Consider the following 57,671-nt stretch of genomic DNA (forward strand, 5'->3'; position numbering starts at 1 on the left):
GAGCCGATGGTACTGCGGTAAAACGTGGGAGAGTAGGTCGGTGCCAAATCTTAAATCAAGCCCTTGCTGGAAACAGTCAAGGGCTTTTTTGCGTTCCTTTAGTTCACTCGTTCATGGGTTCACTGGTTCATTGGTGTTCGGTTGGATACCGTACCGTTCGGGTGTTCGGGGGCGAACGCTTATATGGTTTATAGACAGTAGGTTAAGTGTTCGGGCAATCCAAAAACATGAACTTTACAGGCTGATCAACGCCTCTGTTCGCAGGCATAACCATGTTATAATCCATCAATCTTCAGAATAGCACAGGGGAATAGGGTATCCCTGCCGGCACCTCATCAGCTCCTTATCTGCCATCATCAGGCCACTATCGGTTACCCTTGATGCTGCCAATATGCACCTTCCGGGTACCGGGGTTTGGGTGTGGGCTGTTTTTGGCGGGGGCTGAGTAGGAAAATCCATCATGTTATATTGGTAATTCCTGTTAACAGAATTGCGGAGGGATAAGTACCCTGTAGCGACGGGGCATTTGAAGATATAGAACCGAACCACGCGTCACAAATCAATCCCCGCCTCCGCTGTTTCGCCCTCTTGTTTTTCAGGCTCGCCGTTATTTAGGTGTGCGGGTATCTGTTTTCATGGCAACTTTACATTAAGAAATTTAAAGCACAATGAAAAAGATCATTTTATTTATAGCCATCAGCGCCGGGGTGGCCTTGACAGCCGAAGCGCAAACCAGGGTAGTAGTACGTACGCCTGCTCGCAGGGTAGTAGTTGCGGCCAGGCCGCGGGTTGTAGTTGTGCCGGCGAGGCCGGTTGTAGTAGTGCGGCCCGCTGTGCCGGTTGTGGCACGCAGGGTTGTTGTACGCAGGCGGGTGTTGTAACCCGCCTGCACTGATATAAAATATCGTGACTACAAAGACAGGATGAAGGTACTTTGTTAAATAAAACTTAAACTAAATTGATTTAGCATTTAGGGTACTTAGTTTACTAAGCTGTTAAAGTATTCGGCATGGCGTTTGGTAAATGGCATTATTGCTGCCTGGGTTTCCGGGGCCTTATACGCCAGCGGCTTCGCTTTTTACGTAGCAGGTAATAAACTATTACGGCTATTGCCATTATTGCAAGCGCAATAATAAGCGTTATAACGAGACTATATGCCTTGCCGAGGCGAGTTTGGAGCCGCGTTTGAAGCTGGAGGTATATACTTTTTTTTTGACGATGATGGAGTCTTGTTTTTTGATTTGAACAGAATCTTTTTTGTTGACCATTGCCAGTTTGGCTTCCTCAGCTTTTTGGATGCTGTCGTCTAAAAATTCATGTCGTTTTATGGCAACGGCTGCTTTGTCGTAATTCTTCATGTGCCGGTATAAATCGGCATAACCCACCTGTACTGCCGATTCATTCCTGGGATCTTTATTTTTTACCGCAATTTTTAAGGCTTCGTTTAAATCGCCCATGGCAAGGGTATAATCCTTGATGTCGCTTTTTATGGCCGATAGCTCAATTAGCGATGCAATGATGTTGGGAACATCATGTTTTAAACGGGATATAGTGTTTGATTGCAGTATAAACCATTTAGCCTGGCTATAAATATGCTGAGACCGGTATATTTTTGAAAGGGTATTGTAGCAGGTACGCATACCCAAAGAATCGTTCATGCCTGAATACACATGCAAAGCAAGCATCGAATAATTTAACGCTTCGTTTTTGTAATAATGTCTTAAATTTCTGTTGCTAACCGTGTCATAGTGCATGTACTCTTGGGCAATAGCTATATAGATAGGGCCCTTTAATGAATCGCTTGTGAGCTGTAATTTTTGCTTAAGGCTATCCAGGTCACCAGCGTAGGCTGATGATTTGGATACGGCTAAGAACGTAAAGATGAGGCAGGTAAGCAATTTTTTCATATAGGGGTTACCGAATATAGCAATATATTTTAATATTACTTAGTCAAATAATGTGCCTGATTAGCCCTAACTGCCTGCTACCCAAATAAAATAACTGTGAAATATTAATTGCTGCGCAGTAATGGCACTTTTTGTATTAAACGCGGGCAAGTTTTTTTTTAAACAGCGCCCCGTTTTTTTTGCACATTTCATTTGGTACACAAAACAGGACAGCATTTACGCCCGGTATAAGTAATTATGTACTAAACAATAGTCTGTTCGTAACGGGTGATGAAGTGCTGTAGCGCCTTTGATCGCGCCAGCAAAAAATTGAAAAGAAAGATGCCGATAGCGGCGCAGGTTATACCTGCCAGTACATCAAGCACATAGTGGTGGCTGGCATATACGGCGGTAAACCATATGCCCAGCATTACTACAGCAAAAAACAAATTTGCTTTGCCCAGGCGGTTTTTAATGCCATAGTATAAAACAATAACAGGGTACGATGAATGTAATGATGGCATAGCTGCAAATACATTTGAGCCTTTGGCATAAATAGACTTGAAAACACCGGCATGAAAAAATGCATCAAACTTGGCCAGCCCGGCGGTGTTGCCCTGGGTTAAGGGATGAAATTGCAGGCCATGATATTGCACATACCAGGGCGGGGCTGCAGGGAAGGCGTAATAAACTACAAAGCCTATTAAATTAACCAGTACAAAGGTGAGCGAAAATTTAAGGAACTGCTTTTTGTTTTTAAAAAACAAAAAGGTTGCAAAGGCAAGCGGTACAGGTATCCAGCACAGGTAAAAAATACCGGCCATAACATCAATAACTGTATTGCCGTTTGCACGCCAGTATTCATTTGGTGTAAGCAGGTTGCCTTTGTAATGGATGCCGAACAGGCGTTTTTCGAAATTATAAATATCGGCTATGTGTACGGTATTGAAATTATAGTTGGGGAAGGCCTTCATATAGTCAAATATGATCCAGTATACAACGAAGATGCTGAAGCCAAGGATAAATTTGCGGGTAACGGCCGATGCGTAAAAAAGAGAGTTAAATATCAGTACAAGCGTTAACTCATCGCTTTTGTAACCGATTAAAAAGTAGGAGAGTACTAAATACCCTATTGAAATAAGCGTAACAATAAGTACCGATTTGGTATTAATTGTTACACCGTGATGCGCGGCAGTATTCACCTTATTTTTTTAAGAATCCGGAACGGAATATTTTATCCCACAGCGGCGAACTAACCCCGTAACCCCTGTCGGGATCCTGGTAGTGGTGCAGCATGTGGTGTTGTTTTATTTTTTTAAACAGGCCGCTTTTAAAGTTAAAATGATGCATAGCATAGTGCGATATATCATAAAACAGGTAACCTAATATAAAGCCCGGGAAAAAGCCAAAAACATTATCGGCGGGCAATATCCATTTAAACAAAAAATAAAAACCGGTGGCCAGCGGAATGCTCAATGATGGCGGCAATACCAAACGTTTGGCATCACTCGGATAATCATGATGTACACCATGCATAATAAAATGCAGCCTTTTTGCCCATTCCCAGTTTTCGTTGGGTTTAAGGTGAAAAACAAAGCGGTGCATAATGTACTCGGTAATTGTCCAGACGAACAAGCCCAGGATAAACAGTTCGGTATATTTTATAAAACCAATACCCGCGTTAAAGGCCAGGTAGGTTGAGTAAATGATAACCGGTACAAAAATATACAAGGGTACGGTATAATGCACCTTTGATAAACCCTCTAAAAAGTTGCTTTTAAACATCCTCACAGACTCCTGCGAGTTAGATACATAATTCTTTTTTGCCATAATATATCAGGTTTAAAATTTTTTAACGATTTCTTCGCCTGTTATTTTGATGTTTTGTTTGATATAATTTATTGTCAGCTGCAGTAATACAGCCTTTGCACGAAGGTACGATATTTTGGCCGGGGTCTCAAGTTGTTAACTCAAAGTCTTCAGCCGGTAGCCATAAGTTAAATTTTCTATGACAATGCCTAATCAAACTTAGGACTAAGAAGCTGCGATTTATATAGAAACATGTTGGCTTTAAGCTTTGAGCATTCTGCTTTCAGCTTCTATAATACTTACGATCCCTCTTCCTCTTGTTTTATCAAGGCTTTTTTTGCTTCCCTTAACCGGTTAAACGCGGTAATATTGGTTAGCACAGCCAGCAATACCAATGGGAAGGTAAATATCGATATCGGTTCAAATACGTGAAATTTAACACCCGGTACAAACAACTTATAATTGCCGCCAATATATTGAGCAACTATACCGCTTATTAAGGCGCAAACACCTATGGTAACCACACGCTCCGGCCGTTGCATTAAACCACCTTTAACTTCAACACCTAAACCTTCGGCACGGGCTCTTACATAGCTTACCATCATGGAGCCTATGAGGGCTATAAACGCAGCTATCGAACTTATAAAATAGTGGTGCCCTACCAGGTAATAGCAAATACCAAGAAACATGATCAATTCGCTGTAACGGTCAAGAACCGAGTCGTACAGCGCGCCAAAGGTCGATTTCATGTTACCTAAGCGGGCTACCTGGCCATCAAGCATATCAAACAGGCCCGCAAACAGGATTAAGCCCCCTGCCCAGCCAACATAGCGTAAATCGCCGCGGTTGCCTTCTTCGGCACCTAAAATAAAAATGGCCGCAACACCCACGTTAAGCACAAACCCGATTGATGTAACCGCGTTTGGTGTTAACCCAATCTTGATCAGAATTTTTACAACGGGATCAATCACCCGGTAAATCCCTAATTGCAGGTTTGTTCTAAGCGATATTTTTTGTTCCATTTTTGTAATAGTTTGATGTACAAAATTAAAAATCAAATTTAATTCTGGTGCGTATACCCCAATTTGCTACGTTCGGATGATTAAGGTAGTTAAACCTTTCCACAAAATCAACACGAATTAGCTTAAATATGTTTTCGATACCAACGCTTCCCTCAACATAAGGAGTTCGTCCTAATGAATAAGTTAGCGGCACTCCATTGGCATCAACAGGCAGCTGGTACAATGATGGGTGTATCGAAGGATTATTACCATCGCTCAAACCACCCCATAGCACCTTAAAGGAAGCTGTTTCGCGCCATTTTAACTTTTTAAATAGTGGCACCTTGTTAAAAAAGAAACCCATAAAATGCTGATCGATCCTTATACCTTCATAATGGTCATATACAAACTCCAAAAAGTTCATCAGGTTATATGAATCAATATCATAAGCATAAGTTTGATTGGCACGCGGAATTGATAATAGCGGATATGGAACAGTACCAAACACTTTACCACCATAAACGGCCACATCGGCATAACCCAACTGCGATTCGTAAACACGTTTATCAATACGTGCATCAATCTTTTGGTAGTTATATTCGCCGCCAAAAATGTTTTTTAAGCCGGCGGTAAATTGTACCTGGTAAATAGGATATTTGTTAGGGAGTGGGGTACGGTAAATTTTACCCTGGTAAAATTCTTCGTTGGGTGCATACCTTAATCCCGCGGTTAATTCGGTTGTAGTTAAATCATGAACAGGGTGGGTAAGGTCATTTCCCGGCCTGAAGTATAATGAGCCGGCCGGTTCCTGTTTCCAGTTGTTAAAACCGGCGCTGTATGAAAAATGACTATCAAACTCATGTACATAATCAATTCTATAATTATCGTTGTACAGGTATTTGTCATTTACACCACGCTTAAATGATAGCAGGAAGTTATCCTCCTGAACAAACTGAAGATTAGCCCCCGGTATTTTTGTATCGCGCTGAAAACTCGCTCTTATATAATTTTGCGGGAATTTATAGATCGATTTATTATTAAGCGAATAGGTGGCGCTCAGGAAGTACTTCCATCGTTCGTCCTTAAAGCCATAAGCGGCATAGGTTTCAAAATAATAGCGCCTGCTCAGGTTAGGGGTTGTACGGCCGCCAAACCTTAATTTAAAACCTTCAACCGGGTTAAAGCTGTAAAAAGTGTTGGCAGGGCCAATCTCAAACTTATCAAAGCCTTTATAGCCCGCAAGTAATATGGTTGCAATATCCACCGTACGTTTAAACGATGGCATATCTTTTAAACTATCAATGTTTTTATAAACTTTTGATTCGGCCGTAGTTAACGTATCCAGGCGATTTTTTTGCCAGAATGCATCGCTGCGGTTGCGGGCTTCGTCTGATGACTCTTCCGATTGTTTGGTATACGCAGTATCAGGCCTTGGCTTGTTTACTACGTAGTTACCATAAGTAATGGTACGCATGCCAAACAGGCTGCTTTTTGCATCCTTTTTTGATGCACCAAAATCGGCTGTTGTAACGCTTTTGCTCAAATGGTACCTGTTGTCGGGATTTTGCTCAAAATCCAGGTCAACCTGGATAGACCTGATGAAGTTGATATTGATATGCTTGTTTACCAGTAGCGATGCTTTTTGAACCGCATAATTGCCATCCAGCGTTATATAAATGCTGCCCTCAAATAAAACATCGTTGGTATTGCGGGGGGTAAAGCTTAATTGTACCAGTTTTTGACCTTTACTATCGGTAATGGTATCGGTAATAAAAAACTTGTAATAGTTGGGCGAGTTATCTGATATCGGGCTTAAAAACTGGCTGGTTATCAGTAAAACATTATTATCATATATATTAACCTTGGTATAAAGGTGCTTAAAATACTGTGCAAGGCCTGCATTATCCACAGCCGGGCCGAAATTCACATTTTTTTCGCCTATTACAATTTCCCTGTTTTTCTCGGGATTTTTACGGTAATAGTTTTGTACAAGCTTTTCATTAAGGAAAATAGGTAATATCGATTTGCCCGGGATAGACGTGCTGTCGCGGTTATCTAATATAAATTTATACTTCCTGAAAAATTTGCGGTCGGAGAACTGGGCCGAAACGTTGGCGGCGCCAAACATCATTTTATCATATTCCCGGTACTCTACATAATCATAGGCTTCGGGGCGGTTTTTTTCTTTATTTTCAATAACCTTACGAATCAGCTCAACCGCCGGATTATCCTTATTACGGTATTTAGGCTTTTTACCGGCTTTAATAGTAACCTGGGCCAGCTGTTGCGCCGCAGGGAAAAGCTTTACATTAATAACCTGTTCTTTACCAGGCACCACGGCCAAAAACGCATCCTTGTATCCTAAAAAAGATATTTTTATTTGCTTGTAAGTTTGATTGGTTGTTGACAGGCGGTAATTTCCATTATTATCTGTAGTAACCCCGGTTGTGGTTCCGGTAAAGCTAACTACTACATAAGGAAGGGTTTGTTTATTGCCCGCATCAGTAACCCTACCTGTAATAATGGTGGTTTGGGCAAATATTGAGGTGACAGAAAAAAAGAATATTGAAAAGAATAGACTTTTGTAAATTTTTTTAAACTTCATGTACTTTATGCAATTATGCAAATACAAACCTTTTTTTGATTGATAATATAATCCCGCCCCGCTATAGCTAACCTTTTGGTTACCGATATTATTAAATATCAGTTTAAATTATCGTGCCGATCAATCATACGCCCTTATCCACTTTCGGCCTGTTTAGGCGATAAACCTATTTTAAATGGGTTTAATGCACCTTTTATAACTCCTATATCACGCTTGTAACTGCGCTCCAAAGGTAAAAAAAATCCCTACAGACTAATGTGGTCAAAAAGTCAAATATTACCCGTGGCAATTACAACAACGGTAATCATTGAAATAAATTACCCTGAAATTATACTAATAGCTAAATAACGATAATAATATATATCAGGGCATACTTATCAGTATTTGTACAAACGTAACCTGTATAATTACAGATTTTTAAAAAAATATTCGTTACAAGGGTACTAAAAATTGCAGGCCTGCTATACACCTATACAGGTATTTAACATTTATTAACAGCTTAATTGATATCAGCAGCGTAACAGTTAATAAACTTAGGTTTAAGGATGGCTTATAAACAAATCAGCCGCATAAAGATCGGACTTTATACGGCTGATTTGCATTTTATTACAATTTATTATGCTTCTGCGGCAAACATATCGTCATAATAATCTAAACCAAGGTGGGTTATCAAATCTTCGCCCATTAAATAACGAAGTGTGTTCTCTAACTTTATCAATTGTTTAAATATATCATTCTCGGGATGTAAACCGGCAGCGGTTTGCGGCGATTTAAGATAAAACGATAACCACTCCTGGATACCACTCATACCGGCACGCTTGGCCATGTCGCTAAATAAAGCAAGGTCGAGCGCGATAGGGGCGGCAAGGATGGAGTCGCGGCAAAGGAAGTTAATTTTGATTTGCATTTTATAGCCCAGCCAGCCAAAAATATCAATGTTGTCCCAGCTTTCTTTGTTATCGCCATGAGGGGGGTAATAATTGATACGGATTTTGTGGTAAATATTACCATACAGTTCCTGGTTATCTTCGGGTTTAAAAATATCTTCCAGTACGCCTAATTTTGATACTTCTTTAGTTTTAAAGTTGTCCGGATCATCTAATACCAAACCATCGCGGTTACCTAATATATTGGTTGAAAACCAACCGTGTACACCTAACGAACGTGCAGCAAGGCCCGGTGCCAAAACTGTTTTCATTAAAGTTTGGCCGGTTTTAAAATCTTTGCCTGCAATAGGGGTTTTGGTTAATTTTGATAGCTCAATTAAAGCGGGGATATCAACGGTTAGGTTAGGGGCGCCGTTTGAGAAAGGTACGCCTAATTTTAAAGCCGCGTAAGCATATATCATGCTTGGTGCTATCAGTTTGTCGTCATCTTTTAAGGCTTGTTCAAAAGCTGCAAGCGACTGGTGGATGGCCGACGCTTCGTAATAAATCTCTGTCGATCCGCACCATACCAATACAACACGGTCTAAACCGTTTTGCTCTTTAAAGTTTTTAATATCCTCCATTACCTGTTGTGCCAGCTCATAACGTGTGCCGGTTTTAACGTGGGTACCTGTAAGGTTTTTAGCGTAATTTTGATCGAAAGCGGCCTTCATCGGCACAATGGCTTCCAGTGCCGGTTTTACAGCATCCAATAACGACGATTCCAATACTTTTGCATTTGATGCAGCCTGGTAAACGTTATCTTCGTACACATCCCATCCGCCAAAAACGATATCGTTTAACTGGGCAAGCGGCACAAACTCATTAATTTTAGGGTTACGGTTTTCGGTACGTTTACCTAAACGGATGTGCCCCATTTGTGTAAGGGAGCCAATTGGTTGCGAAATGCCTTTTTTTACAGCTTCAACGCCGGCAATCAACGTGGTGGCTACTGCGCCCAAACCAGGGATAAGGATACCCAGTTTACCTTCGGCAGGAGAAATTTTGATTTTCATTATACTTATTTATTGTTTAATTGTTGGGATAAAACGGCTGTTTATTTAATTGCTCCGTTGTTATCATCTGTTGTTTTATTTATTAGTAAGTGCCTGATTATTAATTTACTTAAACGTTTAAGTAAATTGCTTTGATTTTGTTTTATTTCAATTTTAATGCTCCATGTATTAATGTTTAGTTTGCCTGGCGGTTATAACCAGTCGTTGGCCCTGTACCACTTTAGTGTTTCTATTAACCCGGTTTGCAAATTATACGTTGGATAAAATCCAAGGTGCGATTTGGCTTTCTCGATATCAACCGACCAGTTTACGGCCATGAGTTCGTTTAGCTTCTCCATGTTAATGATGGCGGCTTTGTTGCTCAAAGAACTAACTTTTTCTGATACCAGGGCTATTATTTTTACAAATATTACAGGTAAATGAAATTTAAAGGTTTTTAAGCTCAAAGCTTCCTTGGCTAAATTAGCTAACTCATATTTACTGTAATAGTTGCCATCGCTAAGGTTATAATCGGTATTATTTCCGTCGTATAGCGATTTTATGGAAGCTTTGGCTACATCCTTTACATATATAAAGGTTAACTTTTGGTCGGCCTTGCCCATGTATGGCTCAAGGCCGCGGGTAAGCTGCTTAAAAAATATAAATATCCCGGTATCCCTTGGGCCATAAATAGCCGTTGGGCGCAATATAGTATAGTTTAAATTTTCAACCGTCCTTAACTGTTCTTCGGCCAGTAGTTTGCTGCGGCCGTAAGCAGTAACCGGGTTTGGCTTGATAGTTTCGCTGATAGTGCCGGATAATGTTTTAAGTGGGCCAAGCGCTGCCAGGCTGCTGATGAGTACAAACTTTTTAAGGTTGATGCCTGCCTGTACAGCGGCAGAAGCAAGGTTGAAAGTATGGGTGGCATTAATATAGTTATAAGCCGCCTGTGATTTGGCTGCTGTAACACCGGCCGCATGGATGATATAATGGGGCTTAATATCTGCAAGCTGTTGCTTTAACGCAGTAAGATCGCGGTAGTTAAGGTTAACAAATTTGATATCGAGATTTTTCAGGTGGTCTGTTTTGCTGCTTTTACGCACGGCGGCATATACCTCAAAATTGTTGTGTAACGCCTCTTCGATAATGTGAAACCCCGCAAAACCGCTTGCCCCGGTTATTAAAACCTTTTCCCTCATATCGCTTTTTGGTACATCCTGTATGTTTTGTACGGATCGCCTTTGATGGCTTCTATAGCCCGGTTTACCATGTCATTATGCTCTAAAGTCCAGCCGGCTTCGGCATGTTTAAAACCTTTGGCTTTGTACTCTCTTATGATAGTACCATATAAACAGGCTTCGATACCCATTTTACGGTAACCATCTATTACCCCTAACGCATAAATGCGGATGCTTTGTATGTTTTTTTTACCAAACAGCAGCTTAAAAATGCCGGTTGGCAACAAACGGCCACGTTTTATTTTCTGAAAAATCTCGTTATAGTTTGGCAGGGCCAAACCAAAGGCTACTATTTTGCCATTTTGCTCGGCAACCAATGCAAAATCAGGGTCGAGGATCAGCTTAAGGTCTTTGGCCAGGTAATCAAATTCCTCGTTGGTTAAAGGCACAAAACCGGTATTGCTATCCCAGGCCGAGTTATATACCTCGCGAAGCTTGGCCGCCTCCTCTTTGAATTTTTTTAAATTTACTTTGCGAATGATGATATTGCTCCGTTTTAAACGCTCCTCTAAAGAGTTTAATAACCTTACCGATTTATCGTCATATTCCTGCCCGTCCCAGTGCCAGGCTATCATGTCTACATCTTTACCAAAGCCATAGCTTTCAATAAGGTTGGCGTAATATGGTTTATTGTAGGTGTTCATTAAAAACGCCGGGCTATCAAAACCTTTAATCAACAATCCGCAGGGCTCATTTGTGCTAAAGTTTACCGGGCCTAAAAGCTGGCCGGTTATACCTTTGTTTTTAAGCCAGCCGGTAACCACATCAAACAGCAGGTTTGAAACCTCGGTGCTGTCTATACAATCAAAAAAGCCAAAAAAACCATCGTTTTTCTGATTGTATTCGTTGTGGGCATTGTTCAGGATGGCTGCAATACGGCCTACAATTTTATCGCCGTCGTAGGCTAAAAATGGCTGTACCTTGTTGTGCTTATGAAAAGGGTGAATAGTTAGCAGGTCGCGCTGGGCGATAAACAGTTCTGGCACATAGTTTGGGTCGCCCTCATACAAATCATGCGGAAAATCAATAAATGAAGCCAGTTCTTTTTTTGAACTAACTGTTACAATTTTTATCATGAGTGGTTTGCACTAATTGGTTGCCCTAAGGCTATATGAAACGTAAAAGTCCGTGTGTATACGGTTGCTTTAATAAAACAGCAGCCAAATATGCACACGGACACTTTATAAGATTATATTTTTTCTTTAACGGAAGTAACGCCTACGTCTTTAAAAATTTTAGTCAGTTTCTCAACAGCTTCCTCAATTTGCTCAAATGTATGGGTAGCCATTAAGGAGAAGCGCAGCAACGATGAATCTGAAGGCACAGCGGGCGAAACAACCGGGTTAACAAATATGCCAGCCGCCTGCAGCTGTTTGGTTACCAGGAAAGTTTTCTCGTTATCGCGTACATAAATAGGCAATATCGGGCTTTCGGTTGGGCCAAGGTCAAAACCTTCGTCAAGCAAAAGTTTCATGGCGTAATTGGTATTATCCCAAAGTTTCTGAATCCTTTCGGGTTCCGATTCCATGATATCCAGGGCCGCAATTACGCTGCCAACTGATCCTGGTGTCATACTCGCGCTAAACATCAACGAACGGCCGCGGTGCTTAATAAAGTCAACCGTATCCTTATCGGCAGCTATGAAACCACCCAACGAGGCTAATGACTTACTAAAGGTACCCATAATAAGGTCAACATCCTTGGTAAGGCCAAAGTGCGATGCAGTACCTGCTCCATTATGACCGATAACCCCCAGGCTATGTGCATCATCAACCATGATGTTTGCACCATATTGGTCGGCAAGCTGCACTATTTCAGGTAGCTTAACAATATCACCTTCCATGCTGAAAATACCATCAACAGCAATAACCTTTACAGCTTCTTCGGGCAATAATGCCAGTTTGCGCTGCAGGTCATTCATGTCGTTGTGGGCGTATTTTAACACTTTTGAAAACGAAAGGCGGCTGCCGTCAATGATGCAGGCATGATCGTACTCGTCTAAAATAATGTAATCATTACGGCCCGTAATGCAGGATAGTACGCCAAGATTTACCTGGTAGCCTGTGCTGAATAAAACGGCGGCCTCTTTGCCAACTAAAGCGGCAAGCCTGTTTTCTAACTCAATATGAATATCCAGTGTACCATTTAAAAAACGCGATCCGGCACAGCCTGTGCCATATTTATCAATCGCTTTTTTTGAAGCTTCTTTAATTTTTGGGTGATTGGTAAGGCCTAAGTATGAGTTAGAACCAAACATTAACACCCTTTTGTTGTCAATTAATACTTCAGTGTCCTGAGCAGACTCAATAGGCCTGAAATAAGGATACAATCCCTTCTCCCGGAGCATATTTGCAACCTGGAACTCGGCGATCTTCCCATGTAGTTTTTTAACCATGTATTAACTCTGCTTTAATTTTGCGTAAAAATACCATGAATAAGTGTATAACTTATACGGTAAATGTAATTTTTTTTAAATAAGGCTACAGAACATGTAAGTTCTGCCAAAGCCACATTAAACCACATGGCAAATTAATTAATTTTTTTATTTATTTGCTATCCCTTATTTTCATTTTTTTGTAAAAACGGCCAAAGCTGGTTTTTTACCGCATTTTTTATAAAGTTTACGTAAAATTTTTGTGGTTGGGGCTATTTTGCTAATATTAACCACATATTCGCGTATCCCCTATGCAATTTGGCTAAAACTATAACATCGCCGTATTTGTAGTTTAAGTCGGCGATCATTGGCACCCATTCTTCCGTATGAAAAAACTAAAGTACTTATCCCTCTTAACGATTGTCAATTTAACATTAATTTTACATTCACCGGCTTTCGCACAAACAGGTGTTGATACAATTACCGGGCCAGTTACGCTTAAGCAAGCTGTTGACTACGCGCTGCGCAACCAGCCGGCTGTAAGGCAGGCCGCTATTGACGAGCAAATAAACGAGCGCGATATCAGGATCGGCTTATCGGGATGGCTGCCCCAGGTAAATTCATCGGGCCTTTATAATTACTATTTTAAAGGACAACCGCAGGCGGGTGCATCGGGGGCCAATATTCCATCAAACGCAGGCAGCATCCGTAACCTGTCAACTTTAGGCGTTACCGCATCGCAGGTTATTTATAATAACGATGTGCTGCTGGCTTCAAAGGCCTCAAAATATTCGCGGGAGTATTATAAGGATAACACGTTAAGCAGCCAGATAAATGTAGTATCGGATGTAAGCAAAGCTTTTTTTGATGTACTGTTATCGCAAAAGCAGCTGGATATTACCAATGAGGACATTACCAGGCTGCAGCGTAGCTTAAAGGATGCAACCAACCGTTACCAGGCAGGCGTATCTGATAAAACAGATTTTAAACAGGCAACCATCGCCCTTAATAATTCTATCGCTACACGTAAAGCGACGGAGGAATCTATCAAAAGTAAAACCGCTTATTTAAAACAAATTATGGGTGTAGGCGGCCCGGGTAACATTACCCTGGCTTATGATTCGTCCCGATATGAGCAGGAGGCTGCCATTGATACCAACCAGGTGCTTGATGTAAATAACCGGATTGAGTACCGCTTGCTGCAAGCCAGTAAAGTGCTAAAAAATTTAAATGTTGATTATTACCATTATGGCTTTTTGCCTTCGTTATCGGCGGTGGGCAGTTATAATTATGCCTACTTTAACCACAATTTTAGTCCGTTATATAGCAATGCCTACCCTACAGGCTATGTGGGCTTAACGTTAAACCTGCCCATTTTTCAGGGCGGCAAACGCCTTCAAAATTTAAGCAAGGCACGTTTGCAGGTTGAACGTACCGACCTGGATATTGCAAATACCAAAAACAGCCTTAACACCGAATATGTACAGGCCCTTGCCGGTTATAAAAGCAATTACACCAGCTATAAACTGGTACGCGAAAACGTCGACCTTGCAAAGGATGTATATAAAATAGTAAGCCTGCAATACCGCGAAGGCGTTAAAACATACCTTGATGTTATTGTAGCACAATCAGACCTGCGCACAGCCGAATTGAATTATTATAACGCCCTGTTCCAACTGCTGGCCAGCAAAATTGACCTGCAAAAAGCGTTGGGCACGTTGCCGGTACAATAATAATATGGCTTTCAGCATGCTTTTTTAAGAAGATACTCAAACGAACAAATTACTATAATGAAGAACAGATATATATATTGGTTAGCCCCGGCGGCATTATTAGCATGGGCATCATGCGGTAAACACGATAAAAAGGGCGCAGCCGCCCCGCCGCCAATCCCGGTTTCAATTGCCGAAGCAAAAGATGGTAATGCTACCTATTATGATAGTTACCAGGGGACGGTTATATCCGTTAACACTGTTGAACTGCGCAGCCAGGTGCCGGGTTTTGTAACCGGTATATTTTTTAAGGAAGGCGACGTTGTTGAAAAAGGCAAAGTGCTTTACGAAATTGATAAGCGCAAATATGAAGCGGCTTATCAGCAGGCGGCTGCCAATGTATTGAGCGCGCAGGCCAACCTTACCAAAGCCCAAAAAGATGTTGACCGCTACAATATGTTGTTAAAAAACGACGCTATTGCACGCCAAACTGTCGACCAGGCTGTTGCCGCTTATGAAACCAATAAGAGCGCTGTAGCAGTGGCTAAAGCGGGCCTTGCGTCGGCAGCTACTGATCTTTCTTACGCTACTATACGGGCGCCTTTTACGGGCCGTATAGGTATATCGCAGGTAAGGTTGGGGGCGCAGGTAGCCGTTGGTACTACGCTGATGAACACCATATCGGCGGAGCACCCTATTGGCGTGGATGTGGTGATTAACGAGCAGGATATTAACCGTTTTTATGGCCTGCAGAAATCAAGCAGCGATACCACTTTTAAATTACAATTACCCGATGGTAAAACCTACAATAAAACAGGCAAAGTTTTAGCTATTGACAGGGGGGTAAGCAGTGGTACCGGCAGCATTAAAGTAAGGATTCAATTTCCTAATGAGGATGATGTATTGAAAGATGGCATGAGCTGCGTTTTACAGGTGCTCAACAACCAATCGGGTAACAGGGTTCAAATACCTAATAAAGCCGTGACCGAGCAAATGGGCGAGTTTTTTGTTTTTGTAACCAGGGATACCACAGTTAAAGATACCGCCGACGATAAAACCATAAAAGACAGGCGGGATACTATTGCCAAACAAGTAAAAGTGAAGCTTGGCCCGCGTGTAAATACCAGCATTGTAGTAATGGACGGTATTAAAGCCGGCGATAAAGTAGTAACTGACGGTTTCCAGCGTTTGCGCGATGGCGGCCGCATTACACTTGGTGCAGGTGGCCCGCCGGCTGGCGCAGCACCCAAAAAATAGTATGAACAGATAAGGAAAAATTTAAGCGATTGGCAGGATAATCCCCTGCAAAACTTAATAATAAAAAGAATGATTGCAGATACTTTTATAAAACGACCGGTTACCGCGATAGTGATCTCCCTGGTGATTGTTATTGTTGGTTTACTGTCAATGAGCAGCCTGCCTATCGGGCAATATCCTGATATAACCCCGCCCACGGTTTCGGTTACAGGTACTTATACCGGTGCCGATGCCCTCACTGTTGAGCAAACTGTTGCAACCCCTGTAGAGGTGCAGGTAAATGGTGTGCCCGGCATGACCTACCTGCAAAGTAACAGCAGCAGCAACGGCCAGATGAGCATGACCGTTAACTTTGATGTAGGTACCGATATTAATATAGCCGCGCTTGATGTGCAAAACCGGGTTGGTATTGCTACACCCACTTTACCGCAGGAGGTGCAGCGCCTGGGCCTTGTCGTGCGTAAACGTAACCCCAGTATATTAATGCTGGTGGCCATGTTTTCGCCAAAAGGGACGCATGACGTTACATTTACTGACAACTATGCCAACGTTTTTATAAAAGATGCTATACTGCGTACCAAGGGCGTAGGTGATGTTGTGAGCCGTGCCGATGATTTTAGTATGCGTATCTGGCTTAACCCTGCCAAGCTGGCTTCATTAGGTATGAGCGCTGCCGATGTTACCGCTGCCCTGGCCGAGCAGAACGCCCAGGTAGCCCCCGGCACGGTTGGCGCCACACCGCAACAAGCGTCTCAAACCTTTGAATATTCGGTACTGGTTAAAGGCCGTTTAAGCAAACCCGAAGAATTTGGCAATGTAATTATTAAAACGGTGCCCGCTACCGGCGCCATTGTGCACTTGAAGGATGTGGCACGTATTGAACTGGGTAAGTTTAACTACTCTGGTAATTCGTTTGTTGATGGCAAAAGGGCATCGTACCTGCTGGTTTACCAGGCGCCAAACAGCAACTCGCTCGAGACTGCCGAGAATGTATATGCCACCATGAACGAGCTTAAAAAAAGCTTCCCCGCCGATATTGATTATGTTGTGCCTTTTGAAGCGGTTACTGTGGTAAAAGTATCGGTAAGCGAAGTTGTTGATACCTTACTTATTGCTTTGGGGCTGGTTATTGTGGTTGTATTTTTATTCCTGCAAAACTGGCGCTCTACGTTAATTCCTGTTTTGGCCATACCTGTATCTATTATAGGTACTTTCATTTTCTTTATACCCTTGCACTTTACTATCAATACCCTAACCTTGTTTGGTTTTGTGCTTGCTATTGGTATTGTGGTTGACGATGCCATTGTGGTGGTTGAGGCTGTGCAGCATTATATGGATGAGGAAGGCATGACGCCGACAGAGGCTACAAAACACGCCATGGCCGATATATCGGCACCGGTAATTGCCATCGCTTTAATCCTGGCGGCTGTATTTGTGCCGGTAGGTTTTGTACCCGGCATTGTCGGGCGGCTTTATCAGCAATTTGCTATCACTATTGCTATATCTGTACTGATATCGGCTTTTGTGGCGCTTTCGTTAACCCCCGCGTTGTGTACGTTGTTGCTTCGCCCGCATAAAATAGATAATAAATCAAAGGGGCTCAATAAATTCTTCTTTGTATTTAATGAATGGTTTACCCGCGTAACCGGCAAGTACCGCAATACAGTTGATAAGGGAATAAAGCACTCCAAATTTGTTATTATTATACTGGTATGTATTATTGTTGGCGCGGTATTGCTATTTCATAACAAACCATCGGGCTTTATTCCGCTGGAGGATGACGGCCGTATTTATATTACCTATGATTTGCCCGAAGCTTCATCAACCGTACGTACAGTTGACGTATTGCACCAGATGATGAAAACACTGGATAGCATCCCCGAAATTGCACACTACGCAGCATTGGGAGGCTTAAATGTTATCAGCTTTGCCAGTAAGGCCAATAGCGCCACCATGTTTGTGCAGCTTAAACCCTGGGACGAACGTAAAGAAAAAGAACACCAGATAACGGCGCTGGTTGCCAAACTAAACCAAAAGTTGGCCCGGTTTAAGGAGGCCAACGTGGTGGTTATTCAGCCGCCTGCTATACCTGGTTTAGGTAGCACCGGTGGTTTCTCGTTTATCCTGGAAGAAAAACAGGCCGGCGGGGATATTAAGGTATTTGAAAAAACGTTGCGCACATTTATTACCGAATTAAACAAACGGCAGGAAATTGCACGGGCTTTCTCCTTTTTTACGGCAAGTACACCCGCTTACCAACTAACCATTGACAGGGAAAAGGCAAAAAAATTAGGCGTATCCATATCTGATGTTAACAGCGCCCTGCAAACTTACCTGGGCAGTACCTATATTAACGATTTTACCATTTACGGGCGAAATTTCAGGGTGCTTGCGCAAGCCGATACTGCCTTTAGGACCAACGTAAGCAACATTGGGCAGTACTTTGTGCGTAACCAGTTTGGCACCATGGTACCCTTAAGTACCCTTACATCCTATAAGGTTATTGAAAATTCGCCGTTAATTGCGCATTATAACCTGTTCCGTTCGGCCGAGATCAATGGCAGCACCAAACCGGGTTACAGTAGTGGTGATGCTATAACTGCCTTAAAAGAAGTTGCGGCCAAATCATTGCCACAAGGTTTTGGGTACGAATTTTCGGGATTGAGCCGCGAGGAATTACTATCGGGATCAAAAACGGTTTACATATTTGCCCTCTCAATTGGGTTTGTATTCCTGTTTCTTGCCGCCTTGTATGAAAGCTGGTCGGTGCCATTCTCGGTATTGTTATCGGTGCCATTAGGCGCGTTTGGGGCCATCCTTTTCCTTAGTTTCTGGCCCGACCTTACTAATAACGTTTACGCCCAGATTGGTTTGATAACCTTGATTGGGCTGGCCGCCAAAAACGCCATCCTGATTGTTGAGTTTGCCAAAGAACGGGTAGATAGAGGGATGAACCTTGAAAAAGCTACCCTCGAGGCGGTAAGGCTAAGGCTGAGGCCGATCATCATGACTTCAATGGCCTTTATATTGGGTGTTGTGCCACTGATGATAGCATCCGGTGCGGGCGCCGAAGCCAGGAAAACCATCGGCTGGACGGTATTTGGAGGGATGTTAACCGCTACGTCGCTGGCTATATTTATAGTGCCGGTGTTGTACTACCTGATAACCAAATTTGCTTACGGTAAAGAGAAGCTTGCCGAAATGGAAAAAAATTACAAACCCGAAAATGGGCACGGGCCACAAGCTTGATAAATTAGCAAAAGCTAATACACAAAAATGGCCGGAAGAAATTCCGGCCATTTTTGCTAAAAAAACATCGTAGTTTTAGCAACTAATTAAAAACGATTTAGCAATCTGATGCAGAGGTCTAATTTATTTTAGCGCATAGTTAATAAAGCCACCATCGGCCAATAGCTCTGCACCGTTTATAAAGCTTGCATCGTCCGAGGCGAGGAACAACACTGCCTTCGCAATTTCATCGGCATCGCCCAACCTTTGCAGCGCCGTGGCGGCAGCTAAATATGTCTTTGCTTCAGGAGGTACTGCATAATCTAATCCTGGTGTTTGAACTGGCCCCGGGCTAATAATATTTACGCGGATCTTTCTGTCGGCCAATTCATTTGCGGCAATCTGGGCAATTTTATTTAACGCCCCCTTGGTGGCAGAATACACGCTGGTGCCTAAATTTGAAGCTGTTGCTACCGTTGAGGAAGTGAATATTACAGATGCCCCATTTGCCAGGTGCGGAATTAATTTTTGCAGCGTGAAAAACAGGCCTTTCACATTGGTGTTAAATTGGGCGTCAAAATCTGCCTCTGTTGCCTGTTCAATTGGGGCAAAAACAGCTATTCCTGCGTTAAGGAAAAGTACGTCTAATTTGTTTCCGCTTGCAGTAACTGCTTTTTCAAGAATCGAAATCTCTGCCAGTTTTGAAGTGTCCGACACTACGGTTTGCAAATTTGGGCTATCGATCTCTGTGGCAGCTTTTTGCATATTACCGGCACTTCTGCCGGTAATCCAAACGTTTGCCCCGGCATTGATAAATGCTTTTGCGGTTGCTAATCCAATTCCGGTGCTACCCCCGGTTATAACTACATTTTTACCTTTAAAGTTCATGACTTAATTTTTAATATTTACGGAGCAAACTTAGGATATAGAAATTTATTTTAGTTACTTTGTAACTAAAAGTAACAGTAACATTTGGGTAACAAGGTAACTTATGGCTGACTATGTATGTGTGCCAGGGCACAAAAAAGAAATTATGGCCGTGCATGATGCAATGGACGTGCTGAACGGCAAATGGAAAATCTCCATTATCTCATCTATCTGCTATTATAATAAAAGGAGGTTCTCTGATATTTTGAACGATGTAAACGGCATATCAAACAAAATGCTGAGTAAGGAATTAAAGGAGCTGGAAATAAATAAGCTGATAAAGCGGACTGTTTTAGACACTCAGCCTGTAACCGTTCAATATAACCTGACCGAGTACGGACAAACACTGCAGACTATTATCAACAACCTGGCCGATTGGGGAATGAAACACCGACAGGTAATTATAGATGATATGTAAAAATAAAGTAGGAGAGGCTCAAAACCTCTCCTTTTTGTTTTTGGCAAAGCCATATGGCTCGCCGCGAGCCGCTGTTTTTACATCATTTTAGTTTAAACCAAACAGAAATTCTTTAATAGGATACACTATGCTGAACAGTAGTGCTCCTGTTTTCTGAACATTAATTTGATGTTAAGTTTATTTCATAAATAGATAAAAAGTGGGTATTTGAGAGTGAAATAGTGTGCTGATAATCAATATATAAGCGCATGTTTTTTGTAACATACCTGTTGTAAAAATTGATTTTTGAATAGTCATGCCAATCTCACAAGCGCCAAAAAATGCAACAATGGCAAAGTATTTGTAAAAGGGGTATCAACGCGGTTGAAATTTTTACCGCGGACTATTTACAAAAAAATACAACTATGAAAACAATGACAAAAATTATAGCGGGTGCTTTTACAGCAGCAGCTATATTTATCGGAACAAATGTTAAAGCGCAAACTACCCCAGCTAACAAATTACGTTTAGGTATAGGTATTACCGGTGGTATTCCAACCGGAAACGCGCATGATGGCTCTAACTTTTTATTAGGTGGTGATGCCCGTTTGCAATATGGTGTTTCTAATAATGTAGCCCTTACATTAACCTCTGGTTATTATAACTTTTTTGCTAAAACATACGACCAGGTAGATGGTACCACCGTTAAGGGGAAAGATCAGGGCTTAATTCCTATTAAAGCAGGTGTTAAAGCCTTTGTAGCCGAAAACTTTTATTTAGGTGCGGAGGCCGGTGTTGGTTTTGAAACACAGGCGCACCTTTACGGTAATAAGGATACTAAACTGATCCTATCTCCTGGAATAGGTTACGCTAATAAATCATGGGATATAGGCGCCCGTTATGAAAACTATTCAGGCCAAAGTAATTCCTATGGGTTTGTAGGTTTACGCGTAGCCTACGGTTTCGGATTATAACACTCCAAATACCACCAAAAAGAAAGCCCCTCGTCGTGATGATGAGGGGCTTTCTTGTTATTGTCTGAATCAGAATTTACAGAATTAGTGAATTAGCAGAATTTAAGTTGAAACGTTCTTCATTTTCAAATCTTCAAATTAATTATTTCATCTGCACATTTAAAATCTGAAATCTGCACATCTTATACCAGTTTCCCCAGCGCTTCTTTAATCCTTCTTACGGCTTCAATCAGCTTATCTTCGGCCGCAGCGTACGATAAACGGATAGCAGTAGGGTCGCCAAACGAATCGCCGCCAACAGTGGCAACATGGGCTTCTTCTAAAAGATAAATGCTCAGTTCATCAGCATCTTTAATGGTTTTGCCATTATAGCTTTTACCAAAGAACGAAGTTACCTCGGGGAAGAAATAGAAAGCGCCATCCGGCAGGTTTACTTTTAACCCTTCAATTTCACTTAGTAGCTTGTATACTATATCGCGGCGTTTTTTAAATGCGGCGCGCATTTCCAGTACAGTTTCTAAACCACCTTCGTAAGCGGCAACACCGGCACGTTGGGTTATAGAGCAGGTACCAGAGGTTATTTGTCCCTGCATTTTATCGCAGGCAATGGCTATCTCTTTGTTTGATGCCGTGTAACCAATTCTCCAGCCGGTCATGGCAAATGCTTTCGACCAGCCGTTGATGATGATGACACGATCTTTAATATAATCAAACTGCGCTATTGATTCATGTTTATCAACGTAGTTAATGTGCTCATAAATCTCGTCGCTTAAAATATATACATGCGGGTGTTTTTCAAACACTTTGGCCAGGCCTTCCAATTCATCCTTACTGTAAACGCTGCCTGTAGGGTTACAAGGCGACGAGAACATAAACAATTTGGTTTTGGGGGTTATGGCTGCCTCTAATTGCTCAGGGGTAATTTTAAAGTTTTGTTCAACAGTAGTGTTTATAAAAACACTTACGCCTTCGGCCAGTTTAACCACCTCGCTGTACGATACCCAGTAAGGGGTAGGGATAATTACTTCTTCGCCCGGATTAACCAAACACAATACCGCGTTGGCAATGGCTTGTTTGGCACCGGTTGAAACTACTATCTGGCTAAAATCATAATCAAGTCCGTTTTCGTTCTTCAGTTTGGCAACAACAGCCTTACGCAGTTCAGGATAGCCTGCTACGGGTGTGTAGTAGGTAAAGTTTTTATCCATGGCCTGCTTGGCAGCTTCTTTAATGTGTTCAGGGGTATGAAAATCAGGCTCGCCAAAGCTCAAACTGATTACATCCACGCCTTTTGCGGCAAGTTCACGGCCCAATTTGGCCATTTTAATTGTTGCTGATTCGGACAGGTTATTTATCCGGTTACTTAATGCGCTCATATAAATTATGTTATCGCGGCAAATATAGAAAATAACTTTACTGCTACTTACGCTTGTTATTTATAAATTTGCTGCCTAATAAAGATTGTTTTGAAGGAACAAAAAAGGATCATATTAATTTCGCTGATTACGGGTATAGTGTTGATGATGGCGAAATTCGGGGCTTACTTTTTAACCGGTTCCAATTTTGTATTAAGTGATGCCGCCGAAAGTATTGTTAATGTAATTGCCAGTTCCTTCGCTTTTTTTAGCATTTACCTTGCTGCACAGCCTCGCGATGAAAATCACCCCTACGGGCATGGCAAGGTAGAGTACTTTTCGGTATTTATCGAAGGATCGCTTATAGGCATTGCCGGGCTCATCATTATCGGAAAATCGATATATAGTTTAATTCATCCCGAAAATATTCATGATTTGCTCACCGGCGCGGTTATTATTGGTGCCACGGGCGCTGTTAACGGCGCTCTGGGTTATTATATGATTTATAAGGGGAAAGTATTGCGGTCGATAACGCTTGACGCAGACGGGCATCATTTATTAGCCGACATGGTAACCAGCATTGGCCTGGTGGCAGGTTTACTACTGATTCATTTTGTGGGTTTAATATGGCTTGATAGCGCGTTATCAATTTTGGTAGCCTTGTATTTAATTTATAGCGCCTACAAACTGGTACGTCGCTCTGTTGGCGGACTTATGGACGAGGCCGACATAGATGTAGTTAATGAAGTAATAAAGGTACTAAGCGATAAACGCCGCGATGCCTGGATAGATGTGCATAACCTGCGTGCTCAAAAATATGGTCATGAACTGCATATTGACTGCCACCTTACGCTACCCAGTTATTTTGATTTGAATACGGTGCATACCGAGGTATCGTTGGTTGATAAAATGATTAACCAGGAGGTAGGTATAAAAACCGAACTGTTTATCCACACCGACCCATGTTTGCCCAATTGCTGCCACTATTGCAGCATGCCCAATTGCCCCATCAGGAGCGAGGCCAAAACAGAAACCATTGAGTGGACGATGGATATTGTAGTACGAAATAAAAAACACTTTGAATAATGGCAGAGTATTTTAATGTAAGGGTTTACGGCCTGTTGCTTAATGATAACGACGAATTGCTGGTAAGCGATGAACAGGAATATGGGATGCAGTTTACCAAATTCCCCGGCGGCGGCCTTGAATTGGGCGAAGGCCTGGTTGACGGCCTGAAGCGCGAATTTATGGAGGAGTGTAACCTGGAAATTGAGATTGTAGGACATTTTTACACAACTGATTTTTTTGTGAAATCGGCCTTTAACAATTCGCAGGTCATCAGCGTTTACTATTTGGTACGGAGCATAAGCCCGGTAAATTTAGTTACCAAAACCATAGCCTTTGATTTTGACGGCGAAGGCGAAGTGCTGCAGTCATTCAGGTGGATAAACTTAACTGCCCTAAGTATAGCCGATTTTGCATTCCCTACAGATAAGCGGGTAGTTGAACTTTTACAGGATGAGTTATGAATCTTACCGAACGTGACCTTAAAGTTATCTGGCACCCCTATACCCAAATGAAAACCGCGCCGCCGCCTGTACCCATTGTAAGGGGGGCGGGTGCTTTATTGTTTGATGAAACGGGCAAACAATATATTGATGCCGTATCGTCCTGGTGGGTAAACATTCATGGGCACTCGCATCCTTATATCGCCAAAAAAGTGGCCGAACAACTGCAGAAACTGGAGCATGTGATCTTCGCCGGCTTTACCCATGAAGGCGCTGTTGAATTAGCCGAGCGGTTATTGACCCATTTACCCGATAACCAGCAAAAAGCATTTTACTCAGATAATGGTTCAACCGCCATCGAAGTAGCCATAAAAATGTGCCTGCAATACTGGAATAACAACGGCCAGCAACGCACCAAAATACTGGCTTTTAACAATGCCTACCACGGCGATACCTTTGGTGCCATGGCTGTAAGCGGCCGCAGCGCATTTACAAAAGCCTTTGATAGTTTATTGTTCGAGGTCGAATTTATCGATACCCCCAACAAAGAAAACATCCAAAGTCTCAAATCTCAAATCTCACACCTCAAATCTCAACTGGCTTGTTTTATTTTCGAGCCACTGGTGCAAGGATCTGCAGGCATGCTGATGTACGAGGCTGAATACTTGAATGAACTGATGGCCCATTGCAAACAGGAAGGTGTGCTGATGATTGACGACGAGATTTTCACCGGGTTTGGCCGAACAGGAAAATCATTTGCATGCGATTATCTTAATGTACAGCCCGATATTATGTGCTTTTCAAAAGGCTTAACGGGTGGCACCATGGCATTAGGCTTAACAACGTGTACCCAGCACATCTACGATGCTTTTTTATCTGATGATCGGTTGAAAACGCTTTTTCACGGCCATTCGTTCACGGCCAACCCGGTAGCCTGCGCATCGGCACTGGCAAGCCTGGATTTGTTTGAACAACCCCAAACAGCCGCAAATATTGAACGGATAGTTAACGCGCATGCATTGTTTGCCGGTAAAATTAAACATCACCCTAAAATAAAAAACCTGAGGCAAACCGGTACCATACTTGCAATGGAGTGGGAAACCGGGGATAATACCTCTTATTTTAGCTCGCTTCGCGATAAATTATACCATTACTTTTTAGCTGCCGGTGTTATATTACGCCCCCTGGGCAACGTAATTTACATTTTACCGCCGTATTGCATTACTGATGATGAACTACAGTATGTTTACAGCAAAATAGAGCAGGCATTACAAGAAATATAACATGTTATTAAACAAACTTTTACCGCAAATAATAGCCGATAACCAGTTGCACGCCCGCTGGCTGAACACGCTGTCGCTGATGGAAAACACCGGGGCCCGCAAAATTTCAGCAAGTGAAGACCCGCTTACGGTGACCTATATTATCCTGAAACATGCTGCCGAAGAGCATCGCCATGCCTTTTACCTCAAAAAACAACTTGAAAAAACAGGTGTTGAGCTGCCAACCTACGCCGCCGAATACCTGCTGGCCCCCGGCTCAAGCAAATACTACTTAAACCAGCTGGATATTGATGTTTGCCGCTACCTGAAAAGCGAATTGAACCTTACAGGCCCCGAACTTCGTTTTGCGGCTTATTTGCTGGTAACATATGCTATTGAAGTTCGTGCCGATGAACTTTACCCCATTTACCAATCGGCCCTTGACGAAGCCGGCAGCAAGGTAAACGTAAAATCAATTATCCTGGAAGAAGAAGGGCACCTGGAAGAAATGCTTAACCAACTGCACAAATTTTCGCCCGATTGGGAAAAACACGCCAATAAAGCGGTAGCTTTTGAAACCAGGTTGTTTGAAATGTGGGTGAAGCAGTTGGGAGCTTCGTTAAATTCAAAATTCAAAAGTTAAAATTCAAAATTTATTTCTGAACCGGAATTTGTTGAATTTAGGAATGTGCAGAATTTTTTAATTGGCCTGCTGACGAAATCCGACGTTTTTCATCGAGTATTTTGAATGCGTCTTCAATTGGGATGGAGGGTTCGTTAAGTAATTTCACTTCGTCATATAACCGAATATCTTCCAATTCGTCTAATTCTTCTTCTGTAGGCATATTCAAATTACGGCTATTAAAAATAAAAAAGCAAACCTGGAGCAATCAATATAGCGTGTTTGTCAATCTAAATTCTGCCAATTCTTTAATTCTGAATTCCGGTTCAGAAAAAATCCTGTTAATCCTGCAAAATCCTGAAAATCGTGTTTAGTACCTCATATACTCCGTATAAACCTCCTGTAAAAAAGCCTTGCCGTATAATAGTGCTCTATAGGTGGCTTTTGCATCCGCGTTTTTATTGCCGGTGTAAACTACCCTGCGGCCGGAGTTATCGTACGATACCACTTGTTGGGGTGCCATAAAACAAAAGCCATTGTCCCAGTCAAAAAAAGCAAAATCTTTGGTAGTAGGGTTTAGCAGATCTTTGGACCATTTGAACTGGTGATGGGGCAGGCCAAGCTGGGTAAGCAGGGTGGCGGCAATATCAGTTTGCCCGCCCAGTTTATTGATTTTTTTGCCCCGGTATTCGGGTTTTATTACTTCGCCAAAAAACAGCAGCGGGATATGGTATTTTACAGGGTTATAAGCTTCAGATACATTGCGTGGAAGGCGATGACCATGGTCGGCCACTAAAATAAACAGGGTGTTTTTATACCAGGCCTGCTTTTTAGCTTGTTCAAAATAGGCGTTGAGGCATGAGTCGGTAAAGTAGGCGGTACTCCTGAACTTATTGCTGGCATCACCCGCCTCATCGTCTTCCGGAAAATGTCCTTTTACGGGCAGCACAAAAGGCTCGTGATTGGTTGATGTTTGCAGGTAGGTAAAAAAAGGCTGCTTTTGTTGTTGGGCAAAATCCAGGTGTTTAGCAAAAAGCACATCGTCATAAACACCCCATTGGGTTTTTACCAGGTTTTGATCAAAGGCGGCTTCGTCGGTAATATGATCAACCTGGTGGTTTTTCATAAACAGGTCAAAATGCATATAATTGCTTTTGCCGCCGTAAAAATATGACGTTGGATACCCCGCCGTCTTAAGCGATGACGCTATGGCCGGCAGCTTTTTATTTTTTAAAGTATCGGCAACAATGGTACGAATGGCCTGCGACGGAAAGCCGCTCATGATGGATACGATGCCTTTGTCGGTCCTGTCGGCAGATGAATAAATGTTGTTGAACAGGATGCCGTTTTTAATGAATTTTTCAAAATTGGGCGCTACGCCTTTATCGCCCCCTAATGACTCAATCACATCAGCCGTATAGCTCTCTATCTGGATAATGACAATGTTTGGCCTGTTGGTGGTAAGTATGTTTACCGCGCTGTCACTATTATAGCTATAAGCCTCCTGCACAAGCCGGGTAGCGTTGCCTGGCTGCATAAATACAAATGGGTTGTACGGGCGGCCAAGGTTTTCAACTACGTTGTTAAACAGGTTCCATTCGGTATTAAGAGCTGCCTGGTTTAAAAATTCATGATCAGAAAAATAGGCTGAGTTTTGATCGACAGGTACTGGTTGTAAACCGCCCCTCATGAGCAAAAAATTGGAAAAAAGGAGTAAGGCTATAACCACGGCTTTTAGCCTGGGTTCGAGCACGGGCTTTTTAAAGTTAAAATCAATGATCTTTAATGACAGGAAGATACCCGATGCCAATATTATAATACATATAAAAACGCTCCTGCCCACCGGTGATGATCCTGTTGAGGCAAATGCTTCGGACGGTGCGTCGTACAATGATTTAAATACCCTGAACACCACTTTGGTGCCCCACTCGCGGAAAATGTTGAAATTGAGCCCGGTATTTAACGAGATAAAAAACAGGCAAACCCAAACATATACTTTAAGCCAGATAGGTTTAACATGCGTTTTTGGTATGCACCAGTTAACCAGGAAAACCAACAGGGGGATGGCGCTGATATAGGCTGCTGCCGAAGCATCAAGCCGGAGGCCGTAAAAATAGGTCTGTATAATGTCGCTTAGGCCGGCATCTTTAAGCTTGGGCAGAAAATATAGCTCAAACGCCAAACGGGTTATTGCGAAGAACAATAACCAGAATAAAAAAAATCTGACTAAACTAAAAAGGTTTCTTAACATACAGGGGTACAAAAGTAAGTACTTTACTGCAATGTTAAGAAACCTTTAGCTTTTTGTTAAAGTAATTGCTTACCTGCCGCCGCGCATGGCTTTCAAATCGTCCATCGTGATTTTTTCAAAATCGGCGGGGATACCAAAGGTGCCGGCAGGTAGTTTTTGCTCGGTTACACTTTTAACTGTAACCTCAGTTGACTGGCCCTGTGCAAATGAAGTATACTGCACCGGGAAACCACCGATGCCCGCGTAATATTTAGCTATACCAGTAGAAGGTATTTCAATATCATTGGTAATCCATATGTCGTAAGTTTTGCTGGTTTTTTTATCGGTAGCAACTACTTTTTTACAGTTAAAGCCATTGATAACCTTAGTTTCGGTGCCCGGGGCAAAAGTAAATTGTGGTAAAGCTGCCATTGCCTGGTCAATATCATCCGGACTGGCTACTGCCGCTTTTTTAATGTTGGCAACAGCTACGTCAACTAAAACCACCATCGATGTAGCATCGGCGTTTGTTAAAATTTTGATATTGGCCGGTCCGTTTGAAAAAGCAAATGCACTTGAATCGGCCCTGAAATAGTTTTTAGCTTCAACGGGGCGTCCCATCATCTGGGTAGTGAAATCTATAACGCCCTCGCTGTACTTTTTTTGTGCGTTTGCACTCATTGCGGTTGCCGTAAGGGCAAGGCCCAAAGCAATACTTAAAGTTTTTATGCTCATTGTTTTAATTTGATTATTACCAATTTACCTGTTTTTAACTTAAAGACAAATTTATTGGCAGTTAGTTTAATGTTGTTAATTAGATACGGTAATAAGTGAATTGTTACGTTTTAATATTTTATAGTGTATGCTCAACGTTTTTGCAGTTGCCGCAAATCTTTCAATGGTTTGGCTACTGTTACTGCCATCAATGATCAATGTTTGGTAGCCATAGTTGCTATTTACCTCCTGTAAATTGGTGTGCGGGTTACCGGTAATATATAAATAATTGGTCATCAGTTTGCCCGGTAGCTGCTGGTTTTGTAAATGCTTATCAAATATAATTAACCTTTTATTATAAAACTGCATTAACGCGCCGCGTTTTTTAAACCATGTTGAACTGATGTTTTGGCCTAATCCTATAATGCTGATATGCTGCACCTGTGCGCTATCTAAATAAGGTTGTACCGAATATTTGTAATTTTTATCAGTATCGGCAAGGTTGGTAAGTACAATCGCGCTGCTGCCGTTTTTAAATACAATGCCCGTGTTTTTACGCAGGTTTAAAAATGCGATAGAATGGGTGTTTTCGGCCCGGTACCTTTTCAGGCTGATGCTTGTGGCAAATAGCAGCAGGCTGGCCAGGCTAAGCTTTATAAGCCATATTTTTTTATTATACAAATAGTAAAACGCGCTTATAATGATTACATAAAGCAGTAAATACTCCGGCACGGTAAGCCATATTTTACCAATGCCGGCAAAAGGTGTATGTTCAATAATTGCCAGTGCTTTATTCATGAACAGGATGGTGTACTCCAATAGCCGCGCCTGTAAAGTTGATAGTAGGGGCACCCATGAAAGCGCCAGGTAGGCAACACCGCTATACATAATAACCGATGTAGGTATAATAATGAGCAGGTTACTCAGCAAAAAATAAACCGGGAACTGGTGAAAATACAATGCGCTTAACGGAAATGTAATAACCTGCGCCGCTATTGATACCGAGCAAGCCATCCAAACTTTATTGGCCCATTTATTTTTAAACTCCAGCCATTGATAAACAACCGGCTGTAACACTACCAGCCCCGCCACAGCCAGGTACGATAACTGGAAACCAACATCTGTTATTAAAAGCGGGTTGTACAACAACAGCGCGAATGCCGATACGGCCAGGATGTTGAGTAAATTAATGTACCGTGCATAGGTTTTACCAATAATAACCATACTGATCATCACCGCTGCCCGGCAAACGGCAGGCGAGAAGCCGCTGAGCAGCGAATAGTACCAGATTAGCGCGATAATGATAACCGCTTTTATTACCCGGCCATGCCGGTAGCCGTTTAAAAAGCCAAGCGTAAATTGTAACAGAATATAAATGATGGCTACGTGCGCACCCGAAACCGATAATACATGAATAGTACCTGTTTTGGAATAGGCCTGCAAAATATCGCTGCTCAAATCGGCTTTGTACCCGAGTATTAGGGTTGATGCTACGGCTATGGCGGCCGGGTCATGCATTTGCTGCTTAAACCGGTTAATCATTTGCTGCCGCAGCCGCAACGAAAAGGCGATGAGCGGGTTACCGGTACCATGCATTACAACCCGGTACATCTCCGGGTATAAAAATGCCTGGTAGTATATATTTTGATGCGCCAGGTATTTTTTGTAATTGAATTCTCCTGGGTTAAAAGGGGGATCGATAGGGTTATATTTGGCCGGGATAACTAACTCATCGCCATATTGCAGGGATATGGCTGCACTGTCTTTAATGGTGATTAATATTGTGCCGGTAACTGGTTTTGATTGCTTATTGTTAATGCTTTGCCCAACCGTTGCTGTAAATCTTAGCAGGCCGTTTTTGAGCTGCGGTTCGGTGGTAACTTTTATCGAAAGATATTGCGCCGGCCATCTGGAAAAATGTTGCCCATTGTTCAACTCGTTGTTATTGATTGCTGCGATGCAGCCTGCCAAAAACAGGATGAGTGTGACTAATAACCCGCCAAGCCACCTGTTTTTATAAATAGCCAGCCGTTGGTAGGCTAAATTCAGGAAGATAAATGCAATGCCCAACCCGCAGAAAATGCCCCAAAGTAAAGGCAGGTATGCAGCTGTGATAAAGCCGATACCTAAGGATATCCCTGATAAAAAGGGCAGGAGCAATACAACAAACGGGATCTCGCCTTTATGATTCGCGATCATTTATGATATAGAAAACAATAAAGATATGTTTTAGGAGGATATCTACAACTGGTCCCTTACTTCCAGCAGGAATTTTTTGATGTTTTCGAGCGAATCAATCACCCGTTGGTTTTCTTTATGGTCGCCCAGGTTGCTTTTCAGGTGTTCTTTGGCGCCGTTGAGGGTATAGCCTTTATCGCGGATGAGGTGGAAGATGATCTTGAAATTCTCGATATCTTCCGGTGTAAAATAGCGGTTGCCTTTTTTATTTTTTTTAGGCTGAAGTACATCAAACTCCTTTTCATAAAAACGGATAAGCGATTGGTTTACATCAAACATGGCCGATACCTCGCCCATGGTGTAATACATCTTGCTTATTTCACGTTCTTTGTAAGCCATATGCAAAGGTATCTTTTTGATTTTGGATTTGGGAGCCGGGATTTGGGATTTTTTGCCTGAGCCCGATTAATCAGATTATCAGATTTCGACAGGAACTCAAATTCATTACAATCCGGTCAATCCTGCAAAATCCCTAAACTGTATTAGCTTTTCATCTTCTTCAGCAATGCTTCCACAACTTTTGGAAAATGCAGGTGTTCCAGCTGCTGGCCTTTGAATTTGATCATCTCAAGGTTGTCGCCTGGTTCAATTTTGAATTTCGACTGATGGATAACTTCACCTTCATCAAACTGTTCGTTTACAAAATGAATGGTTATACCACTTTCTTCTTCCCCGGCATCTAAAATAGCTTTGTGTACATGATCTCCGTACATGCCTTTACCACCATATTTGGGCAGCAGGGCAGGGTGCAGGTTGATGATTTTGTTGGGGAATGCCTTTAATAATGACGCCGGAATCAGCCATAAAAAGCCGGCCAGTACGATAAGGTCTACCTGCAGGTTTTTGAGCAGGCGGATTACATCATCGGTCTCAAAAAATTCATGACGTGTAAATACGTGCGATGGCACTTCAAAATTGTCGGCTCGCTGTAACACAAAAGCTTGCGGGTTGTTGGTGAGTATCAATACAACTTCGGCCTCGGCATTGCGTTTAAAATACTCCATTATTTTTTGGGCGTTTGATCCCGAACCTGAAGCAAAAATGGCAATTCGTTTCTTCATTAAAGTTTTTCAAAGGTGATGAAACTGCCTCAAACGGTAATTAATATGTTAAGGGCAATTTATAAACCGTTCAATAATATTCAAATATAATTTTTTATGTGATTTAATTGCTACTTGTTATAGCTTTTTGCCTGATAAATCCATAGCGTACCACCGTGCGGGCCTTAGTTGCCGAATAATTGGGTTCAACGTCGCCGGTTTGTAATACCAGCGAGTAATTGCCAAGGGTTTCAATCTGTGTGTAGTCAAATGGTTTTTCGGTACTCATGGTGCCACCTGCTACCGTATCTTTAGCCACCATATCTGATGAGAAGTATAACCTGTTTTCGGTCAACGTCCAGGTGCCGGTTGATGTTTGCTCAATACAATCAAAATTGGTGTAGCTGCAGGTATTATCGCTTTTGAAAGTAAAATACTGGTTTTTATCACAATCGGTATTTAAGGTGTCAGGGTTGCCTACCTGCGTATTCCCTGTGTAATGGTAAACCTGTATCGAGGCCAGTTGCCAAACACCGCTGGCTAAAAGGGCCGGAATATTGCTGTTTTTATCTTTTTTGCAGGAGTTTACCAGTGCCCCAACGACAACTAAGGCAAGTATAAAGAGTAATGGAAATTTTTTTTTCATGAAATAATGTACGCGCAAAAATATGAAATCCTGCAGTTATTAATCCACCGGCAGGGGGTATATTTAAATAACTGTTTTAAACGTTTTTTATTTTATTGGAACGGCCAACATCTTCAAGCCGATGTAGCGGTTTTAACTTTGAATTTTTACTTTTAACTTTTGAAATTAAAATCATGCGTATCCCATTCCCGCTGCTTAAAGCCGAATTTAAACGTGTTTTACTAAGCCTCGACTTTACAGATGACAAGGCCGACAAGTGTGCTGTTATTTTTGCTGAAAACAGCAGAGACGGCATATATACGCATGGATTAAACCGTTTTCCGTTTTTTGTGCAGCACGTAAAAGATGGGCTGGTTAAACCGGATAACCAACCCAACCGGCAAGCTGGTTTTGGTGCCATGGAACAATGGAATGGCAATTTGGGTCCCGGGATGCTGAACGCCAGGTTTTGTATGGATAGGGCTATCCAACTTGCAAGTGATAACGGAATAGGATGTGTGGCACTAAAAAATACCAACCACTGGATGCGCGGTGGCACCTACGGCTGGCAGGCTGCCAATGCCGGTTACATAGGTTTATGCTTTACCAATACCATTGCCAACCTGCCACCCTGGGGCGGCCTTGAGCCACGTTTGGGCAATAACCCCCTGGTGATAGCTGTGCCACGTAAAGATGGGCATGTGGTGTTGGATATGGCCATATCGCAATACTCGTTGGGGAAGTTGAAGCAATACGAAAATAGTAACGAGCCATTGCCCTTACCGGGCGGATATGATAGTGAAGGTAATTTAAGTACTAATCCGGCAGCCATCCTTGGGGCAAAAAGGCTACTTCCTATTGGGTTTTGGAAAGGATCGGGGCTTGCCCTGGTGCTCGATCTTTTGGCTACTGTATTAAGCGGTGGAAACTCCACAGCAAGAATAACCGAAAGCGGGGCCGATTCCGGCATATCGCAGGTATTTATCTGCATAAAACCTGCAAACGATCAGCAAACAGCCACCTTAATTGAAGAGATCATCGCTTACACCAAAACCAGTACCCCTGAGCAAGAGGGTGGTACAATAAGCTATCCCGGCGAAAATACCCTGAAAACCCGTGAAAGAAATTTATCCGAAGGGGTTTTGGTTGATGAGCGGATTTGGGATGTGGTGAGGGGGCTATAAAGCCGCTCCTCTATTTTTGAATTTTGAATTTTTACTTTTGAATTTACCCAACCATCATCCCCTCAAATTTCTCCCAAAAGCCATCGCGCGGAACCGGGGCTATAATTTCGACAGGCTCGTTTTTTACCGGGTGAATAAAGGTAAGCTTACGGGCATGAAGGCAGATGCTCTTACGCAGGCTGCCACGCGGATATCCGTACTTATTATCGCCTACTATAGGTGAGCCCAGCGTTGATAGCTGCACGCGGATTTGGTGCGGCCGGCCGGTTATCGGGTCAACTTCTACCAGGTAGTACCCGTTAAGCTCGGCAACCAGTTTGTAGCTCAGTTCAGATCGTAAACTGCCTTGCACCTCTTTGTCGTGAGCTTTGGTTACGTTTTTTTGCGGATTTTTTACCAGCCAATGTACCAATGTGCCCGATTCAGGATACGGTTTTTTGCGCACCACGGCATAATAGGTTTTATGCATTTCGCGGCCTTTAAACATTTTATTGATCCGTTCAAGCGCTTTACTGGTTTTGGCAAAAAGTATAACGCCGCTCACGGGCCTGTCAAGCCGGTGTACTACGCCTAAAAACGCACCGTTAGGCTTATTGTATTTTTGGGCAATGTACTTTTTAACTTTATCGTCTAATGACTCGTCGCCGGTATCATCAACCTGCACAATATCGCCGGCACGTTTGTTCACCGCAATAAGGTGATTATCCTCATAAAGGATATCCTTATCAGTAACATCAAAACTGGTATAATTAAACTCGGGGCGGGCCATTTTATTATTTCGGATTTGGGATGTTCGATTTCGGATTTGCTGATTTAATAGCGGAGATGGTTCTTCCTTCTCATTTTCAAATTTTCAAATCCTCAAATTTTCAAATCATTTGCATATCTGCACATCTGAAATCTGCACATCTGCTTAATATTGTTCCTTATCACTCGGGAAGCTTTTTGATTTTACATCGCTGATGTAGTTTTTGAAAGCGCCGTTCATCTGCTCATATAAATTAGAATACTGGCGTAAAAAACGCGGCTTAAAATCGTTGTTAATCCCCAGCATATCGTGTATTACCAAAACCTGGCCGTCGCACTGGCCGGCACCGATACCTATAATAGGGATTTGTACGCTTTGGCTAACTTCTGTTGCCAGCTTGGCCGGTATTTTTTCAAGCACAATAGCAAAGCAGCCAAGCTCCTGTAATTTAAGCGCATCTTCACGCAGCTTTTGGGCCTCAACTTCCTCCTTGGCGCGTACTGTGTAGGTGCCAAATTTATAAATAGATTGCGGTGTTAAGCCCAAATGGCCCATTACCGGGATTCCCGCCGTAAGGATACGGCTTACAGATTCGGCTATTTCTATGCCTCCTTCCATTTTAACGGCATGCGCACCAGACTCTTTCATGATCCGGATAGATGAGTTAAGCGCCTCTTTGGAATTACCCTGGTATGATCCGAAAGGCAAATCAACAACAACCAATGCGCGTTTGGCCGCGCGAACAACTGACGATGCATGGTATATCATCTGATCGAGCGTTATCGGAAGCGTGGTTTCGTGCCCTGCCATCACGTTTGAGGCCGAATCGCCTACCAGGATGATGTCCATACCGGCTTCATCTACAATGGTAGCCATGGAGTAATCGTATGCGGTAAGCATGGCAATTTTTTCGCCACGGTTTTTCATCTCCTGCAAAATATGCGTGGTAATCCTTTTAACTTCTTTGTTTACAGACATAGTTAAATGTATTAAAGAAAGCACAAAGGTAATTTTTTTTATTTCGGATTTCGGATGTTCAAATTCGGATTTAATAAGGCTAAATGAAGGTTAATTCAAAATAAAATTTCAAAATAAAAAAATCCGAAATCCCAATTCTGAAATCCGAAATATTCTTGTACTTTTGCACCGTGAATCCGGAAGTTCCTTACTTCAATATTTCTATTAGTTTTCACGGGGCTTTGAACCAGGCGATCCGATTTAATAATCCATTCAATTTTTTTGCTAAATGACGCACTTCACCAAATTACCGGCAGTACTTTTATTGGCTGATGGCACCGTATTTTACGGTAAAGCCGCAGGAAAGATAGGTACTACTACCGGCGAAATCTGTTTTAATACAGGAATGACCGGTTACCAGGAAATTTTTACCGACCCATCATACTTCGGGCAAATAATGGTTGCTACCAATGCGCACATTGGTAATTATGGCATTGCCGATAGCGAAGTTGAATCGGGTAATATCCAGATTGCAGGCCTGGTTTGTAAAAACTACAACATTGCTTACAGCCGCAAACAGGCTAACGAATCTATCCAGGACTATTTTCAGCAGCAAAATATAGTAGGCATCAGCGATGTTGATACCCGCCAGATAGTACGCCATATCCGCGATAAGGGAGCCATGAATGCTATCATTTCTTCGGAGATATTAGATATCGAAGAGCTGAAAGCCAGGCTGGCCGAAGTGCCTTCAATGGACGGATTGGAACTATCGTCGCAGGTATCAACCACCGAAACTTACACTTTTGGTAGCGAGGATGCCGCCTATCGTGTAGCGGTACTTGATTTGGGTGTAAAGAAAAACATCCTGCGCAACTTTGACGACCGTGATGTTTACGCCAAAGTTTTCCCCGCAAAAACTACTTATGCCGAAATGGAAAAGGATTTTGCGCCAAACGGATATTTTATATCAAACGGCCCCGGCGATCCATCGGCTATGCCTTACGCCATTGATACCGTAAAAGAAATTTTAGCCGCCGATAAACCGATGTTTGGTATCTGCTTAGGCCACCAGTTGCTGGCTCTGGCTAACGATATCCCAACTAAAAAAATGTTTAACGGTCACCGTGGCTTAAACCATCCGGTAAAAAATATCATTATCAATCATTGCGAGGTAACATCGCAAAACCATGGTTTTGGCGTGATCCCCGAAGCCGTACGTGCATCTGATAAAGTAGAAATTACCCATGTAAACCTTAACGATCAATCGATAGAAGGTATCCGTGTAAAAGATAAAAGAGCATTCTCGGTACAGTATCACCCGGAGTCGTCACCTGGCCCGCACGATTCAAGGTATTTGTTTGATGATTTTATCAACCTGATGAAATAAGCTGCGGATGTGCAGATTTTAGATGTGCAGATGATTTTGGAAGCCTTTTGAGTGTTAAACTTGAAAGGCTTTTTTATTGTTGGTTTATGCCTCGGCCGGTGTGGCAACGGCTACAGCCGGTAGCGTAAACATAAATTCGGTACCTACTCCGGGCTCGCTGGTTACCCATATTTTGCCGTGGCATTTTTCGACCAGATCCTTGCAAAACAACATGCCCATGCCGGTGCCCGATTCATTTTTGGTGCCAATCTTACTGTTTACCTTGCCTTTAAACAGTTTATCGCGCTGATCGGCAGACATGCCCACCCCGGTATCTTTTACCTTTACAATAATTCTTTTATTATCTTCTATCGTTGCCGAAATCTCTATGGTATCACCTTCTCGGCAAAATTTAAGTGCATTGGTAATCAGGTTACGAATAACAATGCGGATAGAGTTTGGATCGGCCCAGGCGGATAAATTGGCGGGGATACTATCCACCAGGGTAATACCTTTTAATTGGGCTTGCTCATGATAGCTCTCAATCTCCAAACTCACCAGCCCTTTTATCGAAAAGTTTTTTACCGATGCTTCAAAGTTTTCCATTTGGCTGTTTATCCAGAATAGCAGGGTATCAAGAAAATCAGAAGTATATTCCAGCTTTTTTAATACGCCGGGTATCATTTCCAGCAATTCTTCGTGGCTGATGCTGTCGTCCTGTAATAAACTGAAAAGCCCACGCAGTGTGCTTAATGGCGCGCGCAGGTCATGTGCTAAAATAGATATCAGCCTGTCTTTTAAAACATTTAAATCGTTTAGCTTTTCGGCCTGGTCGTCAATGTTGGCTTTTTGTTTCAATATCTCGTGGTTACGGTCTTCCAAAAGGGCGTTAATCTTTTGCTGCTTTCGTTTTTGCCGGTAATAAATACCCACAGTAACAATCATGCCCACAATGATGATAGAAAATATGGCGTTAACCAGGCGTTGGCTTTTTATTTTCTGTTGATATATCAGGTCGCGTTCGCGTTGTTGTTGGGCAAGCTGACGCTTCTTTTCGGCAAAGCCCAGTTCGTAATTATATGACGTTAGCTTTTGAATGCTTTCATTATCGTTAATTTGATTTTTAAGGTTGATATACTCATTCAACATCCGGTTGGCATCCTCAAATTTGCCAAGGCCGGCCATCGCTTTGTTAAGTTGTAATGCGGAGTTTGAGCGTACCGATATATTCCCCAGTTTAATAGCCTGCGCCTGCCCGTCCACGGCGTATTTATACGCATTTTTATAATCGCCCAACAAATTATAAACGGTGGCATAACCGTTTGAAGCATAGGCCTGGTTGTAAACAATCTGGTATTTTGTGGCTATCCGTAATGAAGTATCCAGGTATGATTTGGCAAGCGGAATTTGATTTTTATGCGCATAACACATGCCCAGATCTGTATAAACCGAACTTAGCCCGTCTTTATCATCCTGCTGTTTGGCGGTTTTTAACGATTTTAATAAATACACTATAGCCTCGTCGTACTTATGCTGGGCAAGCAGTACTTCGCCAATGTTTTCATTTATGGTGCCAACAGCTTGTTTGTTATTGGTGGCCTCAAATACCTGTATAGCTTTTTTGAAATATTCGAGGGCGTTTGGAAACACCTCCATGTTTTGCAATACCACACCAATATCATTATAAATTTCGGCCGAGGTTGTTACATAGTTGTTTTTTAACGCAATAAAAAGGCCCTTGTAGTAAAAGTCGAGCGCATTTGAAAGCTGGCCTTTGCTAAAGTATGTTATACCTATGTTTTTATAGCAATCTGTTAAGGTAGGCTCGTCCTGGTTGCGCAGGCAAATCAGGCGTACTTTATCTAAATAGCCTAACGCGAGTTTGTATTCGGCCAGTTGGTTATACATCCGCCCGTACGAAATGTAGGCCTTACTAAGGCCCCTATCGTTATGCAAGCTTTTGAAGATGGCTATAGCTTCGTCGAAATTTTGTTTAGCTTGTTTGGAGTTGCCTTTAAAATAATTTACGTGCCCGGTTTCCAGCAAACCATTAGCTATGCCTTCCGGATATTTAATTTTGCGCGATAGCTCAATGCTTTTTTTGCCATAATAGTAAGCGCTATCGGGGTTCGATTTAAAGTAACCCGATGCTATTTTATTGAGTTTGTTAATGGTAGCGGTATCCGGATTTTTTTGATATGCAGACGCAGGCAATAACAGGTTTTTAATGCTGTCAACTTCGGGATGTGATTTGGCAAATGCCGGAAGGCTTAAGAATATAAAAAAGACCGCCGATATTAACCCCCGTGTACCATTGTTATCTACAATATGTTTTTTTAATCTCAAGATCAGTTAATAGTTAATGCTTTATACGAGACAAACAACGAAATTGATTTGGTTTATTTTAATTATTAAATATAGGGTATTTTAGTAGTGGGCTTAATTAATTCCCTTTAATTAATTTTAATGCTTTAACAGGCGCTATGAAAAAGAATATCGACCTCAAATTAAATGCCGGTGAAAAGGCAATACTTAAAAGCCAAAAAATAAAGATAAATACGTTAACCGGCTACGCTCCTGATGAAATAGCGGCTATCCTGAAAGCATCGGCCCAAAGGAGTCAGGAAATTGCCGCGCTGATGGAATTTCAAAGCATCCCATCGTTAGGCATTAACTTTGCAACCGAACTTATTGAACAAGGGTATTATTCATTAAAGCAGCTTGAGGGGAAAGATCCGGTTGAACTGTACAATGCATTTGAAAAACATTGCGGCGCCTGGGCCGACCCCTGTGTTGAGGATTCGTACCGTTTGTTGGCCCATTATATTGTACACCGCGACGATAGCAAACGCTGGTGGCACTTCACAGCCGAACGCAAAGCCTACCGCGCCCAATACGGCTTCCCCGCCGATAGGCCAAAAAGCCCATGGTACGATTTACCACAATATCCCAAAATGAAACAGTATGCCGATAGCCTGAACAAAGGTAATACTGCTGTTAAGTCATAGGTACTTAGTTGTGAGCCCTGAGTCAATTCGTTATTTTTGACTTAAACTTTAGGGCTTTCGGCTAAGACTATCCATTATTTGATACCTAACATAGGAGATCGCTTTAAAAACTTGATGTAGAAAGGTAGCCCCCCACGGGGCAAAAGATACATTTTAGCATTGTTCTACAAACAGGTAGCCTCTACGAGGCAAGGCAGTATTAACAAAAGCCTGGTGCCTCGTAGAGACTACCTGTTTGTAGCAATATTTATCTAAAATTCTTTATGCCCCGTATGGGGCTACCTATTTCAGCATTAAAAGCTATTACATAGGTAATAAAGTCTAAACATGATTTTCCTAACTGTTTACACTGCAGTGTGTCTTTAACTCTTGATTCTTACATCTTGATTCCGATTTATTTGTTATTTTTATTTGGATTTATTCTAAATAAGGATTTACTTTGCTTTTGTTCTTAAAAGGGAAATACGCTTCCTGCAAAGTAATTGACGTTTAAGTTGAAAAAACACTTTAAAATATAAAGCCCTGCTCTGCGATAAATGCCGTGATGGCTTTATTACAGGGCAGGCACCAATTAAATCTATCTATTTATGTGCGACGCAAAAGTATTGAGCCAGGTTGGTGCATCGGTTATAAGCCGGTGCCAGGAGTGCCGTTGTATCTTCATCTGGAATAATAACCTTATCCTGAGTTTTACGCCCGAGCAGTTTGTACAATTCCGGGATTTTACCCTTGAGCTTAATTTTGAGAATTATACTTTCCCGTTTCCCGACGGGCAGGAACGTATGGTAATGCGTACCCCGGTAAATGATGTACAGTTTACCTTCAGCAGCGATGAATGGGAAGATTTTCATGCCGCCATGAACGAAGCCGTTTACATGCAGGAAGTATACAGCCTGATGGAAGGGGGGGAGTAGATGTGCAGATTTCAGATGATTTGAAAATTTGAGAATTTGAAGATTTGAAAATGAAAAAAATCGAAAATTATGAATTTACAAATCCGAAATCAAAATTAGCAAATCCGAAATCGAAATTCCGAAATCAAAGATTACACCAGTAAGTCCACTTAACTACCAGCTGGCGGTTTTTAACGGTATAGGGTGATGGGATGGAGTTATCCCCATAAACAATAAAAAAATCTGATGCCGGTTTGTAGCGCCATTGCAGGCGCACGTTGGTATTAATGTTTTTTACCTGGCCGTTGTATTGTACATAAGTGGTAAAATATAGGGTGTTGCTTAAGGTAATATCTGCCTTTGGGCCAATCAGCCAAAATTGGGTATCGCCATAAGGCTGGGGCAGGCGCAAATCATTAAATGAGGAGTTTACAAACAGGTTAACATAAGGCTGAAAGCGGTAGCCCAGTTGTGCAATCAGGCTGGTACGGTATCCATCGTAATAACCACCGTGCAAGCCCTCTAAAAGGTAAGTAAATAGCGCCTGCGGTTTCGATACAAACTGCATGTCAACCGTATTCCAATGATGTTGCGAGCCAATAGGCAGCGGTGTTTTGCCTGTATTTGTTGGATCAAACGGTACCAATAATTTGATATAGGTATCAATCCCCGATATCGTAAATGTACTTTTGTTACGCAGTGTCATGATATAGGCTAAGGTGCTTTCGTTATCGGTGCGCTTAAAATTCTCGTCAAAATAATAGTTGCTGGTTAGCTGGATGCCATGGATAAGCACATCGCCGCCTTTGGGGAAAAAATTATGTAATAGCAGCGGACTGATTTTATTATAGCCAACCCTGGGTACGTAGCCAACCCCCGCAGTATAGTTTTTGCCAACATACTCATCTTGCAAATAGGCCGTCCAGTATTTGCTCAGGTATTGCACATGGGCTGCTGCCACCAGGTCGTGTCCCTTAAGGCCGGGTGTAAATGATTTTAGGCCTAAAAGCTTGCCGGTCCATAAATTGCTTGGCGAGGCCAGGTTGTACTCCATGCCAAAGTTGCGGTTATAGGCATTGCCCGGGGTTGATGTCCCTGTAGCATCCTTATTAATAAACATAAAGCCGATGTTTGAACGGCCAAAAACGCGCCGCTGAAGCGTGAGTACACCATAGTTTTGGGCAGGGGTAAGGGCATCGTTTGATGTTCCGGTTTGTATATCCATCAGCCCAACGCGCCAATCTTTATCCAGCTTGCCCGTTAGCCTGGCGCCAAACCTGATAGGTGCATTGAGCCCAATTCTGCGCGAAAAAAACGGCCTGATATCGGCGTAGCCAAAATTGGCAAACAGGTCGCCGTTCTCTAAAAAAAACTGCCTCTTCTCGGGAAAAAACAATTCATACCTGTTCAAATTTACCACCTGCTGGTCTACATCAACCTGCGAAAAATCGGGGTTAACGGTAAGGTCGAGGTTGAGGGACGAGGTAAGGCCTATTTTGGCATCGCCGCCTATTTCTTTTTTCCAGTCGGTTTTGGTTCCGGCTATGTAATCTTTAGATAGGCCGGTAAGCGCGTAGGGGATGAGCGAAATGTTGGTGCCGGCATCGGGCGGTAATTCGTCCCAAACCAATAGGCCTGTATACGCCAGCGACGCCGTGGGGAACTGCCTTGGCACCGGCGCCCAGCTCGATTTTTCGGTAGATATCAGGTCGTTCCGGCTAAAGTTAATGCCCCATTGGCCAACGCCTTTTTTATAGCGGATACTTTTAAAGGGGATGGCCGCTTCAAATACCCACTTATCAGGATAGTTTTTTACTACCGATATCCATTTGTTATCCCAGCTAAGGTCAACCTTGCCACCCTCGTACATGGTACCATCCCATTGAGCGCCGGCGGCGTTGGCGCCAAAGCTAAAGCCATCTGTGCGGGCGTCAAAGGGGTCGAGAAAAAATATAAAATTATCGTTTTTTTGAAAGGCGAAATCTCGCTTCAGCGATTCAACCATGTATTCGCCGGGCCCTGCGGTATAGCAAACGGCAATAATGTACAGGTTGTTGTTATCGAAGGTCATCCGCACCTCGGTATGTAATTTGGCCCGGCTGGTATCCATAGGCATCACCATAAAAAAGTTAGCAGCCGAATCGGCGCTATGCCAGGCCTCGTCCATAACCCCGTCAATAGTAATGGGCGCTGTGGTTTTACGAATATGATATTGAAACGCCGAATTCTTTTTTTGCGCCGATGCAGGTAACCTGAACAAACAAATAGCCAGTATCAGTAGCTCTATTTTAAAAAATATGTACGGGTTTACTTTGTTCAAGTTTGATGAAGATGAAAGGTTTAAACACAACTTAGCCCGCTGTTGTAGCGGGCCAGGTTATATTATTGAGCAAGATAATAATTAGGTGTTAGAATCAAAAATTCGGATAAGATTGTTACCATTATAAAAACGGGTTGTCATTGCGAACGAACCAGCGGGGGGCTGCGCGCACGAGTGAGGAGAAATCTTCGACAATATGCTATACTACATGCAATGTAAAGCAGGGCGTCGAAGATTTCTCCTCGTACCTCGTTCGAAATGACACCGTCTTTTGCTAACTACATATTTACTACCATCGCTTTACCACTGTATTTAACCACTTTATCGGCTTTGGCTGTAATCTCCACATCCGAGCCGTGTGCGCCCTTAACCAGCACAATATTAAAGGTGCGGCTTTTTAACATGCCCTTAAAATGGCCTTTGGTATCTGATATAGTCAGTTTATGGGTTTTATCATTCCAGTTAAAGCTGATGATGGCAAAGGCTCCTTTTTCGTAGTTGTAATTTTCGTTTTCGTCTTCGTACAGCTTAAAGGTACCGTCTGCGCCGGGGTATATCCTTAACTCGATATTGCTGGCGGGTTTTTCGGTAGCGTACTCCATGTGCGGGCCCATTGGGATGATAGAACCAGCTTTTACATAAAGCGGTAATATCTCGATAGGGGCTGCAGCGCTGATGGTTTGGCCACCTTCGAGCACTTCGCCTGTCCAAAAGTTGTACCATTTGGCTGCAGCGGGCAGGTAAACCTGGCGAGCTTTAGCTTTTTTATCAGCATCGGCCGATGTATACAGCTGTTCGGTAACCGGGTTAACCATAAAGGCGGGGCCAAACATATATTGGTCTGGTATGCCATAGGCTTTTTCATCGTTCCTGAAATCAAATGTCAGGGCACGCATCATGGTGTAGTTTTCGGTAGTTACCTTGCCGGCCAGCGAGTAGATGTATGGCAGCAGGCGGTAACGCAGTTTATCAAAGTTTAACAGGATGGCTTTGGTATTGGCATCCCAATTGTCGCTAAACAATGCACGCTCGCCTTTACCGTGGATACGGAAAATAGGGCAAAATGCGCCAAACTGGAACCAGCGTGTAAACAGCTCGCGCTTATCCGGCTGCGACCAGTCGGCAGCTTTCCAATGGAAGTGGTAACCGCCGATATCTGATGTCCAATAGGGGATACCCGATGCGCAGGCGTTAATACCCTGCGGCACCTGGTTTTTATAGTTCCAGAAGGTACATTCAATATCGCTTGACCATAAGGTGGCTGCATTACGCTGTTCGCCGGCAAATGATTGCCTTACCAAAAAGAAAGCGCGTTTGCCCGGAATATCCCTGCGCCAGCCTTCATAAACACCTTTGGTGTGCTGCAACGAGTAGGTATTAAAATAATCAATCCCTTTACCTATGCTAAAGTTGCTTTGGCGGCGGGCATCAAGCAAAGCGCCATTATCCGGCTCGCACTGGTCAATCCACCAGGCATCAAAACCGTAGCGTTTTACCAGGCTATCGCGTGCCTGGTCCCAATACAATTCGCGGGCTTTAGGGTTGTGGGCATCGTAATAAGTATCAAAAGTGTGGGTAACCACGTTATCCCAGGTAATATCGGTTAAGCCGCCCATTTTTTCTAATGCATCATAGTTGGGGGTGCCTTTACCAAATACAGGCCATATCGAAATCATGGCATGGATGTTTGCCTTGTGCAGTTCATCAACCATTTGTTTTGGGTGAGGGTAACGCTCGGGCTTCATCACGTGCGAGCCAATTGGCAACGGATCCCAGTAGTACCAGTCCTGTACAATTACGTCAACAGGGATGTGATTATCGCGATATTTATCTTTAACAGTCAATATTTCCTTTTCGCTCATGTACCTATCCTGCGATTGGAAAAGCCCGTAAGCCCATTTGCCAAACATTGGCGCACGGCCGGTTGCTATACGATATGAATCGATAATATGATCAAAAGAAGGGCCGTAGAAGAAGAAGTAATCAACCTGTTTACCACTTTCGGATACATACTTAAATTTGGTGTTATCAGCCTCGGCGCCATAAAAGTTTGATGCCGAATAGTTGTCCCAAAGCAAGCCATAGCCCTTGGTTGATAATAATACCGGGATAGCACCGGTAAGGTACTTGATTAGCAACTCCTGGTTGCGGCCTTTATAGTTAATGGATAAAGAATCTAAGGGGTGGCAGCCCAAACCGTAAAGCGCTTCGTTTACCGGCGAGGTAAACTGTGTGCTTACATTATAGGTGCTGATGCCGGCAATAGTTGCAGGAGTTATCGTTTTGTTTTCGCTGTCTTCGGAAGTAATTACGTTGCCTTTTAAATCGGTATAAGTAATAGCATTGCTGGCCTTGTTCACTATTACCTTCATTTTTGCCGTGGTAATTATTACTTCGGTTTTGGTTGCTGTTACCTGGTAGGCAGTTGGTGTTTTCCAGCTGTTAACCACCACCAGCGATGGCTTGGTTTCAAAGGCATCAAAAATGGTATATTTTACTTCGATGATGTCGGCACTGCGCACAAGCACCTTCATCAGGCCTTTATCTAAAGAAAAGGTAACGCCATCGGGGCCTTTTTTAAAGGATTTAACAGTAGCGTTTGCGGTGAGTGTGGCCATAGCGCCTGCCAGCAAAATAAACAACGCAATCGATTGTTTTATTTTTGCATTTAAGGTGGGTAACATTTTAAACATATTGAACAGCAATAAATTAGTTTATAATAAGTGTAAGAATAACACCTGTTTTGAAAACGTGAATATAGATACTTTTTTTAATTGAAGAAAAAATATTTGCAGTAAGGCTGAGACACACCCGACAGGCATAATCCCGTGCTGTTGGAAGTCTCTGACTTCGAACCATTATGCCGGTAGTCTCCAGACTACAGGATTGTGAGAGAACGTGTTAATGTTATGTTGTTCTTCGTCGCGCTGGACTGAACCACTGTAGTTTTAAACTACAGGCATAGTGATTCGAAGTCAGAGACTTCGAATAGCGGAGGGTATTTGTTGATAGCTAAAACATTTTAGCATTTGTGATAGCGATTGAGTTGGCCGACATAAATAAACAGCTATTCAAGCCCCTCTTTACGCGCAGCGAAGAGAGGGTGACGAGCGCAGCGATGTCGGGTGAGTATTTGCCCGCGTTCAAGGCCGAGGTTTGTTGGTAGCTAAACCATTTTAGCATTCTTTATAGCGATGGTGAGTTTTTAACTTCATTGCATGAGCAGGCTCAACGCTTCTGCAAACACCACGTAGTCATGCATCGCAGGTTTTGTACGTTGGTTGTTTTTATGGGTTCGTAAAGCGTACCGTTTAGCGCAAAGCCATAGCGCAGCAAGATTTGTTCATCTACTAAAAAACGTTCAGAACCGTCGGCGAGCAAGAAACGGTTGTTATTATCAACAGGCTTCACCAGGTTTTCAATCCCGATATCCGATGCAAGACGGGCAAAAAAATATCCTCCGGGCTTAAGTACGCGCCAAAGCGAGTGTATCATGTTGTCGAAATGTTCGATACTTTTTGCAAAATGTAAAACTGCGCTGCAAATCACCAGGTCGAAAGTGTTATCAATATAAGGCAGATCTTCAACACCCGATACCGCGAAGTTTGACAGGGGATTAGCCGGCGCTAACATGGCGGATAATTGCTTAACCGCATCAACAGCCGCCTCGCTTTGATCAACCCCATAAACATCAAACCCGTTTTGTAAAAAGTAAACCAGGTTTCGGCCGCTGCCGCAGCCGGCATCCAATACGGTTTTGCAGTCATCAAACCGGCCTTTCAATAACTGATCGAACAGGTAAATGTCAATATTGCCAAATGTTTGCTGAAGCTGATTTTGCATGCCGAAAATTAAGAATAATATGAAAATTACCTAACTTTAATTATGGCCACAGATATGTCGATCTTCATGCAGTTTCTGCGCAGCATACTGCTCCCTTTGCCTGGCGTTACCGAGGGAATGCATTTTGAATACCCGGCCTTTTATGTAAATAAAAAGATTTTTACCAACGTAAAACTGGCGCAGGAACTGCTTGCAGTGTATACTACCGAACGTGAAAAATGGATGGCGCGCGATTCGCATACCTTCTTTATTACCAATCATTACATCAATTACAAATACATGGTGGTACGCCTTGAAACTGTATCGCCTGATGATCTTAAAACCCTGTTGATAACCGCCTATCGTGCACGGGCAACAAAAAAACTGTTAAAAGAATACGATGTAATGATGTCAGCCGGGTAAATACTGCTTTTCGCCCCAACTTGTTACCAAAACACAACGCACATTTAGCGTTAAAACAACTACTTTTGCCTACCTATTTGACTATATGATAAAATTGTACCTGAGCTGCTTTCTCGTCCTCGCCACAACTATAAATGCCACCGCTCAAAGCCAAAAAACGGAAAAAATAGATACAACGCACCTAAAAACCGCAATTGTGCGCGGTTACCTGAGCGAACAACCTGTGTTAAGTGTACCGGCTTCGGTAAGTGTATTGGGTGCCGCACAACTAAAATTACAGCCCGATAATTCATTTGTAACGGCATTAAATACCGTTCCGGGTATCCGGGCCGAGGAGCGTTCGCCTGGGAGCTACCGTTTATCCATCCGCGGGAGCCTGTTGCGGTCGCCGTTTGGGGTTAGGGATGTAAAAATTTATTTTGATGAAATTCCCTTAACGGATGCCGGGGGCAATACTTACCTGAATGCTATTGATATAGGCAGCATAGGCAGTATCGAAATACTAAAAGGCCCCGATGGCAGCTTGTTCGGCGCCAACTCCGGCGGGGTAGTTTTGCTGAGTTCTATTAACCGCTATAATGATGGTAGTTATTTAACGGCGGGCGTTAATACCGGCAGCTATGGCTTGTTCCACGAAAAAGTTACGCTTCAGCAGCGTTCGGGGGCAAATCTGTTTAATATCAGCCAAAGTTTTCAAACCTATCATGGTTACAGGCAACATAGCGATACGCACCGCAATTACATACAACTGGCCGACAAATGGAACTATAGCGGTAAAAACGAGTTAAAAGTGCTGGGGCTATATTCCAACCTGGCCTACCAAACGCCCGGCGGCTTAAACCTGGCGCAGTTTACAGCCAACCCAACACTGGCGCGGCAGCCAACTGCAACTTTACCCGGAGCTATACAACAGCAAATTGGTATCACCACTAAAATGTATTTAGGCGGATTGACCAACGAATACCATTTAAGCGACAGGATCAGGAACGTGCTGTCTGTTTTTGGCAGCCATGTTGATTTTGCCAACCCATTTATTACCAATTATGAGCAACGTAAGGAAAATACTTATGGATTGCGCACTTATTTTGAATTGGCCGGCAATCACCAGGAAAACCTGGATTGGAAAGCCGATTTAGGAATTGAGTGGCAGCAAACCAATTCGCTGATTAGCAATTATGGCAATAAAAAAGGCGTAAAGGACACCACCCAAACCAGCGATAATATCCACACCAACCAGCATTTTATCTTCGGGCGCTATTCGGCAGACCTATTTAAACGCCTCCATGCGGAAGCCGCGCTGAGCTTGAATTGGTACGACTATGATTTTAAAAATATTTACCCGCTTAACCAAAGCGGTTTTACCAACCGCAATTTTACGTCGCAGTTAATGCCAAGGCTGGCCTTAAGCTACCAGCTTACCAATAACTTTATCTGGCGGGCGTCGGTAAGCCGCGGCTACTCTACACCAACCACCGCCGAGGTGCGGCCTACTGATAATATTGTAAATACCAGCCTGCAGGCACAAACCGGGTGGAATTACGAAACCGGTTTCCGCCTGCGCAACCAGGACGAAACTTTGCTGCTCGACGCTTCTGTATTTTATTACCGCATCAGCAATGCCATTGTGCGCCGTTTAAATGCCGACGAAACCGAGCACTATATCAATGCCGGCGGCACCAATCAGCCAGGTTTTGAATTATCGTTTACAGATTGGATTATTCGCCAGAATAGTACACATTTTATCCGTGGCCTTCAGTTTAATGAATCATATACTTACAGCGGGTTTACTTTTCGCGATTATACGGTTACCAGCACCAGCTATTCGGGCAATAGGCTAACGGGTGTGCCCAGGCATGTGTTTGTATCCAGCCTGCAACTCAAATTCCCGGCAGATCTTTCGTTGTTTGCACAGCATAACTACACTTCAAAAATTCCGCTCAACGATGCCAATACAATATATGCCGGGCATTATAACCTGTTACAAGCCAGGGTTAGCTGGCAACCAACAATTGGGCATAAAACACGATTGGAGATTTTTGCTGCCGCAGATAACATCCTGAACCAAAAATACAGCCTTGGGAACGATTTAAATGCAGTAGGCAACAGGTATTATAACGCTTCGCCTTTAAGGAATTATAATGTGGGGATGAATGTGAGGTTGTAAGGGGTTTTGATTTTAAAAACAATTCATCTTAAACTCTTTTAGTGTTGCTATTTTCAATTCCCCAATTTGAACTTTAATCTTACTTAAATCTATAAACCCCTGTTATTGCCGCCCATTGGTGCGAATGTATCATCGTCTTAACTTCGCGGGTGTGGAAAATAGCGGCAACATCAAAAGTGAAACGGGTAAAGCTAAAACCTACGCCAAATTGCTGGCTAAAAACAAAGGGCTTTTTGGTCCCGGTAATTTCCAGGCTATTAGGGTTGTGGCTGCTAAAAAGGCCGCCTTGTACGGTGGCATCGTAAACTATGGCGTTTATTTGCGGTTTGTAGTAAAAAAATAACTCTTGCTTGTGCAGTAAATTGCTTTGAGGAGTCAACGAGGCCGTGCTTTGCGTACTTATTGAACTGAATAGCTGGTTAAAGTTGCCCAGGCGAAACAGCGGTCCTAATCCGGCCCCGGTAAAGCCGGTACCTAAATTGGCATAGCTGGCCAGGCTTACATCTGCCCATGACCCACGGGCAAGCAGCTTGTTATATTCGGCAGATAAATTAAGCTCAACATCATTCCTGATCTGGTATTGCCAGCCGTTTAGCGTGTAAAAGCCAAAAGTGTTATGAATAAGTTTTTGAACGGGTTCGCCACCGGCCGCCGGGCCAACCAGCCCTATTTGCGCCCCAAGTTTAAGGGTGCTTTCGTTTTTATATAACAGGTTTAAGGTACCGCCAATATAGGTGTATGCGGCAAAAGGCCTGTCAACATCGCCTGCATCCCTAACGTAGCCCGATTGTGGATTAAACATCTTTTGCCCTAATTCGATGCCCAAAATTTTGTTTTGAAGGTTCCCTGATTCTGCAACTTTTAAGGCCTTACGGTAATAAAAAAAAATACCATTGGTGTAATACCTATCAGACCCCTGGCCCAGGTACGAGTCGTTATCAGTTTGGATGCCAAATTCCTGGCTATGTTGCTGGGCAAATAATGTGGTACAGCCCAACAGGCATACCAGCGTAAAAAAAAGCTTGTTTAGCATTTAGTATGAATATTTCTGCGGCCAATATATAAATTTTGAGTGGTTTATATCATAGTTCATCGTATTATGAAAAATGTTGTAAACAATTGTAAATATGTGAGAAATCAAAATTAAAACGTTGAAAGAAAATCGGTAAAAAAAAGATTGCCAGGGCGGTTCGGTTGTGCCAGGCTGGCGGCTGTGGGACATTTTTATATTCAAATTTTATTGCTTTGAAAAGGGTTTATTTATATAAACTTAATGTATTTTACAAATAAGAAAATAAAACTTATCTGAGTAAAAGTTGTTGCCTATAAAAACATAAATAAATCACTACTATGAAAAAGTTAAGTTTAATGGCGATGATGGCAATTGCTGCCTTATCATTCCAATCATGCGGCGGTGCCAAAGACAGTAAAGATGCTGCCGACAGTACCAATGCCGTTAAAGACACATCAACAATGGCGGTTAACGATACTACCGGCGTAACCGGCGCAAAAGGCATTGCTGTTGATAAAGATGATGCAAAATTTGCTGTTGACGCTGCCAACGGTGGTATGACCGAAGTTGCGGCAGGTAAAGTTGCCGAAACCAAAGCCTTAAATCAAAAAGTTAAAGATTTTGCAGCAATGATGGTGGCCGATCATGGCAAAGCTAATGAGGAATTAATGGCTATTGCCAAAACCAAAAACATTACATTGCCAGCCGCACCAAGTGAAGAAAAGCAAAAGGAGTTGGCAGATCTTTCAAAAAAATCGGCCAGCGATTTTGACAAAGCTTATGTAGATGCCATGGTTGACGGGCACAAAAAAACAATATCGATGTTTGAAGATGCTGCCAAAAACTGTAAAGACGCAGATTTGAAGGCTTTTGCCGAAAAGACTTTACCTACTATAAAAGGTCATCTTACCGAAATAGAGGCGATAAAAAAAGGCATGAAATAATTAATGCTGATTTTATAACAATGGAAGGGAGGTAATTTTACCTCCTTTTCTGTTTTTATACCTATTTTAGGGCATAACAACAGATTAGCCTCCCTATGAAAAAAGTTTACCTGCTCTTTTTTGCCTTATTAGTTTTTGTTTTGAATGTTAAAGCCCAACAAACCGATGAGATTGGTGCCAAAACAAAAGGCTTTACCAAATACACCGGTTATTTTAACTTCTATTGGGACGAGAAAACCGGGAAGATTTTTTTAGAGATAGATAAATTCGACCAGGAATTTCTTTACGTAAACTCGATGCCTGCTGGGGTTGGATCAAACGACCTGGGTTTGGACAGAGGGCAAATTGGTGGTAGTCGCATTGTGAAATTCATAAAAAGCGGTCCTAAGGTATTATTGATGCAGCCCAATTACAGCTACCGGGCTATCAGCAATAATGCCGAAGAACGAAAATCTGTAGAAGAAGCCTTTGCACAATCGGCTATTTGGGGCACAACGGTTGTAGCCCAGGATGGCAATAGGGTTTTGGTTGATTTTACCCCCTTTTTGCTGCGCGACAGCCATAAAATTGCTGATAGGTTGAATGATGCCAACCAGGGTAATTTTGGCTTTGACGATAGCCGGTCGGCTGTGTATTTACCCAATACAAAAAGCTTTCCGTATAATTCAGAATTTGAGGCCACTATCACCCTGGCCGGAAAAGGCAAAGGTTACGAGATTAGCTCGGTAACTCCTGACGCTAATGCCGTTACAGTAAGGATGCACCAATCCTTTATTAAGCTACCCGACGATGGCTATAAAAAACGCAACTTCGATCCACGGTCTGGTTTTTACGATGTGGACTATATGGATTACGCAACGCCTATTGATGAGCCTATCATGAAAAGGATGCTTACCCGCCACCGGTTGGAAAAAAAGGACCCTACTGCGGCAATTAGTGAACCCGTAAAACCCATTATATATTATGTTGACCGTGGGGCGCCCGAACTTGTGCGTAACGCCCTGATTGAAGGAGCCGGCTGGTGGAACCAGGCCTTTGAGGCTACCGGTTATAAAAACGCTTTCCAGGTTAAACTACTGCCCGAGGATGCCGACCCAATGGACATCCGTTATAATATTATCCAATGGATTCACCGCTCAACCAGAGGATGGTCATACGGTGCATCAATTGATGATCCGCGTACAGGCGAAATAATTAAAGGCCAGGTTTCCCTTGGCTCCCTGCGCGACAGGCAGGATTTCCTGATTGCCGAAGGATTGGTTCAACCTTATGAAGATGGTAAACCAACAAGCGATAAAATGATGAAAATGGCCCTTGCCCGTTTAAGGCAATTGGCGGCCCATGAGGTTGGCCATACCCTGGGCTTGCAGCATAATTTTACTGCAAGTGTAAACGGCAGGGCATCGGTAATGGATTATCCGCCACCGGTTATCAGCCTGAATGCTGATGGTACAATTGACTTAAGCAAAGCCTATCGCACCGGAATTGGCGAATACGATAAACGCGCCATCCTGTATGGCTACCAGGATTTTGCCAAAGGCACTAATGAAGATGAGGCATTAAAAGGCATCATTACAGAAACCATTAAACAAGGCTTTTTATTTATATCTGATGATGATGCCCGCCCTGCAGGCAGCGCCCATCCGCAGGCCCATTTATGGGATAGCGGTACCAATGCTGCCGATGAACTGAACAGGCTGATGGTTTTACGTAAACATGTGCTGGATAATTTTTCGGAAAAAGCCATCCGCCAGGACGCGCCAATGGCTACGCTGGAAGAGGTATTGGTGCCGATGTACTTGATTCACCGTTTCCAGGCCGAGGCTGCTTCGAAAATGTTGGGCGGATTGTATTATACTTTCGCACTTAAAAACGATGGACAAACCATTACCAAATTTGTGCCCCCTGCCGAGCAATGGAAGGCTTTTAATGCGCTGATGGGTACCATCAGCCCAGATGCATTGGCACTGCCCGAAAAGTTGATAGAGAAAATACCACCGCGACCAATTGGTTATCCGCGTACAAGGGAAACCTTTAAATCGCATACCGGCCTCACTTTTGATCCGATGGCCGCTGCAGAATCTGCCGCTGCTGCAACCTTATCGTTCATGTTACAGCCCGAGCGCGCCGCCAGGCTGGTTGAATACCAATCGCGCGATAATGCCCAGCCGGGCCTTTTACCTGTTTTGAATAAACTGGTAGCCCAAACCTGGAAAGCCCCGCAACCGGCAGGCTATAAAGGCGAACTGCAACGCCTGGTAAATAACCTTGCCCTGAGGCAGATACTAACCCTGGCTGCCACAACCAGCGCCCCCGAAAGCGTGCGCGGTATTGCGTTACTACAGATAGATGACCTTAAAAAATGGATGAAAACAGCGGCGCTTACTGCTACGGGTAGCAATAAAGCTAATTTGCTGTTCGGTTTATCACAAATCAATGAGTTTGAGAAAAACCCCGATAAATTTCAACCGACACCAGTGTTGAATATGCCGGATGGATCGCCGATTGGGATGGATTAGGGATGATTTAAAATCTACGATTGCAAGTCGTATTTGTAGAGACGCAATACTTTGCGTCTCCCGCATGCAACTCAATCATGCAAATTCCCGGATTTTCAATTGCTAACTATCGAGCGTTGAAAATTCGGGCCTAAACGCGGGAGACGCAAAGTATTGCGTCTCTACATTGGGAAACCAACGGCAATAAAATTGTGTTGCAATCAATGGATCGCGATAACGATTTAAAAAAGACCTTGAAAATCTTTGCTCTTTTTCATGGCATTCCCTGCGGGCCGCGCTTTACGCTCATACGCGCACAAGGCCTTAAGCGCGAGGCCGGTACCCGCTGCAATCGCTAATGCTTTGTCTGAACCGGAATTAAACAAATTATAGAATTAGCAGAATTTTAAAAGCAATTTCGAGAAAATCTAAAAATTCGTTTAGTAATTTCGGTTCGGGCAAAATTCTGTTAATTATCTGATTTTGAAAATTCCGATTCAGACAAACCTTACCGCCATCTCCTCCTTCATAAAATCAACAACCTTATCATTCACCCCTCTTTCAAATCCATGCCAAACAATACTCAGTTTATCAAACCTCGAAAAAAACGTTCCCTCAACTGCCGATAAGGTGACGCTTTTTTTCTTCGGATCAAACCTAATAATCCGTTTATAATAAACACCCCGCTCATAATCGTAAGTGGCTCCGTCATCTTCATAATAAACAAATTCGTTAGCCTCTTTACCTGCCCAGATGTGAATTTGCAATATCCCATCGCCTTTAGCGGCGGTACTTTGCATGACGCTTTGCATCGGTATAATGGAGCCTGCTTTTACAAAAACAGGCAAATCGGTTAAAGGCGAGGCTACATTTACAATTTTACCACCTTTAAGTTTTTCATTGGTACTTAAGCGGTACCAGTCACCGTTGGGCAGGTAAATATCGGTTGTAAATTTATCGCTTTCAACCGGCGCAACCAACAATGCATCGCCAAACATAAACTGGTTTTGGAAGCGTTCGAAATATACTTTTTCGTCAAAAGGATATCCAATGGCCAGCGTGCGGCTAATGGGTAAGCCTGTTTGTGTGGATTGATGAAAGGCCGAATAAATATAGGGCAACAGCTTATATCGTTGTTCAATATCTTTTTTGATGAGCTGCTCGTTGACATCTCCCCATTCCCATGGCTCGCGCATTTTGCTGCCCTGTATAGCGTGGTTTCGAAACATTGGCGTATAAACTCCTAACGAATTCCAGCGTACCATTAGCTCCGGCGTCGGGTTGGCGCTAAAGCCACCGATATCTACGCCGGTAAAAGATATGCCGGTTATACCAAGGCTGTTTACTAAACGCTGCCCCAAAAGCATGTGCTCATCAGTGCCGGTGTTATCGCCCGTCCACACGGCCGAATAGCGCTGTGTGCCGGCGTATGCGGCCCGGGTGAGTACAAATGGTCGTTTGTTATTCAGGATTTTTCTTGTGCCCTCGCAAGTAGCCCTGGCCATTTGCATGCCATAAGCATTACGTACTTCGGGCATATATTTATCTCCAAACTTTACCATCCATGGGATGTTTTGCCCCCAGGCTGCAGGTTCGTTCATGTCATTCCAGAAACCATCAACGCCAACATCTGTCAAAGCGGTAAACGCTGCGCCCCACCACTCCCGCACATCATCCTTGAAAAAATCGGGAAAGTGACAGCGGCCCGGCCAAACATACCCTGTATAGTTTTCGCCATCGGGATATTTGGCAAAGTAGTCGTTAGCTACTCCTTCATCGTATTGCTTGTAGCCTTCTTCAATCTTTATTCCCGGATCAACTATCGTAACCAAATGAAAACCCATCGCCTTTAGCTCGTTCATCATGGCCCGCGGATTAGCAAAGGTTTTCTTATTCCAGGTAAAAATTTTGAAGCCCTCCATATAATCAATGTCGCAATACATCACGTCGGCCGGAATTTTCTTTTTGCGGAAGGTTTTGGCAATTTTTAATACTTCTTTGGCACTCATATAGCTCCAGCGGCATTGCTGGTAACCCAGGCTCCATAGTGGCGGCATTTCCATGCGGCCAGTGAGCCAGGTATAATCTTCAATAATTTTGGCTACGCCCTGTGCGCCAAAAAAATAATAGTTCATATCGCCGCCATCGGCACCAAACCAGCTCATTTCATCGTCGGTGGTGGCGCCAAAGTCGAAATAGCTTTTGTGGGTATTGTCCAGAAACAAACCATAGGTTAGCACGCTGTGCAGGCCTATAAAAAACGGAAAGGTTTTATATAAAGGGTCGCTTTTGTTGTTATAGTCAACCGCATCGGTATTCCAGTTAACGTACGATGCTCCGCGCCGGTTAAGGTTGCCGGCTTTCTCGCCCAGTCCAATAAATTTTTCATCGGCATATAATTTACGATAGGTAATTACGCGCTCGCCCTGCCAGTTGGTGCCAAAACGACTATCGTCTTCGCTTAGGGGTTTGCCGTCAGCCGTAGAAAAGTTAAACCTCAAGGGAGATTTATTGATGCTGAGTTTTAATGCCGGGGTGTTGATTTCGATTGCATCAGCCGATTCATCAAATTCAAATTTGCCGATAGGTTGTTGTATAACAGCATAAGAACTATCCGGGGCACTGTGCCTTCTACTGATATTAACCCGGATGATTGTCGGGCTGTATACACATACCCTTGCTTCTGCTTCTATCGTTTTAATAGTTAGCAGGCCGCCCTGTTGTTTAAAACTTTTTACGTTCCCTAATATTTCTACTTCCATATGGTAACATGCCGGCGCGATTAGTAGCAGGGCACAAAAAGGCAACGCCATTAAGTTTCAATGGTTTTTATAAAAGTAAAGTAGCCAATTATACCCGCATAACCGATGAACAGCAAAAACGCATCGATGAACAGCGGCTATTGAACTATAAAACCACGGTGAGTAGCCATTTTGTGGATTTTTAGCAGTTTGAAGATCGTTATAAGCTGTTGGTCTATAACTACTTATGGATGGTCTATTTGGTTTTGGCAATTGCAAAAGATGTTGTTGTTTTGGATATTGAAAATAACAAACACATTTAAAAACAACATTTAAAAAATAAAAAGATCATGAAAAATTCAATCAAATTATCAGCATTATTCTTGTTATTAAGCGCCGGTATTTTCACTTCAGCTGCTGCCAATGCCAAAGGCCATACCGAAAAAGCTAAAGACGTAATCACTGTATCATCATTAAAACACGACCGTGGTGTAGCAGTAATGATTTCAAAAAACGAAGCCAGCAAATCATATGTAACCATTTTTGACCAGGCCAATAATATTTTGATGGAAGACTTTTTGCCCAGCAAAGTTGAAGTAGAGAAAGGTTACGTACTAACCAACCTGGATAACGGCGATTATAAATTCGAGATCAAATCAAACGAT

Annotated in this window: 47 protein-coding genes (1 of these 47 running past the window's edge); 20 read left to right on the plus strand and 27 right to left on the minus strand. The window is 42.9% G+C overall.

Features of this window, described 5'->3' with window-relative positions:
* Nucleotides 1-285 precede the first annotated feature (285 nt).
* On the minus strand, nucleotides 286-462 hold the full coding sequence (locus BMX56_RS30320; RefSeq protein WP_177183957.1) for a hypothetical protein: 177 nt from the start codon (nucleotides 460-462) through the stop codon (nucleotides 286-288).
* A gap of 206 nt (nucleotides 463-668) precedes the next feature.
* Between BMX56_RS30320 and BMX56_RS29955 the strand changes: the two genes are divergently transcribed.
* On the plus strand, nucleotides 669-881 hold the full coding sequence (locus BMX56_RS29955) for a hypothetical protein (RefSeq protein ID WP_143065561.1): 213 nt from the start codon (nucleotides 669-671) through the stop codon (nucleotides 879-881).
* Between the two features lie 258 nt (nucleotides 882-1,139).
* On the opposite strand, the gene BMX56_RS28965 is transcribed toward BMX56_RS29955, so the two are convergent.
* The 9 genes from BMX56_RS28965 to BMX56_RS29005 all read right to left on the minus strand — a co-directional run bounded on the left by BMX56_RS28965 (nucleotide 1,140) and on the right by BMX56_RS29005 (nucleotide 12,855).
* Complete coding sequence (locus BMX56_RS28965) at nucleotides 1,140-1,907, minus strand: hypothetical protein (RefSeq protein WP_090653217.1); 768 nt, start codon at nucleotides 1,905-1,907, stop codon at nucleotides 1,140-1,142.
* 242 nt (nucleotides 1,908-2,149) lie between these two features.
* Nucleotides 2,150-3,088 carry a phosphatase PAP2 family protein gene (locus tag BMX56_RS28970; protein WP_090653218.1) on the minus strand — a complete coding sequence of 313 codons (939 nt, stop codon included), beginning with the start codon at nucleotides 3,086-3,088 and terminating at the stop codon, nucleotides 2,150-2,152.
* Nucleotide 3,089: 1 nt separating this feature from the next.
* On the minus strand, nucleotides 3,090-3,716 hold the full coding sequence (locus tag BMX56_RS28975) for a sterol desaturase family protein (protein ID WP_090653219.1): 627 nt from the start codon (nucleotides 3,714-3,716) through the stop codon (nucleotides 3,090-3,092).
* 278 nt (nucleotides 3,717-3,994) lie between these two features.
* Nucleotides 3,995-4,717 carry a CDP-alcohol phosphatidyltransferase family protein gene (locus tag BMX56_RS28980; RefSeq protein ID WP_090653266.1) on the minus strand — a complete coding sequence of 241 codons (723 nt, stop codon included), beginning with the start codon at nucleotides 4,715-4,717 and terminating at the stop codon, nucleotides 3,995-3,997.
* Nucleotides 4,718-4,742: 25 nt separating this feature from the next.
* Entirely contained in the window at nucleotides 4,743-7,301 is a 2,559-nt protein-coding gene (locus tag BMX56_RS28985) for a DUF5686 family protein (protein WP_090653220.1), read from the minus strand.
* Between the two features lie 616 nt (nucleotides 7,302-7,917).
* On the minus strand, nucleotides 7,918-9,243 hold the full coding sequence (locus BMX56_RS28990) for an inositol-3-phosphate synthase (protein ID WP_090653221.1): 1,326 nt from the start codon (nucleotides 9,241-9,243) through the stop codon (nucleotides 7,918-7,920).
* Nucleotides 9,244-9,434: 191 nt separating this feature from the next.
* A complete protein-coding gene (locus BMX56_RS28995) occupies nucleotides 9,435-10,421 on the minus strand; it encodes an NAD-dependent epimerase/dehydratase family protein (RefSeq protein ID WP_090653222.1) in 987 nt (328 codons plus the stop codon).
* Nucleotides 10,418-11,536 carry a GNAT family N-acetyltransferase gene (locus tag BMX56_RS29000; protein WP_090653223.1) on the minus strand — a complete coding sequence of 373 codons (1,119 nt, stop codon included), beginning with the start codon at nucleotides 11,534-11,536 and terminating at the stop codon, nucleotides 10,418-10,420. The genes BMX56_RS28995 and BMX56_RS29000 overlap by 4 nt, the downstream gene beginning before the upstream one ends.
* A 113-nt stretch (nucleotides 11,537-11,649) precedes the next feature.
* Nucleotides 11,650-12,855: a serine palmitoyltransferase gene (locus BMX56_RS29005; protein ID WP_090653224.1), complete on the minus strand. Its 1,206-nt coding sequence runs from the start codon at nucleotides 12,853-12,855 to the stop codon at nucleotides 11,650-11,652.
* A gap of 365 nt (nucleotides 12,856-13,220) precedes the next feature.
* Here BMX56_RS29005 and BMX56_RS29010 point away from each other — a divergent pair, with 365 nt between their 5' ends.
* From BMX56_RS29010 to BMX56_RS29020, 3 genes are all read left to right on the plus strand, one after another.
* Nucleotides 13,221-14,567: a TolC family protein gene (locus BMX56_RS29010; RefSeq protein ID WP_090653225.1), complete on the plus strand. Its 1,347-nt coding sequence runs from the start codon at nucleotides 13,221-13,223 to the stop codon at nucleotides 14,565-14,567.
* A gap of 57 nt (nucleotides 14,568-14,624) precedes the next feature.
* Nucleotides 14,625-15,803, plus strand: a complete 1,179-nt coding sequence (locus BMX56_RS29015) for an efflux RND transporter periplasmic adaptor subunit (RefSeq protein ID WP_090653226.1) — start codon at nucleotides 14,625-14,627, stop codon at nucleotides 15,801-15,803.
* A 69-nt stretch (nucleotides 15,804-15,872) separates the two neighbouring features.
* A complete protein-coding gene (locus tag BMX56_RS29020; protein WP_090653227.1) occupies nucleotides 15,873-19,052 on the plus strand; it encodes an efflux RND transporter permease subunit in 3,180 nt (1,059 codons plus the stop codon).
* Between the two features lie 123 nt (nucleotides 19,053-19,175).
* On the opposite strand, the gene BMX56_RS29025 is transcribed toward BMX56_RS29020, so the two are convergent.
* Nucleotides 19,176-19,919 carry an SDR family oxidoreductase gene (locus tag BMX56_RS29025; protein WP_090653228.1) on the minus strand — a complete coding sequence of 248 codons (744 nt, stop codon included), beginning with the start codon at nucleotides 19,917-19,919 and terminating at the stop codon, nucleotides 19,176-19,178.
* Between the two features lie 103 nt (nucleotides 19,920-20,022).
* Between BMX56_RS29025 and BMX56_RS29030 the strand changes: the two genes are divergently transcribed.
* Both BMX56_RS29030 and BMX56_RS29035 read left to right on the plus strand, forming a co-directional pair.
* Complete coding sequence (locus tag BMX56_RS29030; RefSeq protein ID WP_090653229.1) at nucleotides 20,023-20,376, plus strand: winged helix-turn-helix transcriptional regulator; 354 nt, start codon at nucleotides 20,023-20,025, stop codon at nucleotides 20,374-20,376.
* A gap of 404 nt (nucleotides 20,377-20,780) precedes the next feature.
* The gene (locus BMX56_RS29035; RefSeq protein ID WP_143065562.1) at nucleotides 20,781-21,329 is read left to right on the plus strand and encodes a hypothetical protein; all 549 of its coding nucleotides are present in this window, start codon (nucleotides 20,781-20,783) and stop codon (nucleotides 21,327-21,329) included.
* Nucleotides 21,330-21,511: 182 nt separating this feature from the next.
* Here the strand turns inward: BMX56_RS29035 and BMX56_RS29040 are convergent, their stop codons facing one another.
* On the minus strand, nucleotides 21,512-22,705 hold the full coding sequence (locus BMX56_RS29040) for a pyridoxal phosphate-dependent aminotransferase (RefSeq protein WP_177183958.1): 1,194 nt from the start codon (nucleotides 22,703-22,705) through the stop codon (nucleotides 21,512-21,514).
* A gap of 90 nt (nucleotides 22,706-22,795) precedes the next feature.
* Between BMX56_RS29040 and BMX56_RS29045 the strand changes: the two genes are divergently transcribed.
* The 4 genes from BMX56_RS29045 to BMX56_RS29060 are packed head-to-tail and all read left to right on the plus strand — an operon-like array spanning nucleotide 22,796 to nucleotide 26,097.
* Nucleotides 22,796-23,770 (plus strand): cation diffusion facilitator family transporter, encoded by a 975-nt coding sequence (locus BMX56_RS29045; protein ID WP_090653231.1) that lies wholly within the window; start codon nucleotides 22,796-22,798, stop codon nucleotides 23,768-23,770.
* Nucleotides 23,770-24,213: an NUDIX domain-containing protein gene (locus tag BMX56_RS29050; protein ID WP_090653232.1), complete on the plus strand. Its 444-nt coding sequence runs from the start codon at nucleotides 23,770-23,772 to the stop codon at nucleotides 24,211-24,213. Before BMX56_RS29045 ends, BMX56_RS29050 begins: the two co-directional genes overlap by 1 nt.
* On the plus strand, nucleotides 24,210-25,475 hold the full coding sequence (gene bioA / locus BMX56_RS29055; RefSeq protein WP_090653233.1) for an adenosylmethionine--8-amino-7-oxononanoate transaminase: 1,266 nt from the start codon (nucleotides 24,210-24,212) through the stop codon (nucleotides 25,473-25,475). Before BMX56_RS29050 ends, bioA begins: the two co-directional genes overlap by 4 nt.
* Before the next feature lies 1 nt (nucleotide 25,476).
* On the plus strand, nucleotides 25,477-26,097 hold the full coding sequence (locus BMX56_RS29060) for a hypothetical protein (protein WP_090653234.1): 621 nt from the start codon (nucleotides 25,477-25,479) through the stop codon (nucleotides 26,095-26,097).
* 37 nt (nucleotides 26,098-26,134) lie between these two features.
* Here the strand turns inward: BMX56_RS29060 and BMX56_RS30325 are convergent, their stop codons facing one another.
* The 7 genes from BMX56_RS30325 to BMX56_RS29090 form a co-directional block, all read right to left on the minus strand.
* Complete coding sequence (locus BMX56_RS30325; RefSeq protein WP_177183959.1) at nucleotides 26,135-26,299, minus strand: hypothetical protein; 165 nt, start codon at nucleotides 26,297-26,299, stop codon at nucleotides 26,135-26,137.
* 147 nt (nucleotides 26,300-26,446) lie between these two features.
* Nucleotides 26,447-28,258 (minus strand): LTA synthase family protein, encoded by a 1,812-nt coding sequence (locus BMX56_RS29065; protein WP_177183960.1) that lies wholly within the window; start codon nucleotides 28,256-28,258, stop codon nucleotides 26,447-26,449.
* A gap of 138 nt (nucleotides 28,259-28,396) precedes the next feature.
* Nucleotides 28,397-29,041 carry a hypothetical protein gene (locus tag BMX56_RS29070; protein ID WP_090653236.1) on the minus strand — a complete coding sequence of 215 codons (645 nt, stop codon included), beginning with the start codon at nucleotides 29,039-29,041 and terminating at the stop codon, nucleotides 28,397-28,399.
* Nucleotides 29,042-29,116: 75 nt separating this feature from the next.
* Nucleotides 29,117-31,219 (minus strand): ComEC/Rec2 family competence protein, encoded by a 2,103-nt coding sequence (locus tag BMX56_RS29075; RefSeq protein ID WP_090653237.1) that lies wholly within the window; start codon nucleotides 31,217-31,219, stop codon nucleotides 29,117-29,119.
* A gap of 42 nt (nucleotides 31,220-31,261) precedes the next feature.
* Nucleotides 31,262-31,597 carry a MerR family transcriptional regulator gene (locus BMX56_RS29080; RefSeq protein WP_090653238.1) on the minus strand — a complete coding sequence of 112 codons (336 nt, stop codon included), beginning with the start codon at nucleotides 31,595-31,597 and terminating at the stop codon, nucleotides 31,262-31,264.
* 143 nt (nucleotides 31,598-31,740) lie between these two features.
* On the minus strand, nucleotides 31,741-32,319 hold the full coding sequence (gene purN / locus BMX56_RS29085; protein ID WP_090653239.1) for a phosphoribosylglycinamide formyltransferase: 579 nt from the start codon (nucleotides 32,317-32,319) through the stop codon (nucleotides 31,741-31,743).
* Between the two features lie 103 nt (nucleotides 32,320-32,422).
* On the minus strand, nucleotides 32,423-32,944 hold the full coding sequence (locus BMX56_RS29090) for a lipocalin-like domain-containing protein (RefSeq protein ID WP_090653240.1): 522 nt from the start codon (nucleotides 32,942-32,944) through the stop codon (nucleotides 32,423-32,425).
* A gap of 173 nt (nucleotides 32,945-33,117) precedes the next feature.
* On the opposite strand from BMX56_RS29090, the gene yiaK reads away from it, so the two are divergent.
* On the plus strand, nucleotides 33,118-34,107 hold the full coding sequence (gene yiaK / locus BMX56_RS29095; RefSeq protein ID WP_090653241.1) for a 3-dehydro-L-gulonate 2-dehydrogenase: 990 nt from the start codon (nucleotides 33,118-33,120) through the stop codon (nucleotides 34,105-34,107).
* Between the two features lie 43 nt (nucleotides 34,108-34,150).
* Here the strand turns inward: yiaK and BMX56_RS29100 are convergent, their stop codons facing one another.
* Nucleotides 34,151-34,876, minus strand: coding sequence for an RluA family pseudouridine synthase (locus tag BMX56_RS29100; protein WP_090653242.1), 726 nt, complete (start codon nucleotides 34,874-34,876; stop codon nucleotides 34,151-34,153).
* Between the two features lie 144 nt (nucleotides 34,877-35,020).
* Entirely contained in the window at nucleotides 35,021-35,833 is an 813-nt protein-coding gene (gene panB / locus BMX56_RS29105) for a 3-methyl-2-oxobutanoate hydroxymethyltransferase (RefSeq protein ID WP_090653243.1), read from the minus strand.
* Between the two features lie 268 nt (nucleotides 35,834-36,101).
* Between panB and carA the strand changes: the two genes are divergently transcribed.
* Nucleotides 36,102-37,202 carry a glutamine-hydrolyzing carbamoyl-phosphate synthase small subunit gene (gene carA / locus BMX56_RS29110; RefSeq protein WP_090653244.1) on the plus strand — a complete coding sequence of 367 codons (1,101 nt, stop codon included), beginning with the start codon at nucleotides 36,102-36,104 and terminating at the stop codon, nucleotides 37,200-37,202.
* 84 nt (nucleotides 37,203-37,286) lie between these two features.
* Here the strand turns inward: carA and BMX56_RS29115 are convergent, their stop codons facing one another.
* The gene (locus BMX56_RS29115; RefSeq protein WP_090653245.1) at nucleotides 37,287-39,527 is read right to left on the minus strand and encodes a tetratricopeptide repeat-containing sensor histidine kinase; all 2,241 of its coding nucleotides are present in this window, start codon (nucleotides 39,525-39,527) and stop codon (nucleotides 37,287-37,289) included.
* Nucleotides 39,528-39,664: 137 nt separating this feature from the next.
* Here BMX56_RS29115 and BMX56_RS29120 point away from each other — a divergent pair, with 137 nt between their 5' ends.
* Nucleotides 39,665-40,189 carry a helix-hairpin-helix domain-containing protein gene (locus tag BMX56_RS29120; protein ID WP_090653246.1) on the plus strand — a complete coding sequence of 175 codons (525 nt, stop codon included), beginning with the start codon at nucleotides 39,665-39,667 and terminating at the stop codon, nucleotides 40,187-40,189.
* Between the two features lie 587 nt (nucleotides 40,190-40,776).
* Nucleotides 40,777-41,103: a DUF6686 family protein gene (locus BMX56_RS29125; RefSeq protein WP_090653247.1), complete on the plus strand. Its 327-nt coding sequence runs from the start codon at nucleotides 40,777-40,779 to the stop codon at nucleotides 41,101-41,103.
* 124 nt (nucleotides 41,104-41,227) lie between these two features.
* Here the strand turns inward: BMX56_RS29125 and BMX56_RS29130 are convergent, their stop codons facing one another.
* From BMX56_RS29130 to BMX56_RS29140, 3 genes are all read right to left on the minus strand, one after another.
* On the minus strand, nucleotides 41,228-43,402 hold the full coding sequence (locus tag BMX56_RS29130; RefSeq protein ID WP_218152510.1) for a DUF5916 domain-containing protein: 2,175 nt from the start codon (nucleotides 43,400-43,402) through the stop codon (nucleotides 41,228-41,230).
* 278 nt (nucleotides 43,403-43,680) lie between these two features.
* Nucleotides 43,681-46,086 carry a glycoside hydrolase family 31 protein gene (locus BMX56_RS29135; protein ID WP_177183961.1) on the minus strand — a complete coding sequence of 802 codons (2,406 nt, stop codon included), beginning with the start codon at nucleotides 46,084-46,086 and terminating at the stop codon, nucleotides 43,681-43,683.
* 544 nt (nucleotides 46,087-46,630) lie between these two features.
* A complete protein-coding gene (locus tag BMX56_RS29140; RefSeq protein ID WP_090653249.1) occupies nucleotides 46,631-47,245 on the minus strand; it encodes a class I SAM-dependent methyltransferase in 615 nt (204 codons plus the stop codon).
* A gap of 42 nt (nucleotides 47,246-47,287) precedes the next feature.
* Here BMX56_RS29140 and BMX56_RS29145 point away from each other — a divergent pair, with 42 nt between their 5' ends.
* Both BMX56_RS29145 and BMX56_RS29150 read left to right on the plus strand, forming a co-directional pair.
* The gene (locus BMX56_RS29145) at nucleotides 47,288-47,647 is read left to right on the plus strand and encodes an MmcQ/YjbR family DNA-binding protein (protein WP_090653250.1); all 360 of its coding nucleotides are present in this window, start codon (nucleotides 47,288-47,290) and stop codon (nucleotides 47,645-47,647) included.
* 85 nt (nucleotides 47,648-47,732) lie between these two features.
* Complete coding sequence (locus BMX56_RS29150; RefSeq protein ID WP_090653251.1) at nucleotides 47,733-49,811, plus strand: TonB-dependent receptor; 2,079 nt, start codon at nucleotides 47,733-47,735, stop codon at nucleotides 49,809-49,811.
* Nucleotides 49,812-49,890: 79 nt separating this feature from the next.
* On the opposite strand, the gene BMX56_RS29155 is transcribed toward BMX56_RS29150, so the two are convergent.
* Nucleotides 49,891-50,844 (minus strand): lipid A deacylase LpxR family protein, encoded by a 954-nt coding sequence (locus tag BMX56_RS29155; RefSeq protein ID WP_090653252.1) that lies wholly within the window; start codon nucleotides 50,842-50,844, stop codon nucleotides 49,891-49,893.
* Between the two features lie 317 nt (nucleotides 50,845-51,161).
* Between BMX56_RS29155 and BMX56_RS29165 the strand changes: the two genes are divergently transcribed.
* Both BMX56_RS29165 and BMX56_RS29170 read left to right on the plus strand, forming a co-directional pair.
* Nucleotides 51,162-51,767: a DUF4142 domain-containing protein gene (locus tag BMX56_RS29165; protein ID WP_090653254.1), complete on the plus strand. Its 606-nt coding sequence runs from the start codon at nucleotides 51,162-51,164 to the stop codon at nucleotides 51,765-51,767.
* A gap of 95 nt (nucleotides 51,768-51,862) precedes the next feature.
* On the plus strand, nucleotides 51,863-54,286 hold the full coding sequence (locus BMX56_RS29170) for a zinc-dependent metalloprotease (RefSeq protein ID WP_090653255.1): 2,424 nt from the start codon (nucleotides 51,863-51,865) through the stop codon (nucleotides 54,284-54,286).
* Nucleotides 54,287-54,762: 476 nt separating this feature from the next.
* On the opposite strand, the gene BMX56_RS29175 is transcribed toward BMX56_RS29170, so the two are convergent.
* Entirely contained in the window at nucleotides 54,763-57,027 is a 2,265-nt protein-coding gene (locus tag BMX56_RS29175) for a glycoside hydrolase family 31 protein (protein WP_255369954.1), read from the minus strand.
* An 8-nt stretch (nucleotides 57,028-57,035) separates the two neighbouring features.
* On the opposite strand from BMX56_RS29175, the gene BMX56_RS30330 reads away from it, so the two are divergent.
* A complete protein-coding gene (locus BMX56_RS30330) occupies nucleotides 57,036-57,212 on the plus strand; it encodes a hypothetical protein (RefSeq protein WP_177183956.1) in 177 nt (58 codons plus the stop codon).
* 144 nt (nucleotides 57,213-57,356) lie between these two features.
* On the plus strand, nucleotides 57,357-57,671 hold the 5' portion of the coding sequence (locus BMX56_RS29180) for a hypothetical protein (protein ID WP_090653257.1). Its footprint extends 69 nt past the window's final position; the window shows 315 of its 384 coding nt (coding positions 1-315); the start codon lies at nucleotides 57,357-57,359; its stop codon lies off the right edge, out of view.

The organism is Mucilaginibacter sp. OK283 (genome assembly GCF_900110415.1).
In the GTDB taxonomy this organism is placed as follows: Bacteria; Bacteroidota; Bacteroidia; order Sphingobacteriales; family Sphingobacteriaceae; genus Mucilaginibacter.

Excerpts from the sequence above, each read along its gene's own strand:
- BMX56_RS29075 (WP_090653237.1), bottom strand. The coding sequence starts at position 31,219 with ATGATCGCGAATCATAAAGGCGAGATCCCGTTTGTTGTATTGCTCCTG.
- BMX56_RS29155 (WP_090653252.1), bottom strand. The coding sequence starts at position 50,844 with ATGCTAAACAAGCTTTTTTTTACGCTGGTATGCCTGTTGGGCTGTACC.
- BMX56_RS29135 (WP_177183961.1), bottom strand. The coding sequence starts at position 46,086 with ATGTTACCCACCTTAAATGCAAAAATAAAACAATCGATTGCGTTGTTT.
- purN (WP_090653239.1), bottom strand. The coding sequence starts at position 32,319 with ATGAAGAAACGAATTGCCATTTTTGCTTCAGGTTCGGGATCAAACGCC.
- BMX56_RS29100 (WP_090653242.1), bottom strand. The coding sequence starts at position 34,876 with ATGGCCCGCCCCGAGTTTAATTATACCAGTTTTGATGTTACTGATAAG.
- BMX56_RS29000 (WP_090653223.1), bottom strand. The coding sequence starts at position 11,536 with ATGATAAAAATTGTAACAGTTAGTTCAAAAAAAGAACTGGCTTCATTT.
- BMX56_RS29140 (WP_090653249.1), bottom strand. The coding sequence starts at position 47,245 with ATGCAAAATCAGCTTCAGCAAACATTTGGCAATATTGACATTTACCTG.
- BMX56_RS29120 (WP_090653246.1), top strand. The coding sequence starts at position 39,665 with ATGAAAAAGAATATCGACCTCAAATTAAATGCCGGTGAAAAGGCAATA.
- BMX56_RS29090 (WP_090653240.1), bottom strand. The coding sequence starts at position 32,944 with ATGAAAAAAAAATTTCCATTACTCTTTATACTTGCCTTAGTTGTCGTT.
- BMX56_RS30325 (WP_177183959.1), bottom strand. The coding sequence starts at position 26,299 with ATGCCTACAGAAGAAGAATTAGACGAATTGGAAGATATTCGGTTATAT.
- BMX56_RS29145 (WP_090653250.1), top strand. The coding sequence starts at position 47,288 with ATGGCCACAGATATGTCGATCTTCATGCAGTTTCTGCGCAGCATACTG.
- BMX56_RS29050 (WP_090653232.1), top strand. The coding sequence starts at position 23,770 with ATGGCAGAGTATTTTAATGTAAGGGTTTACGGCCTGTTGCTTAATGAT.
- BMX56_RS29175 (WP_255369954.1), bottom strand. The coding sequence starts at position 57,027 with ATGGAAGTAGAAATATTAGGGAACGTAAAAAGTTTTAAACAACAGGGC.
- carA (WP_090653244.1), top strand. The coding sequence starts at position 36,102 with ATGACGCACTTCACCAAATTACCGGCAGTACTTTTATTGGCTGATGGC.
- BMX56_RS28980 (WP_090653266.1), bottom strand. The coding sequence starts at position 4,717 with ATGGAACAAAAAATATCGCTTAGAACAAACCTGCAATTAGGGATTTAC.
- BMX56_RS29030 (WP_090653229.1), top strand. The coding sequence starts at position 20,023 with ATGGCTGACTATGTATGTGTGCCAGGGCACAAAAAAGAAATTATGGCC.
- BMX56_RS29005 (WP_090653224.1), bottom strand. The coding sequence starts at position 12,855 with ATGGTTAAAAAACTACATGGGAAGATCGCCGAGTTCCAGGTTGCAAAT.
- BMX56_RS29025 (WP_090653228.1), bottom strand. The coding sequence starts at position 19,919 with ATGAACTTTAAAGGTAAAAATGTAGTTATAACCGGGGGTAGCACCGGA.
- BMX56_RS30320 (WP_177183957.1), bottom strand. The coding sequence starts at position 462 with ATGATGGATTTTCCTACTCAGCCCCCGCCAAAAACAGCCCACACCCAA.
- BMX56_RS29040 (WP_177183958.1), bottom strand. The coding sequence starts at position 22,705 with ATGAGCGCATTAAGTAACCGGATAAATAACCTGTCCGAATCAGCAACA.
- BMX56_RS29170 (WP_090653255.1), top strand. The coding sequence starts at position 51,863 with ATGAAAAAAGTTTACCTGCTCTTTTTTGCCTTATTAGTTTTTGTTTTG.
- BMX56_RS29035 (WP_143065562.1), top strand. The coding sequence starts at position 20,781 with ATGAAAACAATGACAAAAATTATAGCGGGTGCTTTTACAGCAGCAGCT.
- BMX56_RS29010 (WP_090653225.1), top strand. The coding sequence starts at position 13,221 with ATGAAAAAACTAAAGTACTTATCCCTCTTAACGATTGTCAATTTAACA.
- BMX56_RS28985 (WP_090653220.1), bottom strand. The coding sequence starts at position 7,301 with ATGAAGTTTAAAAAAATTTACAAAAGTCTATTCTTTTCAATATTCTTT.
- BMX56_RS29015 (WP_090653226.1), top strand. The coding sequence starts at position 14,625 with ATGAAGAACAGATATATATATTGGTTAGCCCCGGCGGCATTATTAGCA.
- BMX56_RS30330 (WP_177183956.1), top strand. The coding sequence starts at position 57,036 with ATGCCGGCGCGATTAGTAGCAGGGCACAAAAAGGCAACGCCATTAAGT.
- BMX56_RS29020 (WP_090653227.1), top strand. The coding sequence starts at position 15,873 with ATGATTGCAGATACTTTTATAAAACGACCGGTTACCGCGATAGTGATC.
- BMX56_RS29955 (WP_143065561.1), top strand. The coding sequence starts at position 669 with ATGAAAAAGATCATTTTATTTATAGCCATCAGCGCCGGGGTGGCCTTG.
- BMX56_RS29150 (WP_090653251.1), top strand. The coding sequence starts at position 47,733 with ATGATAAAATTGTACCTGAGCTGCTTTCTCGTCCTCGCCACAACTATA.
- panB (WP_090653243.1), bottom strand. The coding sequence starts at position 35,833 with ATGTCTGTAAACAAAGAAGTTAAAAGGATTACCACGCATATTTTGCAG.
- BMX56_RS28965 (WP_090653217.1), bottom strand. The coding sequence starts at position 1,907 with ATGAAAAAATTGCTTACCTGCCTCATCTTTACGTTCTTAGCCGTATCC.
- BMX56_RS28990 (WP_090653221.1), bottom strand. The coding sequence starts at position 9,243 with ATGAAAATCAAAATTTCTCCTGCCGAAGGTAAACTGGGTATCCTTATC.
- BMX56_RS29070 (WP_090653236.1), bottom strand. The coding sequence starts at position 29,041 with ATGAGCATAAAAACTTTAAGTATTGCTTTGGGCCTTGCCCTTACGGCA.
- BMX56_RS29125 (WP_090653247.1), top strand. The coding sequence starts at position 40,777 with ATGTGCGACGCAAAAGTATTGAGCCAGGTTGGTGCATCGGTTATAAGC.
- BMX56_RS29165 (WP_090653254.1), top strand. The coding sequence starts at position 51,162 with ATGAAAAAGTTAAGTTTAATGGCGATGATGGCAATTGCTGCCTTATCA.
- bioA (WP_090653233.1), top strand. The coding sequence starts at position 24,210 with ATGAATCTTACCGAACGTGACCTTAAAGTTATCTGGCACCCCTATACC.
- BMX56_RS28995 (WP_090653222.1), bottom strand. The coding sequence starts at position 10,421 with ATGAGGGAAAAGGTTTTAATAACCGGGGCAAGCGGTTTTGCGGGGTTT.
- BMX56_RS28975 (WP_090653219.1), bottom strand. The coding sequence starts at position 3,716 with ATGGCAAAAAAGAATTATGTATCTAACTCGCAGGAGTCTGTGAGGATG.
- BMX56_RS29060 (WP_090653234.1), top strand. The coding sequence starts at position 25,477 with ATGTTATTAAACAAACTTTTACCGCAAATAATAGCCGATAACCAGTTG.
- yiaK (WP_090653241.1), top strand. The coding sequence starts at position 33,118 with ATGCGTATCCCATTCCCGCTGCTTAAAGCCGAATTTAAACGTGTTTTA.
- BMX56_RS29080 (WP_090653238.1), bottom strand. The coding sequence starts at position 31,597 with ATGGCTTACAAAGAACGTGAAATAAGCAAGATGTATTACACCATGGGC.